This is a genomic window from Acrocarpospora macrocephala (assembly GCF_009687865.1).
Lineage (GTDB): Bacteria > Actinomycetota > Actinomycetes > Streptosporangiales > Streptosporangiaceae > Acrocarpospora > Acrocarpospora macrocephala.
This window is the reverse complement of the sequence record NZ_BLAE01000011.1, coordinates 138117-195787: the sequence shown is the minus strand read 5'-3', so window position 1 is coordinate 195787 and position 57671 is coordinate 138117. Positions and strand designations below refer to the sequence as shown.

Genomic DNA, 57671 nt, shown 5'->3' with positions numbered 1-57671 from the left:
CGGCCCCTCCGCGACAACGTCCTCGAACGCCTCCCGCACCCCCTCAAACCCAGGCGCCACCGCCCCACGCACAGTGATCATTAAGCCAACTCCCAGTTCCCAGCCTTTTTCGGGCACTCTAGGCCCAATTCCGGAAATTTCGGTAGATCAATCTTGGGGTTAGCGCCCGTCCCGAACCAGCCACCGCGCTCGCCCCCTGCTTCCTCGTCGCCCTCGTCAAAAAATGACCGTAAGGCGGTCGAAAGGTGGTGGGGGGAGGTGGGGCGGAGGGCGTACAAAGAGAAAAAGGGAGTTCGCGGGACGGGAATTGGGGGAGGGGACGGAGACGAGCACGCCGATGGGCGTGCGGACCGTGAGAAGGGAGCGGGAGATGCCAGCCCAACGAGAGATGCCCGACACCCTGCGCCGATCCCCCAAGCGGGCCCAGGAAACGTGGGCCAAGGCGCATGACGCCGCCGTCCAGGAGTACGGCGAGGGCGAACGCGCGCACCGGACCGCATACGCGGCGCTCAAGCGCACCTGGGAGAAGATCGGTGACCACTGGGAGGCCAAGTCCAGGCGGGGTCCTTCCGACGAGCGGGCCGCGAGCAAGCGGCGCGGCGTGGGCCGGACCGAGGAGGGCGTGAACGCCAAGGCGTCCAAGCAGCACCTGTACGACGTGGCCAAGCGAATGGACATCGCCGGACGTTCCAGCATGACCAAGGAGGAGCTGGTCGCCGCCATCAGGAAGGCCAACAGGCGCAGCGCGGCGCGCACCAGAGCGTGACATAGCCGGACATCGCGGGATCCCGTGCGATAGGTCAGAGCCGACGGACCGGGGATTCCGCTGGAGCGCGGCGACAGGTTCGCGTTGATTTCATGATCTGCGGAGGACCACCAGGGCGACATCGTCCTCGCGGTCCGGGGGCATCAGCCCGTTCAGCAGCCGGTCGCAGAACACGTTCAGGTCGGGTTCCACCACGGCGGCCAGGTCCCGGAGGCGGGCCATGCCGTCGAGAACGCCCAGATCCCGGCGCTCGACCAGGCCGTCGGTGATCAGCACCAGCGCGCCGCCGGGCGGCAGCAGGACCGCGGTCTCGTCCGGGCGGGGCAGGTCGGCGCCGAGAAGCGGGCCGGGGAGGGGCACGTACTCGGCCCGCCCGTCCGCGATCAGCAGCGGCGGCAGGTGGCCGGCGTTGCACAGCAGCACCTCACCCCCGGCCGGGTCGACCAGCAGCAGCACCACGGTGGCCAGTTCCCGGGGCAGGAAGGTCAGCATGAGCTGGTTGACCCGGCGCAGGATCTCGCCCAGCCCGTGCCCTTCGCTGGCGTAGGCCCGGACCGCGTGCCGGATCTCCGCCATCACCGTGGCCGCGTGCAGCGAATGCCCCATGACGTCGCCCACCGCCACCAGCAGGCGGTCGCCCAGCATGATCAGCTCGTAGAAGTCGCCGCCGATCTCGGCTTCGGTGGTGGCGGGGATGTAACGGGCGGCCAGGTCCAGACCCGGCACCCGCGGCAGCGACCGGGGCAGCAGGCTGCGCTGCAGCGTCAGCGCGATCCGCCGCCCCTCATCCAGCGACCGCAGCCCTTCGACCGCCAGCGCCACGGTCTGGCTGAGCTGGGACAGCACGTGCAGGTCGGCTTCGCTCGCGGTCACGTCCGCCGGGACCAGGACGGCCACCAGCGGTTTGGCCTGGAGCCTGGCCAGCGCCACCCGCACCTCACCGGCCCGCGCCGACGGCGCCAGCAACGCCGCCCACCCGGAACCGGGCCCCGTCATGATCGTGAAGCCGTGCGGGGCGGCGCCGAAATCGGCCTGCCCGGCCGGAATCCGCATCGAGTCCCCGCCCGCGATCGCGACATGGGCGTGCTCCCCGTCCAGAGCCGAGGCCACCACGGACGCCGCGCAGCCGAACATGCGAGCCGCCCCCTCGGCCGCCGCCCGTACCAGATCCGGCACCCCGCCGGCCGAGTTGACCGCCAGCGTGGTGTCGGCCAGCGCCGCCAACTGCCCGGCCAGCCGCTCCGCCCGCCGCCGTGCGCTGGCGTACCTGAGCATGGCGTGTACGGTCGCCAGCAGCACCTCGGGTTCGACCGGCTCGGTGATGATGGCGTCCGCCCCCCGCGCCAAGCCCTGGGTACGGTCCCGCACCTCGACCCCCGACGTGGTGAGATGAATGACCGGCACCGCCGCGCTGGCAGGATCCCCCTTGATGCGCTCGCACACCTCAAAGCCATCCATGTCGGGCATACGCACATCCAGCAGGACGAGGTCCGGCAACTGCTCCCGGACCGCGTCCAGAGCCTCCTGCCCGCTCGCGGCCTCGATCACCTCGTAGCCGGAATGCTCCAGCCATCGCCCGATCACATACCGGTTGGCGGCGACGTCATCGACCACCAGGATGCGCTCAGCCACCGCCCCCGACCCCCTGATAACGGGATATTTCACCTTAGGGAAGGAGGCAATTATGCGGCATGCTCAGGTCGTTTTGAGGGTAACCAGATAAGCCAAGATCAGAATGGTGAGGAACACGACCAGGACGCTGCCGCCGCTGATCGCCACGATGTGGGCGCGCCGGATCAGCCAGCGGATCGCGCCGAGCACCAGCATGATCGCGCTGCCCAGCATGAGCAGCGTCAGGCTGGCGGGGTCGAGGGGAACGGGCACTTGCACCACGAAGTGGAGCATTGCCATGGACTCACCTCACTGAAGTCAACTTGATTGTCCCGGCAGTACCTCCGGTTCGACCGGTTCGGTGAGATAGCTTTCCGTCTCCCGGGCCAAGCCCTGGGTACGGTCCCGCACCTCGACCGCCGTCGCGGTGAGGTGAATGGCGGGCACCGTCGCGCTGGTGGGTTTCGCCTTGATGCGCTCGCGCAACTCCCATCGCTGGAGAGTAGGGAGCCAAGTATGTTTCCCTACGAAGCGGAATCAGTGTGGCAGGCAGCGGCCGTATCCCCATCCACGGCACCCTGCTCGGAGCCGTGGGCCCGATGACTATCCTTCCGATCTTCATCTCCTACCGGCAATTCTCAGGCGGATGGCTCTCTGGGCCTTTACCAATTTCCATCTGATCTTCTCGCGCCTGGTCACATCGACAACCCGGGAGGACACTGACCTGTCGATCGCGACGCAATCTTCGCTTGCGTCGCCGCGCTAAGGCCCATGCAATCGAAGCCCCGATTAGCGAGGCGAGAAGATTGTTCGCGAGATCGATGAAGTAGCCCATGCCACGCCTATTGCCTGGTAGAGACGTTGTTGCGCCAATTGTGGAGCACTGTCCACGGCGAGAGCAAGGGCGATCGGCTGTCTCTAAGAATTCATGTGAAATCGGTGTATTGCTAAATCAATTGATGGATGGGTTTGCGGGTTTGGTGAACTCACTTAATTGTGGCTGGGAGTGTTTGAAGTGTGAAGTTTCGAAATTTGCCCGCTGATGTTAACACTCACTTCAGGGCATTCAGCTGAACGGATACTGTCGCCGGACGCGCCTGATGGCCATCAAACATGCGGGCCATCGTTCCGTGACTGATCAGCGGATATGATCACCTTTGGTTCGTGTCGTGGGACGTCGGACTTCCCCGAGTTTCCCCAGGTTGGCGGAGAGGGCACCGATTCAGTCACAAATGAATCTTGATCGACGACTCTCGACGTGGAACCTTAGAAAAGGTGTGCTTAAGGTCCTGAAGTTCAGGTGAATCGGGGTTCGAGTGACGGACGAGGGCCCCCATGCGGGGATCGCGCTGGCGCGCCGGTTACGGGCGCTTCGCGAAGAGTGCTGGCCGGGCCTGCGGATCACCCAGGCTCAGCTCTGCGCCGCCTTCGGGGTCAGCGTTCCGTTGATCTCATCATGGGAGTCGGCGCGCACCCCGAAGATCCCGCCGATGGAGCGGATCAAGAGCTACGCGGCTTTCTTCGCCACTGAACGGTCGATGGAGGGCGTCACACCCCGGATGCTCACGTTGCGGGAGCTGACAGATGCGGAGCGGTCCGAATTCGACCAGCTTTACACCGAGCTAAAACGACTGCGCGTCGCCGCGCTCGTCGGCCAGGGCGCAGTTCATGCGAGCGCGGAAGACAAACGCGCCACCTTCAGCGAGGGCCCATGGCATTTCGACGACGGTATGCCGATCACCATCATCTGCTCCCAGCTCCCGGACTCCCAGCGAGCCAAGATCCCGTACGCGGATCCGAACACTCCCGACTACATCGACCTCTATCGCTACTCCGACCTCGATTCGCTGTTCGAGCTCCACGGTCACCTGCGCGCGGCGAATCCGCTCAGCCTTGTTACCCTGCGCTCGATCGAGGAGCTCAACGCCGACGATCTCACCACCCATATCGTGTTGCTGGGCGGCGTGGACTGGAACCGCATCACCGCGTCCTTTCTCGACCGGCTCGAACTCCCCGTGCGGCAGGTGTCCGACTGGGCCGGCGAGAAGGGGCCCTATTTCGAGGTCGCCGAAGTCGACGGCACCAGGCGGTATCACGCCACGCTGGACCAGGACCAGACCCTGCTGGAGGACGTGGCCTTCTTCTATCGGGGCCCGAACGTCGACAACGTCCAGTGCACGGTCAGCATCTGCAATGGGATGTACGCGCGGGGCGTCTACGGCGCGGTCCGGGCGCTGACCGACGCGCGGTTCCGGGAAAGGAACTCCGGGTATCTGCGTAGGCGTTTCGCGGGTGCGGACGCCTACTGCATGCTCATGCGGGTCCGGGTCGAGGGCAGGATCGCGCTCACGCCGGACTGGACGATCGACGCGGCTCGGCTGCACGAGTGGCCGGAGTCGCTCGATGAGAGCTGAGGCCGCGCCGGACCACCACGGTTCGCACCGTCATCTGATCAGCGAATACGACGACCTACCCGATGATGCTCCGAGGCCCGTGCACGCCATCGTCGTCCCCACGATCCGGCATCCCCGCTGGCTGCGGCACGCGGCCCGGCTGGCGCAGCACCTGAGCTGCCCGCTCGTGTCGCTGCACAGCCGGAACTGGAGCAACGCCGAACTCGCGGACGCGGTCGTACCGTCCGCGGTCCACCTCATCGCGATCGACATCGACGACGTCGGCGCGCTGAACCTGCCGGACTTCGCAACCGACGCCCTGCTGCGGAACACCCCTTTCGTGCGATTCACCGACCTGAGCGCCAAGCGCAACCTGGGGCTGGCGCTGGCCCGGATGATGGACTGGCAGCGCATCGTCTTCCTCGATGACGACATCGAGGTCGGCGCGCCGCACGAAGTGTCACGGGCCGCCTCGCTTCTGGATATATACGACGTGGTCGGGATGCGAATCGGCGGATACCCCGACAACTCCGTGGTGTGCCACGCGTACCGAGAGACCGGGGGGAGCCAGGACTCGTTTGTGGGGGGTGGCGCTCTCGCCGTGGAGACGACCCGGAACTTCTCCTTCTTTCCGAATGTGTACAACGAGGATTGGTTCTACCTGCTGGGGGATAAGACGGTGCGGCCGCTCGCCGTGACGGGGATGGTGCGGCAGCGGCCGTACGACCCTTTCGACCGGCCGATCAGGGCGCGTGATCAGGAGTTCGGCGATGTGCTGGCCGAGGGCGTCTACTGGCTTCTCGACGAGCGGCCGGAGCACGGATGGAGCGTGGCGGCCGATCGCGGGCACTGGGAGCGTTTTCTCGCGCGGCGCCGGGATTTCGTCGAGGGCGTGCTCCGCCGGGTGCGGGAGTCGCCGGAGACCGTGCCGTTCGACCGGAAGGCCGCGGAGGCCTCGCTGCAGGCCGCTCTCGGCCGCCTCAGCAGGATCGAACCGGAGTTCTGCGTCGCCTATCTGGAGGCGTGGCTGGAAGATCGTGTCCGATGGGAGAAGCACCTGAGCGGCTTGCCCAAACACCTGCCGAGCTTCGCCGACGCGGTCGAATACCTGGTCGGAGAGGGAAAGCCGGGACTGCGCTGGAAACATCGGGTTCCCGATAACCTATGATTTCTCCGGCGTTTAGCCGGGAATGTGTGGTTTGTGGGACATATTGATATCCGACGGGCCGATTACGGAGATCTTCCTGACCTGGTGCGCGCGCTGGGGCAGGAACACTATTTCCGTGATCGGCTGAACTCCCAGGCCATCGGCCATGGTGTTCTGCTGATCGCCTGGCAGCACGGCGCCCCCGTCGGCGACGTCTACCTGTGGCTGGCGGCGGCCGAAGAACGAGAACTCCGGGTGCATTTACCGGACGTGCCATTGATCACCCATGTGGAGGTCGTCGAGGGCCGGCGCAATAGGAGGGTGGGCACCCGGCTCATTCGCCACGCCGAGCGTTTTCTGTGGGAAGCCGGACGCAAGCAGGTCGCCCTCGGCGTGGCCATGGACAATGACGCCGCCCGGCGGTTGTACCTTCGGCTGGGTTATACGGAATGGCCACACGGCCCAGTGGCCACCACGGAAGTCGTTTTCCGTCCCGACGGCACGCGTGAACTCCGGCCGGAGTTGTGCGCGATCCTGACCAAGCACCTCGACCGCGGCCGGACAGATGACCATACCGGCGGGTAGATGGGTGGGCGTGTGGCGGGTGCGGTTGGAGAATGGGGATATGTCGGCGATCAGGGCTGTTCGGGCGGCGGATGTGACGTTGCGGGTGGCCGCGGGAGGGGCGCCGCTGGCCGAGCGGGAGGTGGTGGTCGCGCAGCGGGAGCACGCGTTCCTGTTCGGGTGTACCGGGTTTGATTTCGTGGATCTGGCCAACGGAGCCGGGAGCGAGCAGGACGAACGGCTGGCCGAGTTGTGGTTCGGGCTGTTCAACGCGGTGACGTTGCCGTTCTACTGGGGGCGGTTCGAGCCTGAGCGGGGGCGGCCGGACACCGCGCGGCTGCTGACGACGGCCCGCTGGTTCGCGGAGCGCGGGTGCGTGGTCAAAGGGCATCCGCTCGCCTGGCACACGGTGACGGCGGACTGGCTGATGGACCTGCCCAACGACGAGATCGCGCGCGTGCAGGTCGAGCGGATCACACGGGAGATGACCGATTTCGCCGGGGTCATCGACATGTGGGATGTCATCAACGAGGTCGTGATCATGCCGATCTTCGAGCAGTACGACAACGGCATCACCCGCATCTGCCGGGAGATGGGCCGGATCCCGATGGTGCGCATGGTGTTCGACGCCGCCCGCGAGGCCAACCCGCGCGCGACCCTGCTGCTCAACGACTTCGACATGTCCGCCGCGTACGAATGCCTGATCGAGGGCGTCCTGGAAGCGGGGATCACGATCGACGTCCTCGGCCTGCAGAGCCACATGCACCAGGGCTACTGGGGCGAGGAGAAAACCCTCGCCACCATCGACCGTTTCGCCCGGTACGGCCTGCCGATCCACTTCACCGAGACGACCCTCCTGTCCGGCCACCTGATGCCCCCGGAGATCGTCGACCTGAACGACTACCAGATCCCCGACTGGCCGTCGACCCCCGACGGCGAGGCCCGCCAGGCCGACGAGGTCGTCCGGCACTACCTGACTCTGCTCTCCCACCCCTCGGTCACCGCCATGACGTACTGGGGCATGACGGACGGCGGCTGGCTCGGCGCCCCCGGCGGTTTCGTCCGCTCCGACGCGACCCCCAAACCGTCGTACGAGGCCCTGCGCACCCTCATCAAGGGCGACTGGTGGCTCCCCCCGACGACCTTGCGCACCGACGCGGAGGGCCGGGTCAGATTCAACGGCTTCCTGGGCACGTACGAGGTCTCGGCGGCCGGAAACAACGCCACCTTCACCATCGACACCCCCGGCGAGGCGACGGCCGAGGCCACGCTCACGAACTAGCGCGTTTCGCCTGGCGGTAGACGCGCATCTTGGCGCGGGTGCCGCAGACGGCCATCGAGCACCAGCGGCTCCCGCGGTTGCGGGAGCGGTCATAGAAGATCCATTCGCAGCGGGGCTCGTGGCAGGCTTTGAGGCGCTGCCAGGAGCCGTCCGCCACCGCGCCCGCGACCGAGGCGAGAATGATCGCGAGCGCCCCGCGAATATCCGTGAGCGCGGGCTGAAGCCCCAGCCGGTCGGCGCCGAAGCCGACCACGAGGGGACAGTTCCTGGCGATGTGGGCGATGGCGCGGCGTGCTTCCAGGTCGGGGGCGTTGCCGTTGTTCTCGCGCAGGAGCGCGCGGACCGCCTCCCGCAGCACGACGGCGTCATGCCGGTCGAGTTCCCCGACCGGGAGCGAGCCGAGGCCGTTGCGCGCCAGCCAGCCCGCCAGCCCTTCGGTGGTCGCGAACTCGTCGGGGCCGAACTCGATGTTGACGCTGTTGACGAAGACCTGAACGAGGCCGAGCGGGCCGGGAGCGACGGCCCTGTCCGCCGGAGGGACCTTCATACCCTCCTATCTAGCTCATCAGGTGACGAAACGGCGACAGCGGCTGTCATGCGGTCGGAACACTCACGTTTCAACCCGTTGACGAGCACGTATCCCCTATGTAACCTTTGGCCAGCGCTGCGCAAGAATCTTGCAAAGTGCTGTTCAATTTCTCGCTGTTCCTCGCAACTTCAGGGATGCACTGCGTCCGTGCACCTGCCCCCCATCCGCGTCCGGTGACGGCGACGCGTCGCGCCGGCCCAGCCCTGTCGTTCCTGACGAGAGATAGAAGAGCGCGATGAGAATGACGCACGGACCGTTACGCATGGTCGCCGCCGCTGTCGCGGCCGGCCTGCTCGTCCTGGTGGGATCGGTAGTCCCGGCCGCCGCCGCGGGCGGGCCCAACCTCAGCCTCGGCAAGACCGCCTCGGCCAGCTCCACGACCGCGGGACACGCGGCGAGCAACCTCAACGACGGCAACCAGGCCACCTACTGGGAGAGCACGAACAACAGCTTCCCGCAGTGGGCCCAGGTCGACCTGGGCAGCGCCACCAGCATCGACCAGGTCATCCTGAAGCTCCCCGCCGACCCCGCCTGGCAGACCAGGACCCTCACCCTGTCCCTGCAGAGCAGCAACGACGGCACCAGCTACGCGACGATCGTCGGCTCGTCCGGCCGCACGTTCAACCCGGCCACGAACAACACCGTGACCATCGACTTCCCGGCCGTCACCACCCGCTACGTCCGGGTCAACATCACGGCCAACACCGGCTGGCCCGCCGGCCAGCTCTCCGAGCTCGAGGTGTACGGCACCAGCACCGGCGGCTCCGCCAACCTCGCTCAGGGCAAGACCATGACGGGCAGCAGCGTCTCGCAGAACTACGTCGCGAGCAACGCCAACGACCTCAACCAGGCCACCTACTGGGAGAGCAACAACAACGTCTTCCCCGAGTGGCTCCAGGTCGACCTCGGCGCGTCCGTCTCGGTCAACCGCGTCGTGCTGAAGCTGCCCGCCTCCGGCTGGGCCACCCGTACCCAGACGCTCGCCGTCCAGGGCAGCACGAACGGCTCCACGTTCAGCGACATCGTCGCCTCGGCCGGATACGTGTTCAACCCGGCCTCCGGCAACACGGTCACGATCAACTTCGGCGCCACCACGACCCGGTACGTGCGGCTGAACATCACCGCCAACACCGGCTGGCCGGCCGGCCAGATCTCCGAGTTCGAGGTGTACGGCCCGAGCACCGGCGACCCCACCCCGCCGACCGCGCCGACCAACCTGGCGTTCACCGAGCCGACGCCGGGCCAGGTCCAGCTGACCTGGACCGCCTCCACCGACAACGTGGGCGTCACCGGCTACGACATCTACGCCAACAACCAGCTGCGGGCCAGCGTCGGAAATGTCACGACATACACCGACACACAGCCGCTCAGTGCCACGGTGACGTACTTCGTCCGGGCCAAGGACGCCGCAGGCAACCAGTCGGCCAACAGCAACAGCGTGACCCGGCAGGGCCAGACCGGCGACACCCAGAACCCGACCGTGCCCGGCAACCTGGCCTACACCGAGCCCGCCTCCGGCCAGATCCGGCTGACCTGGACCGCCTCCACCGACAATGTCGGCGTCACCGGCTACGACGTCTACCGCAACGGCGCCGTCGCCGCCTCGGTCGCCGGCAATGTGCTCACCTACACCGACAACCAGCCCGCCACCGCGACCGTGACGTACTACGTCCGGGCCAAGGACGCGGCCGGCAACCTCTCCGGTGAGTCCAACTCGGTGACCAGGCCCGGCTCCAACCCGCCGGGCAGCAACCTGGCCACCGGCAAGGAGATGGTCGAGTCCGGCCACGTCCACACGTTCGTCGCGGCCAACGCCAACGACGGCAGCCTGGACACCTACTGGGAGGGCGCGTCCGGCACCTGGCCGAGCACGCTCACCGTCAAGCTGGGCGCCAACGCCAACATCACCTCGGTGGTGCTGAAGCTCAACCCGTCCAGCGCATGGGGCACCCGTACCCAGAACATCCAGGTTCTGGGCCGCGAGCAGGCCGCCACCGGCTACACCAACCTGGTGACGGCGGCCAACTACACGTTCAACCCGGCCTCGCAGAACAGCGTCACCATCCCGGTGACCGCGACGACCGCGGACGTGCAGCTGCGCATCAACAGCAACACCGGCGCGCCCGGCGGCCAGATCGCCGAGTTCCAGGTGTTCGGCACCCCCGCCCCCAACCCCGACCTGGTCGTCACCTCGGCCACCTGGTCACCCGCCTCCCCGGTCGAGACCGACGCCATCACGCTGTCGGCCGTGGTCCGCAACAACGGCACCGCGAACGCCCCGGCGACCAGCGTCAACCTCTACCTGGACACCACCCGGGTCGCCACGGTGAACGTCCCGGCGCTGGCCGCGGGCACCCAGACGACCGTGACCGCCAACATCGGCCCGCGCGACGCCGCAAGCTACTCGGTGAACGCCAAGGTCGACGAGGCCAACACGATCATCGAGCAGAACGACGGCAACAACAGCTACGTCAACACCACCGCGCTGGTCGTGCGCCCGGTCGACAGCTCCGACCTGGTCGCCTCCCCGGTGGCCTGGACCCCGAGCAACCCGTCCGGCGGCCAGACCGTCACCTTCAGCGTCGGCATCAAGAACCAGGGCACGGTGGCCTCGGCCGGCGGCGCCCACGGCATCACCCTGACCGTGCTCAACGACCAGGGCACCGTGGTCCGCACGCTGACCGGCTCGCACACCGGCGTCATCAACGCCGGCGCCACCACCACCCCGGTCAGCCTCGGCACCTGGACGGCCGCCAACGGCCGTTACACGGTCCGCGTCGTGCTGGCCAACGACGCCAACGAGCTGCCGGTCAAGCAGGCCAACAACACCACCAACACCAGTCTCTTCGTGGGCCGCGGCGCGAACATGCCGTACGACCACCTGGAGGCGGAGGACGCCGTCCGCGGCGGCGGCGCCGGTCTCGTCGGCCCGAACCGCACCATCGGCGACCTCGGCGGCGAGGCCAGCGGCCGGCGCGCCGTCACCCTGAACACCAACGGCGCGTTCGTCGAGTTCACCACCCGGGCGGCCACCAACACCCTGGTGACCCGCTTCTCGATCCCCGACTCGGCGGGCGGCGGCGGCCTCAACTCCTCCCTGAACGTCTACGTCAACGGGACCTTCCACAAGGCGATCAACCTGACCTCCAAGTACGTCTGGCAGTACGGCAACGAGGCGAGCCCGAACAACTCGCCCGGCTCCGGCGGCCCGCGCCACATCTACGACGAGGCCAACATCTTCCTGGACCAGTCGTTCCCGATCGGCACGAAGATCCGCCTCCAGAAGGACCCCGGCAACGACACCACGTACGCGATCGACTTCATCGACACCGAGCAGGTCGCGCCGATCGCCAACCCCAACCCGGCCACGTACGTCGTGCCGACCGGCTTCACCCAGCAGGCCGTCCAGGCCGCCTTCGACAAGGCGCGCATGGAGACCGGCTGGGAGGGCGTCTACCTGCCCACCGGCGACTACCAGACGTCCCAGAAGTTCACCGTGTACGGCAAGGCCATCAAGGTCGTCGGCGCCGGCCCCTGGTACACCCGGTTCTACGCGCCGACCGGCCAGGAGAACACCGACATCGGCTTCGACGTGCAGTCGTCGGCGAACGGCGCCTCCTTCACCGGCTTCGCGGTGTTCGGCAACTACACCCAGCGCAACGACGGTCCCGGCAAGGTCTGGAACCTGACCGGCGTCAGCAACATCGCGATCGACAACATGTGGATCGAGCACCAGATGGTCATGGTGTGGGGCACCAACATCAACAACATCAGCCTGACCAACAGCCGCATCCGCGACATGTACGCCGACGGCCTCAACTTCACGAACAACAGCCGCAACAACACGGTCAGGAACATCGACGCCCGCTCCACGGGTGACGACGCCTTCGCCCTGTTCAACGCGGTCGACATCGTCCAGGGCGACAACACGGGCAACCTCTTCGAGAACCTCTCGGTGACCACCCCGTGGCGCGCGGCCGGCCTGGCGATCTACGGCGGCTTCGACAACACCTTCCGCAACATCTACATCGCCGACACGCTGACCTACTCCGGCATCACGGTCAGCTCGCTCGACTTCGGCTACCCGTTCCGGGGCTTCGGCACCACGCCGACGCGGATCGAGAACGTCTCGATCATCCGGTCCGGCGGCCACTTCTGGGGCCAGCAGACCTTCGGCGGCATCTGGATGTTCTCGGCCTCCAAGGAGTTCCGCGGCATCCGGATCAGCGACGTCGACATCGTCGACCCGACCTACAGCGGGATCATGTTCCAGACGAAGTACACCGGCAGCCAGCCGGAGTTCACCCACACGGACACGATCTTCACCAACATCACGATCACCGGGGCGCAGAAGAGCGGCGACGCCTTCGACGCCAAGTCCGGCTTCGGGATCTGGGTCAACGAGCTGCCGGAACCCGGTCAGGGCCCGGCGGTCGGCTCGGCCACCTTCAACAACCTGGTGATGAGCAACAACTTCCAGAACATCAAGAACACCACGTCGACGTTCACCCTCAACATCAACTGACCCAACGGTGCCGCCGGACCTCCGGCGGCACCGCCGTCAGTCCCACCAGAACGACCAGGCGTGCTTGCCCCGGATCTGCTCCGCGTAGTCCTCCAGCGTGCCCGGGCCCTGGATGATGCTGTCCGGGCAGAACGTCCAGTGCTCCGCCGCCACGTGCAGCGCGTGCAGCCCGGAGGCCGGCGGGGCGGCCACGCTGAGTTCCAGGGTGTTGAAGCCCGCGCCCACCACCCGCACCCCGAAACGCTCCTCCCAGCTGCGCAGCACCGCCGCCAGCGGGACCGTCCACTCGTTGTGGTTGATCGCGCCCTGCCAGCCCATCACCGCCAGCGCGTCCGCGCCCCGGTCCGCCGCCACCAGGCCGAGCGGCGTGCCGTTGCGGGACAGGACGCGCGCGTACCAGTCGGCCACCACGCCGGGCTCGGCCACCAGCGTGCCGGGCTCGGCCAGGCCGGGGGAGACCGGGCCGAACGGCTCCAGGTTGCCGATCTGGTCCTTGTCGGCCTGCTCCACCCAGTCGGCCCACACCTCGTCCATGAAGTCCCCGGCCCGGAAGTTGTCGATCTCGGCCGCGGTGTCCGGCGCGATCTGCCCGATCGACCAGGGCTGCACCGACTCCTCCAGCAGCAGCGGCCACAGCCCCGACACCGGATGCTCGGCGCGCAGCCGCGCCCACAGCTCGCCCGAGACCGGGTCGTCGCTCAGCCAGAACGCCGGGCGCCGGTGCTCGCGCCGCCGCTCGAAGTTCGGGTCGGGCCAGACCGCCGCGCCTTCGGGCAGCTCCACGCCCAGCGACCGCCCTTCGCCGTCGTCGGCGAAGAGCTCGCGTATCTCGGGTGGCAACTGCCCTTTCCTAACCGGCACGGCGAAGAGAATAGTTCACGCGTTCTTCCGCCGGTTTCCGGAACTGGCCGTTTGGCCTATCGTCGTGCTCGTCGCCCGCCCGTGGAGGTCGCCATGCCGCTGCCCCGTCCGTTGCGGCCGGGCGATCCCGAGGTCCTGGGGGACTACCGGCTCAGCGGGCTCATCGGCGAGGGCGGGCAGGGCACGGTCTACTACGGGGAGACGTCCACCGGGGAACCGGTCGCGGTGAAAGTCCTGCACGCCCGGTTCTTCGAGCGCGACGACGCGGAGCGGCGTTTCTTCAACGAGGTGGCCGCGGCCCGCCGGGTGGCCGCATTCTGCACCGCGCGCGTGATCGACGCGGATATCACCCACGCCAGGCCGTACATCGTGAGCGAATTCGTGGCCGGCGAGTCGCTGGACGCGCTCGTCCGCCGGGAGGGCCCGCGCGACCCGGGCGCGCTGGACCGGCTCGCGGTCGGCACCGCCGCCGCGCTGGCCGCCGTGCACCGGGCCGGGATCGTGCACCGCGACTTCAAGCCCGCCAACGTGCTGCTCGGCGCGGACGGCCCCCGGGTGATCGACTTCGGCATCGCGCAGGTCGTGGACGCCGCCGGGACCGAGGCCAGCCGGGTGCAGGGCAGCCCCGCCTACATGTCGCCGGAACAGCTCGCGGGCCGCCGCCCCGGGCCGCCCTCGGACGTGTTCAGCTGGGCGGTCACCCTCAGCTTCGCCGCCACCGGCCGCCCCGCCTTCGGCAACGACTCCATCCCGGCCGTGATGAACCGCATCATGCACCGCGAACCCGACCTGACCGGCGTGCCCGCCCGGCTGCGCGGCGTGCTGCTCGCCTGCCTGGCCAAGGACCCCGCGGCCCGGCCCACCGCCGCCCAGCTGCTGATGACGCTCGTCCACGCCAAGGACGAAACCGCCCAGCCGCGGACCCGCTCCTTCCCTCGCTGGGCGCTCGGCGCGACCGCCGCCGTGGCCGCCGCCGGGGTGGCCGTCGCCGTCCCGCTCTGGCCGCGCCCTCCGGCGGTCGTCCCGGCCGCCGTCCAGGCCGCGCCGATGAGCCTGCCCCCCGTGGGCCCGCTCTTCGGCCAGCCCCTCGGCACCCCCTTCAAGGGCCACACCAGCGAGGTCCTCGCCCTGGCCACCGCCACCCTCGGGACCCGCCCGGTGGTGGTCTCGGCCGGACGCGACGGCACGATCCGCGTCTCCGACGTGCGGACCGGCGCGTCGGCCGGGCCCGCCCGCCACGTCGACGCGCTCACCGTCTCCGCCCTCGCCCTCGGCGACCTGGACGGCCGCCAGGTCCTGATCTGCGGCGGGTACGGCACCGGCCTCTGGCTCTCCGACCTGGCCACCGGGCGCGCGCTCCCCTTCGGCGCGGCCAAGGGCGACGTGCTCGCCCTTGCCATGACCAGCCGGGAGGGCCAGCCCGTCCTGGTCGCCGCCGGGCAGCGCGCCGTGCGCGTGCTCGACCTGGCCACCGGCCGGCCGCTGCTGGCGCTGGGCGGCGGCGCGTCCGACGTGGCCACGGCCGAGCTCGGCGGGCGCCAGGTCATCGTCACCGCCGCCCTCGACGGGACCGTGCGCGTCTGGGACGCGGTCACGGGCCAGCCGGTGGGCACGCCTTTCGCCGCGCCGGGCTCGCGGCTCGCCCTGGCCGTGGTCGGCGGGCGCCCGGTCGTGGTGTCCGGCGCCGCGGACAACACGCTGCGGGTGCACGATCTCGAAACGGGCGCGGCCGTGGGCGAGCCGTATCCGGGGCACACCGACCGGATCAGCGCCGTCGCCACCACCGTGCTGGACCGGCGGCCGGTGGCCGTCACCGGCAGCTGGGACGGCCAGGTCCGGGTCTGGGACCTCATCTCGGGACAGCCGGTCGGTCGGCCGCTGGCCGGTCCCGGCGGCTGGGTCACCTCGGTGGCGGTCACCGAGGTGGACGGGCTGCCGCTGCTGCTGGCGGGCAGCCGGGACGGGACCGTGCGCACCTGGCGGCTCTAGCCGAGCGAGGCGAAGGCGATCACGTTGTCGGCGTAGTGTCGGCGGGCCTGGTCGAAGGTTCCGCCGCAGGTGATCAGGCGCAGCTGGGCGTCGTGGGTGGGGCCGTAGACGGCCTCGGTGGGGAACTCGTCCTTCGGATAGGCGCGGACGTCGTCGATCAGGAACCGGACCCTGGTTCCGTCCGCGAGTTCGATGTGGATGGCGTCGCCGCGTCTGAGTTTCCCCAGGTCGGCGAAGACCGCCGGGCCCGTCCGGCTGTCCAGGTGCCCGGCGATCACGGCGGGGCCCGGGTCGCCGGGGCGCACGCCCGCCGCGTACCACCCGGCGACGGCGGGCTCGATCGGCGCGATCATGACGCCGTGGGCGTCCAGGGCGAGCCGTTCCAGCTTGCTTCGGACGTCGATGGCGGGCACCGAGACGGCGACCGGTTCCGCGTGCCGTACCGGCGGGGAGACGATCGCGGTCTGGCCCTGGACGGCCGACCAGCCCGGAACCGGAACCGGTGCGGCCGGCGGCGCGGGGGGCGGGTCCGCCGTGCCACACCCCGTCACCAGCAGGGCGACGGCCAGGGCGCGCCGCATCTCAGCTGGCGCGGCGGCGGCGCAGGACGACGAGCGCGGCGGCCAGCGCGATCCCGGCGAGCGCGATCGCGGCCAGCACGCCGTCCGGACTGCCGCCGCTCTTGGCGAGGCCGCCGAGGCCGGTGTCCACCGCGCCTCTCGGGATCACGCCGGGCGCGGCCGCGTCGCGCAGGCTCAGCAGGTCCAGACCGCTCTTGCCGTCCAGGACCACGACCGTGTTCGTGCTGCCCGGCGCGAGCGCCACCTTCGCGCTCGCCGACATCGCGCCAGCGGCCGCCGTGATCTTCTGGGTCTCGGCGTCCACCGGCCGGTAGTCCGGCGTGTCCGCGAACTTCAGGCTCTCCTCGAACACCGCGCCGCCCGCCGTCACCTTCAGCGTGCGCTCCTTCAGCGACGCCGCGATCACCCGCAGCCCCGCCTTGCCCGACGGCAGCTCCATCGAGTCCGGCAGCACCTGCAGCCGGATGCTCTGATAGGGGCCCATCCCCGCCACCGTGTACGCGTTGCCCCCGGCCACCCGCACGTTCGCCGACAACACCGGCGGCGTCGTGGCCCCCGCCCCCGCCGGGCGCATCGCCACCGTGTACTGCCCCGCGTTCAGATTCTGGTACGGCGAGACGCCCCCGTACGGCACCGCCTCGAGCACCAGCTTCGGCGTGCTGCCGCCGAACGGGTAGAGGTAGACGTCCACGGCCGGGGTGTCGGGGGACAGGTGCGCGAGCCGTACGTGCCCGACGGCGGCCGTCCGCGCCTGCGCGGGCGCGGCGACCGCGAGGACGAAGGCGACAAGAACGGCGATACGCGAAAAGATCATGGAGGCCAGCTCCCTGGGAGGTCAGGAGGAGAGGGAGCCCGTCGGGCTCGGTGCGGAATACCGGATGCGCAGGATTGTGGACGCTGCGTCACTCGGCTGAGCCAGTTTGACCTCGATGGGATGAAATCGTGATTGCTGCGCATCCAAAAACCGGATAATTCCCGAAATCTTGGTTTTGGAGGGCTTGTGGCCGTCGATTGAGCTGATTTCCACACTTCGCAGGGGGACTCCCGGGTCGGCGCCCGCGTCCCCGAACGCCCGCACGTACAGCCGGTGCGTGGCCGCGATCGCGGCCAGCGCGCTCAGCAGCCGCGCGTCCACCTCGCCCGCCGCCAGCTGCCGGGTCGCATCCGGCGCCGCCGCCAGCCGCGGATGCCCGAGCAGCTCCCGCCCCGCCCTGCGCCGATCCGCCGCGTCCCGCTCCAGATCCCGCGCGAACCGCCGCACCCCCTCCGGCGTCACCCGCCGGACCTCGATCTCCGCCACCCGCGCCAGCGCCCCCGGCGCGAGCACCGGATCCAGCCCCGCCCCGAACATCGCCCGCACCGCCGGGGTCACCACCACCACATCGGCGTTGATGATTTCATCGTCCGCACTCCGCAACGGCAGCAGCGTCCCCGGATCCACCCCCGCCCCCGCCAGCTCCGCGCACATCGGCGGATCACACCCCACGATCCCCCGCACCTGAGCCCCCACCCACCGCGCCGCGTCCCCCCGCGACAGATCCGCGACCTCCACCTCCCGCAACTCCCGCGACCGCTCCACCTGCGGCGCCGCCACCTCCCTGACCGCCCGCGAGTTCACGAACGCCCCCGCGACAAGCACCCCCGCCGCCGCCAGCGACAACCCCGCCGCGACCCGCACCTGCCGCCCAGGAGGCACCCCAAACCGCACCCGACCTCCAAATCCCACCAGCAGCCTCGCTCAGGTCACCACACCACCACAGCACGTCGCAAGCCTGACCGCTCAGCTCAGATCGACTCCGCCGGCGAGCCGAGCACCCACCTGAGCGGCGCCGGGCACAAGCGCGCTCCCTCGGCTCGCGCCTGCCACGGTTGATCACTCGCCTGGCCGCCCGGTCTCGTTCATTTGGCGTTCGAGTTCAGCCAGCCTCCGCCACGCCTCGCCCAAGCTCATGGCCATGGTTGAGGTCGCGAAGAGTGTGAACACCACCTCAATGGCCTCCTGTGCGGTGAGCCAGGACGCCAGCAGCCCGCCGAGCGGAGCCGCCAGGCAGACCGCGCTATGGGACATCAGCCGGAAGACGCCGCCCACGCGGGCCAGTTTCCGCCGGTCCACGTGACGGATCTCATACGTCCTGATCGACACGTTCAGCAGCCCGCCCGCGCATCCCGTGATGAGCGTGGCGACGGCGTAGGAGAGCGGCTCCCCTCGGGTCGCGATGAGCAGCGCCAGCACCCAGATCCACATGTGTATGTTCAGTGTGCTCGCAGCCGGTTTGATCAACCCCCGCAGCGAGGGCAGCCGGGAGAGAGTGGATCCGATGACGCCGCCGATGCCGCCGGCCGCCAGGACGCATCCCACCAGGATCGGCGAAAGCCCGGCCGAATTCACCATGAAAATCATAATAATCGCATTAATGGCCAGATTTCCGGCGGCGGTGACCAGCATGGCTTGGCGCAGGAACGGGTGGCCGAATAATTCGCGGAATCCGCTGGCCATCTCGGCGAGCAAAGAGCCCATGGACGGCTTTGACGCGCGCCGCTCTGTCTGCTTCAGTTTTGCAGGCCTTTTGTTGCGTGGGGCTTTCGCTGTTCCGGAAAGGAACCTCGCGGACAGCAGGAAAACACCAGTGTTCAGTATGAATGCCGGTAGCCGGCCCAGGTCGAATAGCATTCCGCCGAGCGGCCGACCGGCCATCGCCGCGATATGTACGCAGATCTCGCTGGCGGAGAGTCGCGCCGGTGCGTTCTCCCTCGATATGAGGGTGGACAGTAGGGTGGTTTCGGCAAGCGAGTAGGTGACGCAGAGCGCCCCTTCGATGAACGCGACCACGATGATGTGCGCGATCGTGACCTGCTCGATCGCTATGGCGACTCCCAGGCTCCCGATGGCCATTGCGCGCCCGAACTCGGTGAACTGCATGATCACACGAGGATCGGCCCGGTCGGCGAGCACGCCGGCCGGTAGATAGAACAGCAGGCCGGGCACGGTGAGCGCGAACGTCACCAGCCCCAGGATCACCGGTGACTTCGTGATCGACAAGGCCAGCAGCGGGTAGGTGATCCCGATGGCCCGTGCCCCGAGCGTGGATGCCGCGATGCTGCAGGCCGCAAGCCTGAACTGCACCCGCCGGAGGCGCATCTCCGCTCGTCGTCTTCGAACGGAATTGGCGCGTCTGGATTTCTTCACTTTCTTCTCCGAATAATGATCTCGGATATCGTGGAAGCGGCGTTAGGTCGCGCTTTTGCAGCGGCTCGGCGCATAGTTCATACTCATCGGCCTACTTGGCAATGAATCACGGCTAGGAATCGGTGTGACGATAGCTAGCTGCCCGATGCAAGGTCCGTGCATGGCGAGATACCCGCATGCCGGGTTCGTTTAGACGGTTCTCGCGTGACTGGGATCACCTAAGGAAATGAAGCATAGCCGCCAATCCATTGTGATGGGGCAGTTTCACCCCATCACAGGATCTCGAGCAGGCGCAGGCCATCGGTTCTGCTGCCGTAGTCAACCTTGTCCGGCTATTGCACCGCAATTTGGTCAATATGCGCACTAAATGGGTGACAGCGGTGCGAATGCCTAGTGCCGTGGCGATCTGTGGGGGAGCCGTCGGCCGCCACCCCGAAGCTTGGCAGTCGAGACATGGGCAGCTGGCCGGTCAGATCGGCTGCGGGTCGAAGTCGCAGTTCATCCGGACGCCGCGAGCCGCGAGCACCGCGTCCGGGTGCTCCACGCCGTCCTGCGCCGGGTAGCGGGCCAGGGTGTCCTCGATCAGCCGGTCGGCTTCCTCCGCCGCGCCGGCGGCGCGTAGGTCGAGCGCCAGGTTGGACGCGCATGCCAGCGTCATGACGTGGTCTTCGCCGAAGAAATCACGGAGCCGGGCCAGGACCTCGTCGCCGTACCGGCGGGCCTCCTCGGCCGCGCCCAGCGCGGCCAGGTCGGACTGCAGGTTCACGGCGCAGGTGAGGGTGTAGTCGTGCGGCCAGCCGAGCCGATTCACCAGGGCGTCGACCGCCGTTTCGTTCAGCCTCCTGGCCGTCTCCGCCTCGCCGCGCAGCCGGTACAGGATGGCGAGGTTGCCGTTGCAGGCGTGCGTGAACGGGTGGTCCTCGTCGTACACCATCGGGTAGCGGGGCACCGTCTCCAGGGCGAGCGCGAACGCCTTGTCCAGATTGCCCACCATGCGGTAGGCGTTGGACAGGCTGATCGCCGCCGCCATGGTGTCCGGGTGGAGTTCGCCGAACTGCCGCCGGAGCCGGGTGTGCGTGTCCTCCGCCAGTTCAAGCGCGTCGTACAGGTCGCCTCTGCGGCGCTTCGCGATCGACAGGTCCGTGGCCGCCAGCAGCGTCTGGTGGTGGTCCAGCGACAGCTGGTGCTTGCCGTAGTCGAACGCGTCCTGGGCGAGCTCGCAGGCCATCCCGTAGTCGCCGCAGAGCCGTACCGCGCGAGACAGGGCGCTGTAGGCGCGGAGCACCTGGCGCGGGCCTACCCCGCGCTGAGCTGTGCTGAGGTCGCGCAGCAGCGACTGCAGCAGGTCGCGGGCCCGGAAGTAGTCGCTCGCCAGCAAGTAGTCGATGGCCAGGTTGTGGCGGGCCCGGAACACGTTGGCCTCCTCGGGGGGCCGGGTCGCCTGGTAGCTGATCAGCAGGTCCTCGTCCAGCTCGCGGGCCCGGTGGAACTCTCCCCTCGCGCGGAGCGTGCTGCCGTAGCTGTTGGTCGCCCACAGCGTCTCGGGGTGGTCGCGGCCGAGCACGGCGCGCATCTGGTCGAGGGTCTCGTGGTCGTTCTCGTACGCGGCCGCGTACATGCCCAGGCCGCGCAGGATGTTGCCGAGATGCTTGCGGGCCACCAGCACGTCGGCATGCTGGGCGCCGTCCCGCTCGGTCCACCGGGCGATGAACTCCTCCACGAAGGTGCGGGCCAGATGGTAGTTGCCCGCCAGGTAGAGGTAGCGGACGGTGTTGAGCGCGAACTCGCGGACGTTCGGCAGCTGGCACTCGGCCAGCCTGGAGTGCACGATGTGCGGGACGAGCTCCTCGAAGCTCTTCCAGTTGTTGTTGTCCTCGGCGTCTGTGGGCGCGCTGTGCGCCAGCAGCAGGTGCACCTCATGCCGGATGTCGTGCTGTTCGGCCTCGGTGAGCTCCTCCCGCAGCAGGGTCTGGATCAGCCGGTGCACCGTGATCGTCCGGGTGGCCGAGTCGATCTTGGCGAGGGCGTACCGGCCGAGCACGCTGAGCGCCTTGGTGAGCATCAGCGGATCCGCCAGGATGGGGGCGAGGCGCGGGGTGTCGGCCATGGTGCCGCGCCGGAAAACGTCCCGCGGGATCGGCTCTGGGCCGAAGAACGCGCAGCAGCGCAGCACCTCGATCGCCTCTGGCAGCCTCCGCCGTAATTCGTGCACGGACAGCCCCCACGCCGCCGCCATGGACTGCGGGTAAGCCTCGGCCTTGTTGAGCGCCATCAGCCGGGTGGTCTGCTCGTCCAGCAGTTCGATGTACTCGTCGATGGACATGGCCGTCTCGAACATGAGCGCCCCCGCCTGCTCGAGCGCCAACGGCAAGTCCCCGAGCTTCTCGGCCAGGGTGTCGGCCAGCTCGTCATTGATCTCCCGCCGCACCCGCCTCCTCAGGAATGTCACGCTCTCGTCCCGGTCGAAGACGCTCACGTGGAGCGTGGTGCCGTGGCTGGTCCACAGTGTGTTCCTGGAGGTGATCAGCACGTGGCCCGGGCCGCGCGGGATGTAGTCCTCCAGATCGGTCGGCTGGTTCGCGTTGTCGAAGATCACCAGCCAGCGCCGGTACGGCTCGCCGCGCTCCAGCGCCCGTTTGACCGACGCCGCGGTCTCCTCCACGCCCATGCCGATGCCCGGCGGCAGCCCGAGACGCGGCGCCAGCGCGGCCATCGAGGCCGGGACCAGCTCACGCTGCTCGGCCGGGACCCAGTAGACGACGTCGTAGTGGCGGCGGTACCGCCACGCGTATTCGATCGCCAGCTGGGTCTTGCCCACGCCGCCCTGCCCCTGCAGGGCCTGCGGCTGCGCCTCCGGGACGACCGCCGTGACCTCGGTGATTCCGTCCCGCAGCTCCATTAGGAGAGCCTCGCGGCCGGTGAAGTGCGGATTGCGCGGGGGGACGCGTTCCCAGATCTCTGGTTGCCGGTCCGGAGTCGAATAGGCCGCGCCACCTGAAAGTTCCACCTGAAACCTCCACCTCTGGCCCACCATTGGAATCTGGGATATAGCGTGATACTAAAGCTTGATTCGCGCTCGTGGTGACTACAGAATCATAAGGAAGCACGGTGGGGTTTCGGGGCGCCAGGCGAACTTGCGGCAATGAGTATCGAGTGGGCGGCCTTCAAGTATTTCGGCGATGAGGGCGCCGGAGTGGCACGGTTCCAGAGCAACATCGGATAGTGCTGCCGCGCGACAGGTACGGCGTGAACCCGCCCACCGGTCATCGAACTCGATATATGGTGCGAGGAGAGTGGCTCGGGGCAGGTTTCGACCACGAGGTGGTGCCACTACTTGCACGAAATGAAGGACGCCGACTGGGAGCGGCTCATCTCCCAGCTGAGGAAAGGCGCCTGCACGCCATTTCTCGGGGCCGGGGCCTGCGCGGGCAGCCTCCCCTCCGGCGCCCAGCTCAGCGAACGCCTGGCGGCGCGCTGGGGCTATCCGTTCGGCGACAGGGCCAACCTGACCAAGGTCACGCACTACGGCGCCATGAAGTTCGGCGAGTCTATCCACGTCAAGGAGCAGGTCTGCGCGGAGCTGGCCGCGGCCGGGGTGCCCGACTTCAGTGACCCGCTCGAACCGCACGGCCTGCTCGCCGGATTTCCGTTCCCGGTCTATCTCACCACTAATTACGATGACTTCATCTATCAGTCGCTGAAGGCCGCCGGGAAAGATCCGAATGTGGCGCTCTGCCCGTGGCACGGCGGCCTCGCCTTCGACGAAGATCTGTTCCGCCACAAAGCCGGTTGGAATCCCGGCCCGGACGCCCCGTTGATCTATCATCTGCACGGCAGAATTCAAGATCCGAGTTCCCTCGTCATCACCGAGGACGATTATCTGGAGTTCGTCTTCAACCTGGCCTATGATCGGGCCGCGGAAACGCCGATCATGCTCCCGGCCGCAGTCATGCGGGCGTTGACCACGCGGTCGCTGCTCTTTGTCGGCTACAGCCTGCAGGACTGGACCTTCCGCTTCCTGTTCAACAGCCTGCACCGTGCGGTGCCGGGAATCAACCGGCGCCGGCACATCAGCGTGCAACTCGCGCCCAGTGTCGACGGCACCGCGGTGGGTGATCTGCAGCGCGAGCTGCAGAGGTATTACGAGGACTGGAAGGTTTCGATTTTCTGGGGGACACCCGCGCAGTTCTGCGAGCAGCTTCGCGAGCGGATGGGAACGATCACGTGATCACGGGAAGCGGAAGCGCACAGGGCCGGCCCTACGTCGGTTTGCGGGCCTTCCAGCGCGCTGACAGCCCCAAGTTCTTCGGCCGGGAGCGGGAGGCCTACGAGGTCGCCACCCAGTGGCAGGCCAACCGGCTGACGATCCTGCACGGTCCGTCCGGCGTCGGCAAGACCTCCCTGATCAACGCGGGCGTGCTGCCGCTGCTCGACCCGGACGCGACCGACACGCTGCCGGTGGGCCGGGTCTCGCACGGCTCCGTCTTCCCGGTCGCCGGGGCGGCCCGCTATCCGGCCGCCGCGCTGCCGCCGGAGCACAACCCGCACGTGTTCGCGCTGCTGTCCGCGTGGGCGCCGCAGGAGTCGCCGGCCCGGCTGGCCCGGCTCACCCTGGAGAGCTTCCTGCGCGGCCGGCCGTCCCGGCAGGATCCGTTCGGCGACCCGGTCCTGGTGCTGCTCGCCATCGACCAGGCGGAGGAGCTGTTCGACGACTTCGCGCACCGGCGGCCGTACCGGGAATGGTTCCTGGACCAGCTGAAGAAGGCGCTCCGCGCGGATGAGAACATCCGGCTGCTGCTGTGCGTCCGGGACGATCACCTCGCCTCGATCATGCCGTACCGGTCCAAGCTGGCCGGGAACAGTCACGGGCGGATCCGGCTCGATCCGCTGAGCCGCGAGGAGGCCAGGCAGGCGATCGAACGGCCGCTGGCCGGGACCGGGCGCAGCTTCACCGACCACGCGGTGCGCAAGCTGCTCGATGATCTGTGCGTGGATCGGGGCGGGCTGCTCGCCGACCAGGAGCGTGCCGAGCCGGTGGAGCTCCAGGTGGCCTGCTCCATGCTCTGGCGGTCGCTCCCCGCCGGGGTCACCGAGCTGTGCGAGGCGATGGTCCGCGAGGTCGCGGCGGAGCACCTCAACGGGGACACGCACCGGCTGACCGGCTGGCTGGCCCGCACCTTCGTGACCGAACTGGTCACCCGCCAGCGGGTCGACATGGGGGAGACGGTGACGGCCGGAATGGCCAACGCGGTCATCCACGCCCTGGTGGACCGGGACATCCTGCACGCCGACCGGGGTGGCTGGTGCGAGCTCGCACACGACCGGCTGATCCACCCCATCCTCAAGGTCGCCGGGCCCATCGACCTGTCCCATGAGGTCAGCGATCCGGACGACTACCTGCGGGCAGCTGAGCTCGCGCTTCGCGACCGCGACCTGGAACTGGCCGAGAGCCTGGCCGGCGAGGCGCTCCAGCGCGTCGCCGGGGACGTCCGGCTGGAGGCCGAGATCAGCTCGTTCCTGGGCAACGTGGCTTACCAGGCCGAGCGCTACGACCTCGCGATCGAGCGTTACCGCTCCTCCGCCCGGCTCTTTGAGACGCTGGGCGCGATCGACGCGGTCGGGCGGCTGCTGGTCGGCATCGGCCGGCTCCGGCTGGCCCAGGGCCGTCCCGGGCAGGCCGTGGACGAGCTCGCCGCGGCCATGCGCAGGTTCCGCCACGACCTCAGCATCAAGACCGCGCTGGCCTGGGCGCTCTGGTACGACGGCGCGCCGCGGGCGGCCAGGGACACCCTCACCGATGTGCTCGAACAGGAGGGCGGCGCGGTCGACGCGCTGCAGGCGCGTGGCGAGATCCTGGCCAGTATGGGGGAGAGCGCCGCCGCCCTGCGCGACCTCGGCCGGGCCCAGCCGCTGCAGTGGCCCTCCACCAAGGCCGCGCACGCGCTGGCGGCGATTCGCCTGGCCGTCGCCCGCAGCCTGACCGAGACCGCCCAGGAGAACGACAAAGAGATCATGGAGGCGCTGGCCGACGCGCCGGACAGCGGCCCGGTCCAGCTCTACGCGGCCTGGATCAGCGCCGAACTGGGCAACCGGGAGGCCGTCGCGGACCACGCGGCACGCGCTCTGTCGGCCCGCTCCCCGAGCCTGCCCACCCACCTGGTCCCGGTGGCCCGCTCGCTCATGTGACCGCGCGTTCGGGTTCCGCGTGGTGTAAGTGCGAAATTCGCTCCATCCCACCCGCATCGGCGATTTGAGATGGACAAGGTCGGCTGCGATAAGGGGATGACCGAGCGCCCCGGGAGCCGATTGGTGGCGATGTCGCGTATCGATTGATTTCACCGCCGCGTATTTCCGCCGCCTTATTCGCGGCGTGCGCTTGGGGTTTCGCCTTCCCGTACTTGTAATTGCCACCGCTGTCGATTCTGTACGACCATAGTGTCCTAAATTAGTAAAGGTGTGCCCTGGCGGGCCGAGAGCGTCGGACCTGAACGTCGAGAGGCATGGACAAGCGACCGCATCTGGGGGAAAACCTCATAAGGGAGCGTTGACGGGGAGGCACCTTGACCGTGCTCGTGAGCACAGCGGATGGCAGGAGACTGGCGGTTGAGGAACGGGGGGCACCTGATGGCAGCCCGGTGTTCCTGCTGCACGGCACACCCGGGAGCAGGGTCGGCCCGGCTCCCCGGCCTCAGGTGCTTTACCGCCTGGGAGTCCGGCTCATCACTTTCGATCGGCCCGGTTATGGTCTTTCCGATCGGCTGAAGGGCCGCGCCATCGCGAGCATCGCCGCCGACGTCGCCGTCATCGCCGACGCCCTGGGCATCGGGCGGTTCGCGGTCGTCGGCCGGTCCGGTGGGGCTCCGCACGCGCTCGCCTGCGGCGCGCTGCTGCCCGACCGCATCACCAAAGTGGCCGCGCTGGTGGGCTTGGCCCCGCCGAAGGCCGAGGGGCTCGACTGGTTCGAGGGCATGGCGCCCTCCAACGTCCGCGAGTACACCATCGGCCAGGGCGGCATCGCCCCGGTCGCGGCCAGCCTGGCCGCCGCGGTGGCTCAGATCCGTGCCGACCCGGCCAGCAAGCTGCGCGGCCTGGCCACCGAGAACACCGCCACCGACCGCAGGACCATCGCCGACTTCGGCATTCGCACCATGCTGCTGGACAACTTCTCCGAGGCGCTCCGGGCGTCCGCGGACGGCTGGGTCGACGACATCGTGGCGTTCTGCTCCGACTGGTCCTTCGACCCCGCCCGGATCACCGTGCCCACCCTGGTGTGGCACGGTGAGCAGGACGTCTACGCCCCGGTCGGGCACGCCCGCTGGCTCGGCCGCCGGATCCCCGGCGCCATTCTGCGCATTGATCGCGGGACCGCGCACTTCGGCGCCCTCGACGTCCTGCCGGACGTGATGCTCTGGCTCATCCGGGAACAGAACAACTAGATCGGCTGGGGTTCCAGATCGCGGTTGATCCGTCGCCACAGCCGGAGCTCGTGGACGGTCGGATGCTCCTCGCCGAGTTTGTCCGACATCGCCTGCAGGGTCGCCACCTGCAGCTCCGTCGCCTCCTCGGACCGGCCCTGCTCCCGCAGCACGATGGCCAGGTCGCCGCGGCACACCATGGTGTCGGGATGCCGGTGGCCGAGCGTGTTCTCCAGGCCGGTCAGCGTCTCCCGCAGCATTGTCTCGGCCTCGGCCAGCCGCCCCAGATCCGCCAGGCAGTTGGCGACGTTGAGGGCGCACGACAGCGAGTACGGATGGTTCGGGCCCAGTTGCGCGCGGAACGCCCCCAGCGCCTCCTCGCCGGTCGCCAGCGCTTCCTTGGCCGCGCCGAGACAGCGCTGGTAGATCATGAGGTTATTGGCGGCCACCCGGGTGAACGGATGGGCCGCGCCGATCCGCTTGGCGTACTCCAGATAAGCGGCCTCGGCGACCAGCCGGGCCTGCTCCTTATTGCCCAGCGCGGACAGGCAGGAAGCGCGCTCCAAGTCAGCGGCGAGTGCTTCGGGAGAGGACGGGTAGTTGCGCTGGAAACGCTCCCAGACCCCTTGCGCGATGACCATCGCCTCTTGCTGCTCACCCGCTTTGCGGAGCGAGACCGCCAGGCTCTTGGACGCGCGCAGGGACTCGATGTAGTCGTCGCTGAACGCCTCCCGGTAGAGCTCCAGAGTGTCGCGCAGCTGGTTGATCGACTCGGTGTAGAAGCCCGCCTCGCGCAGGTCCCGCCCCAGGTTCTGGGCGGAGCCGAGGGTGTCCAGGTGCTTGGGGCCCTTGACCAGGCTGTTGCGGTCCAGCGTGTCCTCGTCCAGGTCCCTGGCGTTGAAGCAGTCACCGACCAGGCGGAACGACACCGCCAGGTTGTTGGCCGCCTTCAGCGTCATCTCGTAGTCCTCGCCGAACAGGTCCTTCCATCGTCCATAGGTGTCCCGGGCCAGGTCGAGCGCCTCGGCGAACCGCCCGGCCGCGCGCAGGTCGGCTGCCCGGCTGTTGGTGGTCTGCAGGGTGTGCGCATGGCTGGGCCCGAGCAGTTCGGTCTGCCGCTCGAGCACCCACTCGGTGAGCTGCATGGCCTCCTGCTCGCGGCCCAGCGAGCGCAGCGCGTTGGCGACCGCGAAGAGCATGTAGAGGCGCTGCCGTTCGACCTGGCCGAACTTCGGCTCCCAGAATTCGGCCAGCGTCTGGCCGAACTGGATCGCTTCGGTGTACTGGCCACGCAGCCACAGGTAGCGGACCCGCTCGGTGAGCAGCAGCCGGGTCGTCTCCTCCTGGACGCAGTTCTGCGCCTCGGACGGGACCAGGTGCGGCCAGATGATGTCATAAAGCGGCCAGTTTGCCGGGTTGTCCACCTCGCCCTTGCTCGGGCGGGCTCCGACCAGGATGTCGTGCACCAGGTGCGAGGTCGACTCGCGCTCCTCCTGAGTCATCTGGCTCTTGATCACGACCTGGACCAGGCGGTGCAGCTGGATGGAGTTGTTGCCCGGATCCACCTTGGCCAGCGCGAACCGGGTGATCTCCCGGATCAGCCGGGGCAGCATGGCCTTCTGGCCGTCCAGCATCGGATCCTCCGGCAGCGCCTTCATCATCTCATTGCTGTAGATGAGCTCCAGCGAGATCGGCTCCGCCGCGAAGAACGCGCACAGCTGGAGCATCCGCACCGCCGCGGGAGAACGCTCCTGCAGCTGGGTGAGGGACAGGTTCCAGGTCGTCGCCACCGGCATCGGGTAGCCCGCCGGCGGGTCGGTGGACAGGATCCGCGCGGTCTGCGAACGCAGTTCGTCGATGTACTTGCTGGCCGACACCCCGGTCTCCGCCAGCCAGGCGGCGGCCTGCTCGACGGCCAGCGGCAGGTGGCCGAGCTCCTCGGCGACGGCCAGCGCTTCGGCGGGGTTCAGCGTCTCCACCCGCCTGAGCATGTGCTCCAGGCTCTCCTGCTTGCTGAACACCTCCACCTCGAACGGGGTCGCGGTGGGCCCCCACGACTTGTTCCGCGAGGTCACCAGCACATGTCCGGGGCCGTCCGGCAGGTAGTCGAGGAGCTGATCGGGCTCCCGGGCGTTGTCGAAGATCAGCAACCAGCGGGCGTGCGGGCGGCCCAGCCGGAGCGCCTCAAGCGCCGCCTGGGCGGCCTCGACCACGTTCTCGCTGACCCGGATGTTGAGCTTGAGCGCCAGCTCGGCCAGGGCCGTGTTGATCAGTTCGGGCTGCTCGGCGGAGACCCACCAGACCAGGTCATAGTCGGCCCGGAACCGGTGCGCGTACTCTAGCGCGACCTGTGTCTTCCCTACCCCGCCGAGCCCGAACAGGGCCGCCACCTTCTGGGTGGACCCGGTGGACGGCGAGGCCCCCACCAGCTGGTCGCGCAGGCGCTCCAGCGCCGATCCGCGGCCGGTGAAGGAGATGTTCCGCAGGCCGACGTTCCAGATGGGCGGGATAAGGCCCGGATACCGGGACCCCAGCGGCGGGTGATCGGCCGGGTACTCGCTCGGGTTCCGGCCCGCCGCCCGCAGCACCGCGTCGGTCGCCTGCTGCTGGCTGAGCCGGTACAGGTCGACCGGCGGGCGGTCCGCGAACGACGCCGGCAGCCGTACGTCGGCGACCCGGAACGGGGTGATCTGGCGCGGGCCGCCGGTCAGGTCGGCGCTGATCGCCTGGGTCCAGTCCTCCAGCGGTTGCGCCGCGCGGGTGAACGACGGCGACAGCAGCACCATCACCCGGCTGGCCTGATCGATCGGGTCCGCCTGCCCGCTGTTGGGGGTGAGCGCCCTGGGCGTGACCCGGCAGCCCGCGTGCTCCAGCACCGAGGTCATCCAGTCCGCCCACATCCGGTCCTCGGGTGTGTAGCTGAGCACGATGTCGGCCGGGTCGACGGGCTGCCGCCGGGTGAACGTCTCCAGCCACCGGACCCGGACCGCCTCCTCCATCGGCGCCAGGGCGGTGACCTTGCCGTTGGTGATCGCGGCGGTCAGCCGCTCGTACGCGGCCAGCAGCGAGCTGGGCGAGCTGGGCGTGTCCCCGAACGTCGCCAGGGTCTCCTCGAAGGCGTAGAAACGCTTGTACGGAATCTCCACAGATCCCCAGTACTGGTTGCGCTCCTCGGCGTTCATGCCCTTCGGGAACTGCTCGAACATGGACCTGGCGAACTGGCGGCCCGCGTCCAGCTTCTCCTTCTCCCCGTCGTCGATCCGCATCGGCACCGGCAGGATCCGCACGTCCCGCTTGTGGTGCCGCTCGTCGATGTAGTGCGCGACCCTGGCGGCCCCCTCGATGCTCTGGTCGGTCATGGTGAAGCAGTCGACCAGCAGGTCGGGCAGCTGCAGCGTGCACACGTCGGCGATATCGCTCAACCCGGTCCTGCTGTCGATCAAGGTGTAGTCGTAGTTGCGCTTCATGTTGTCCCTGAGCGCGTCAAGGAACCGCCCGCCGCCCAGCTCACCGTAGAAGTTGTCCCAATTGAACCCGGACACCAGCGACGAATAGTTCCGGTTCTCCTGCCCCGCCGAGATGAAGTCCAGCGTGCCGACCCCGGGGAACTCCCAGGACAGCGAGGTCGCGTGCGGCAGCACCTGCGCGTAGGCCAGATGCAGATCGGGCCGCCGGTCCGCGTGCGGGTCCGACTTCTGCTTCTTCGCCTCGAAGGCGTAGTCGGTGATGATGTCGATCACGCCCGGCGTGGAGGTGACCACGTCCACGTCCATGAACGGGCGCAGGAACTTGTGTAACCCTGGAGATTCCAGGTCCCAGTCCATCACCAGCACGCGCAGACCCTGGCTGGCCAGCACCCAGGCGGTATTGGCCAGCGCCATCGTGCGCCCGGTGCCACCCTTGTACGAGTAGAAAGTGATGATCTGGCCGTCAGTGTCGTTCATTTCAGCCTCCTCCGGGGTCCATCAGCCTTGGTCGTTGGGTCATCGGCTCGACGGGGACGTCCGCCCCGATCGGGGGGATCACCAGGAACTGGTTGGTGGCCCGGCCGAGCGCGTCGGGCAGCGCGCGCCTGAACGCGGCGAAGGACGTGACCGTCTCGGTGTGCGGATCGGTGAGCCGCTCGCCGAGCACCTTCTCCAGCGCCTGGCGCAACTCCGGCTCCCGCTCCCGCGTCTGCTCGTCGTCCAGATTCCACGGCACGAGCACGCTCACCCAGCCCCGCCGCAGCTTGTCGAAGTCGCTGAGCGCGGTGAGGAAGCCCGCGTGCGTGACCGCCCACGGGTCGATGATCATCACGCTGGGGTGGTCGGCCTTCTCCGACTCGCGCAGATCCGGCAGGTGATCGGCCAGCGAGCCGATCCGCGCGCGGAAGCCGTGCGCGGCCGCGATATCCACCGCGTACGAGCACAGCGACCGCGCATTGTCCTCGCTCCGGTACGGATTCCACTCCTCGCAGGCCCGCCCGTAGTAGTACGCGGTGCGCTCGGGGGGTAATCGGGCCAGATCCGGGGCGACGATGGTCAGCCGGAGCAGGCGCTCCGCCTGGTGGTCCAGAAAGGCGCTCGGCAGCGATTCGAAATCCAGCCGATCCGACGGCCGGATCCAGGTGTTCTGCGCGGCGAAAACGATTCGGTTGGCCAGCTCCCAGGTGGCTATCTGATATTGCGTCCGCCGGGCCGCCAGCTTCGCCAGACCGTAAAAACCCTCCTCCCGGTAGCGGGCGCCCAGTTGTTCGTAGGAGAACTGGATCTCCTTCGCCGCGAGTGGCAGGCTTTCCGGCGCCATGGGCGTCCACAACGCCGGAATGATCGCCTCTGGCGCCTGCCCGTCCGGCCCCACATGGTTGCTCAGTCTTCGGGCGAACGCGGTCCATTCGCGGCCGCAGTTGAGGCTCTCGAAATAGCGCGGCGAGTAGAGCGGGACAAACACCCGGCAGGTGGCCAGCGCTTCCGCCAGCCGTTCCTGCCACAAGTGCCCGGACCGCAGGCCGATGTCCATGAAACCGGCCTGCGCCGGGTCGGTCAGGTTGGTGAGCTGCAGGATGTGTTCACACAGGTCGCTGAACAGCTTGGCCACCCACTTGTTGGCGCGCCGGTGCGGAACATGGGTGGGAGTGTGGGCATAGCTCAAGAAGAAATAGGGCCCCGGAGAAGTCGGTCGCTGATCCATCCGCCTCCCTTCTGGGTTTCCCTTATGGAAACACAGAAGGGGCGGTCCGGGGGGACCAGATCGGCCTGATTATTCCGGCGCGCGGTGCCGGCGCATCCAGGTGATCGCGAAATCCACGGCGGTGGTTAATGGAAAGAAGTGGGAACTGCCACGTCCGATCAGGCCCATTCTGGTGCTTCCGGTCGCGGTGAAAGCCGCGCCAAGCGCCGCGAAGTCGCCATCGTGCAGGGCGACATCCCGGTATTCCCGCCATCGAGGGCCTTCGCCGTCGTCTGTCACGCAACGATAGAGGCGGGTGGGCGGGTCGGGCCGGTGCCGGTATTCGGCGAGATGGAACGCGGTGCACACCTCGAAACCGACCCCGAGCAGCAGGACGTGCGCGCCGGCGTCGTAGAGCCGGGCCAGCGGGGAACGTTCGCCGTGATGGCAGTCCGGCGCGTGCGCGTCGGTCAGCTTCGCCGCCAGCGGGCCGATCGCGCTGTAGGAGGTCTGCGCGTGGCCGCTGCGGAGCGTTCCAGGCAGTGCCCAGATCTCCTCGGCGATCCGGCCCATCCGCCAGGGCGGCGTCGTGGCGGGATCGAAGGCGGGCATCGACCGCCGGAACGCGTCGGTCTCGGCCGCCGTCATGCTCGCGGTGGCCTCCCGGAAGCCCGGCGAGGTGTCGGAGTTGTTGGTGGTGAACGCGGGGGCCACCAGCGTGCCGTCCGGCCCCAGCACCCCGCGCAGTGCCGCCACCACCGCGGCCGCGCCGCCGGGGACGGGACCCAGGCGGCGCAGTGACGCGTGTACGAGCACGGTCTGTCCCGCGCGCAGGCCGAGCGCGCGCAGCCCGGCTCGCAACGCTGTCATCGAGTCCGGGCTTCGTACGCCTCCCGGTGGCGCCGCGCGGATTCCCGGGCGGCGGCCAGCGCCTCGGCGGGAACCTCCTCGGCGAGCCAGGGGGCGGCCGTCTCGCGCATCCGGGCGGTGAACCGCGCGCCCAGCTCGGTGAGGGCCCCGCTGTCCGCCAGCGTCTCGATGGCGGTGGCGGTGTGCTCCCGCCACTGGGCGAAGTGCCGGTGAGCAGTCGCGGGGTCGCTGGAGACATGCCGGTACCGCCGCCAGAAGTCGGTGACCGCGAGGTGGGCGTAGGTGCCCTGCAGGAGCCCTTCGATCGGGCGGGGGTCGTCTCGCCAGGGCGCGTAGAAGAGGCCGGTCTCGTGCTCGTCGTACAGGTCGAACATGTCCAGGATGGCGCCCAGCTTCACGTGCTGGAACTCGTGCACGATGAGCAGGGCCATGGTGGCGGCGTCGTGGGGCAGGGCCGCGGCGACCGCGCCGAAGGCGTGCCGCGCGGTCGAACTGACGTCCCGGCCGTCCGCCGCCGGGGCCAGCGGCATCAGGGCGGTCAGTCCGGCGCGCAGGCCCGGAGCGTACTCCGGCAGGTGGGTGGTGATGAACTCCCAGGCGGCGGCGTACCGCTCACGCCAGGCGGCGAACTCGGCGTCGGACAGCCGGGCGGCGGACGGCCACTGGTGGCAGCTGCGGTAGGGGTCGCAGTCCTCCAGCAGCACGCGGCGCTCGTCGTCGAGGAACCTGACCGGTTCCCATTCGCCTCTCGCCCCCGGGACGTCGACCGCCCCGCCGGTCACCGAGACCGTGGCGGTCGGGCCGCGCAGCGCGCCGCGGAACGTGCCCACGCCGGGCAGGTGGACCGCTCCATCGCTCACCTCGGCGGTGAAAGAACCGGTGAACGAGCCACTCGCACTGGCCGCGGCGGCGGCGATGTTGCCGAGGTAGTCGGGGCTGTTCTTGCCATCCAGCCGGTCCACCGCCCAGACCCGGACGTACGGGTGGGCGAGCACCTTGGCGACGGCGGCGGGTGCCCGCTCGTCCAGTTCGACCAAAGCGGCCCAGCTGTCTGGAGCACTTTCCCTGACCGCCGTGGCCAGCGACCGGCGCAGGCTGTTCTGGGCCTCGGCCAGATGCTGGATCTCCCGTTCGCCGCCGAATCCGCTTGCGAGCAGGTCGAGGGTGGCGGCCGTCAGTGAGTGATGGCTCATCGCGACGCTCTCCTTGATGTGGGTGATGAGCTTGAGCAGATCGTCGCAGTAGACGCTCGGATTCAGGAAGGACCCGGCGTGGAACCGATGCGGGTAGAGGCCCCCGCCGCAGGAACTCACGACCGGACACTGCTGGCACTTCTCGGCCAGCCCCGCCAGGCCGCGCTGCCGGGCCTGGACGCCGGGGTGCCGAGCGACCTCGTCCAGCGAGTCGTTGAAGACGTCGAAGCCGGTCGCGGGCGCGCCGTCGAAGGCGACCTTCAGCGAGTCCAGCTGCTCGTAGGAGCCGTCGGTGTCGATGACGACGAGGGTGCTCGGCTCCAGGCCTATCGCCTCGGTCATGCTGGGACGGCCGTACATGGTCGCGATCACGGAGTCGAACAGCCGGATGCCGAACGGGCGCCCGTCCTGTTCCCAGCGGTCGAAGATCTTGATCAGCCAGTCGGCGTACGCCACCGGCGACGGTCGCGGCGGGGGCTCCTCCCAGGTGGCGTGGGGGAGCAGGAAGTCGATCCTGGGCGGGTCCAGCTCGGCCAGGGCCTCGTAGACGGTGATCGGGTCGTTGGCCACGTCGATCGTGCAGAGCAGGCCGCTATACAGTTCCGGCCGGTTGCGCAGCAGCCGGATGCCGCGGATGACCTTGTCGAACGAGCTGTTGCCGTTGGCATACCGGCGGTGCCGGTCGTTCGCCGCGCGATCGCCGTCCAGCGAGACGCCGACGCTGACGCGGTGCTTGCCGAAGACATCCAGGTATGCCTGGTTCAGCAGCACGCCATTGGTGTGGACCTTGAAAGTGGCCTCGGTGACGCCTTCCAGCGCGCCGCGTAACGTGGTGAGGATGTCGTCCAGGCGGCGGGGCCCGGCCAGCAGCGGCTCGCCACCGTGCAGGATCACATCGATCCTGGGCAGGCGATGGCGAGTCGCGTGCTCGGCGATACGCGCGGCTACCCGTGCACAGGTGTCCGGACTAACGACCACTGGACGTCTTTGCCAGCTCTGATCCGCATGCTCATAAACGTAGCAATGGTCGCAGGCCAGATCGCATCGACTATGAACCTTAATTACGAATTGATCCAGTGGTATGGTGCGTCCGGTCATTCTGTCCGCCCCAGCTAAATTGAAGACTGAAACGCTGCCACTTTGACCGTCGGTCCGGTAGACTCGCTTTTGACCCGCTGTAGTGTGAGAGGGTCCAGCTGCAATTGTGCAAGCGAGACCCCCCGGTTGTCCGAGATGTTCGAGGCGAGCTCGCCGTGTTGACTTTCCATCGCTCCTGAACCCTTTCATCGGCTATGACGTGCCGGAACGCCCGCCGCCATGACGGCGCAACAGGCTAGTCTTGAACGGCGATGCTATCAGTTGATCGAGCCCGTTGGGGGCTTGTGTTTACCGACCTTAGCTAACTCTTTGTTACGCGGTGTACGGTTTGCCCTTTTTCGGTGTATGTCCTGTGCGGCTATTGGAATAATATTAAGCGAGGCTAATCGTTTATTTATCCAATAATGGCGCCGGACGTTACCGGCGCCGTGTCAAAGGAAGGCGGCCGGCCCGGAGTGTAGTCAGCCAAGGTCGCCGGAAACGCCGGCCTCTGGACCCAGCAGGTTATCCAGGACTTTGACCCCGAATTCGAGTCCCGCCACCGGAACCCGTTCGTCGACCCCGTGGAACATGCCGAAGTAGTCGAGTTCCGGCGGCAGCAGCAGCGGCGTGAACCCATAGCCGCGGATTCCGATCCGGGCGAAGGATTTCGCGTCCGTCCCGCCGCTCATCACATAAGGAACCGGACGCGCCCGCGGATCCTCCCGCCGCAGCGCCGCGCAGAGCTCGTCGAACAGCCCGTGCACGGGCGCCGACGGCGCCTCCTCCAGATTCAGGAACTCCCGGGTGATCTTCGGCCCCATCAGCCGGTCGATCGTGTCCAGATACTCCTGCTGCGAGCCGGGCAGGAACCGCCCGTCCACGTGCGCCTCCGCCTTGCCGGGGATCGAGTTCACCTTGTCCCCCGCGCGGAGCATGGTCGGGTTGGCCGAATTGCGGATCACACCCTTGAACAGCGCGGAAGCCGCCGGCGGAAGGTGGCGGATCTCGGCGTCCAGGGCGTTGAGGTCGATCGGGGTGCCGAGCGCCTCCGCCAGTCCCTCGATCAGGGCGGCCACCTCCGGGGTGAGGTGGATGGGCCAGGTGTAGTCGGCCAGGCGGGTCAGCGCCCGGGCCAGTTCGGCCACCGGGTTGTCGACGGGCGGTTTGGAGCCGTGGCCGGCCACGCCACGCGCGGTGAACTTCATCCACGCGGTGCCGCGCTCAGCGACTGCCACCGGGTAGATCCTGGCCCCCTCGGCGGTGATGGTGAAGCCTCCCGACTCGCTGATCGCCTCCGTGCAGCCGTCGAAGAGCTCGCGATGGTTCTCGACGGCGTAGCGGGAGCCGTACGCGCCGGTGGACTCCTCGTCGGCGAGGAAGGCGAGGATCAGGTCGCGGCGGGGGCGCACGCCGCGCCTGGCCCAGTCGCGGACCAGGGTCAGGGTCATCGCCAGGCTGCCCTTCATGTCGACCGCGCCCCGGCCGTGCACGCAGCCGCCGTCGATCTCGCCGGAGAACGGGTGGCGTTTCCATTCGGCCGGGTCGGCGGGGACCACGTCCAGGTGCCCATGGACGAGCAGCGCGTCGGGGGAGTCGCCGGGAACGCGGGCGACCACGCTGGTCCGGCGGGGGGCCGACTCGATCAGCACCGGCTCGATGCCCGCCTCGGCGAGCAGGCCGGCCACGTGTTCGGCGGCGAGGCGTTCGCCCGGGCCGGGGTTGGTGGTGTCGATGCGGATCAACTGCGAGCAGATCTCGGCTACCTCGGTCATCGTGCCCTGTCCATGAGTCGTGGGTTCTCCGTCCCATCGTGTCGGATCATGGACGAACGGTGGTTCACAAATGGGTCTTGCCGGTGTGAGGAGTTGGAGTAAGGCTCGAAGTTGACCTCGGGGGGCCGCGCGAGAAGGAAGGCGCCCCATGACCGAAGTCTCCTCGACCCGTCCCCTAGGCGTCAGCCGTCCGGATCTGGCCGTCACCGACCTGCCCACCCCGGAGGAGGTGTTCAAGGTCTCCCGGATCGGGCCGAAGGAACTGATCAAGTTCGCCGTCGGCCCGAGCCTGATCGCGCTCGGCATCTCCATCGGCAGCGGCGAGTGGCTGCTCGGCCCGCAGGCCGTCGGCCAGTACGGCTTCATCGGCGTCGGCTGGGTGATCACCATCTCGGCCCTGCTGCAGACCTCCGCGGGCCAGGGCGTGTACGCGCTGGTGCACGGCGAGGTTCGGCCAGCGGCGTGACCTTCCCCGACGACGAGGAACGTGCCCACGTTCGTGGCGGCGGCCCTCGGCGACGAGTACGGCCGGGGCATGTTCTACCTGATCCTCATCCTCGGCGTGCTCATCCTGTTCTCCACCCAGCTGGGGATCTTCGAGGCCATGGTCCGGGTCACCACCGACGCCGCCCACGGCACCAGCACCCGCCTGCGCACCCTCATCGAGGGCGACCCGCGCCGCTTCTACTACCCGTTCATGCTGGTCCTGCTCGTGATCATCGCCGTGGTGCTGCACCTGGCGCTGCCGGTCAGCCTGGTGCAGTGGTCGGCCAACATGTCCAACCTGGGCGCGCTCATCTACCCGTTCCTGCTGATGTACCTCAACAGCAGGCTGCCGAAGGCGGCCCGGCCGCGCTGGTACCACCACCTGATCCTGGTGCTCAACTTCCTCTTCTTCGGCTTCTTCTTCGTCAACTTCATCGCCGACTTCGTGGGCGACCCGCTCGTCACGTTTTAGGTAGGGGTGTACTCATGTGCCGGTGGCCTGGCCGGGCCAGGCTGCCGGCATGGGAGACAACCTGCTCGTGTACGTCCCCGGCCTGGACGGCGACCCTTCACCGGCCGCCCGGCTGGCCGCGGACCTGGGGGAGTCGTGGCGGGCCGAGGTGTCCCCGGTCCGGGTCCGGCCGTGGAGCAACCGTTCCGCGGCCGCGCTCGCCCGGGAGCTGAGCGCGTGGATCGCCGGTGTGTGGGCGGAGATGGGGGGACTCGGGCGGATCATCCTGGTCGGGCATAGCGTGGGCGGGCTGCTGCTCCGGCACGCGTACCTGATCGCCCAGGGAGACGACGACAGCAGGGAGATGAAGGCCTGGGCCCAGCGGGTGAGCCGGATGGTGCTGCTGGCGGCCCCGAACCGGGGCGTCGAGGCGCGCCGGCTGTCGTTCACCGGCCGGACCATGGCGGAGTTGCGGCGCGGGGCGCCGTACCTGACGGATCTGCGGCTGCGGTGGCTGGACCACTTCGACCGGGCCGGCGACCGGATCCAGGTCGTCCAGTTGCTCGGCACCCTCGACACCGTGGTCACCCGGGACGACAGCCTGGACGTCGAGCAGTTCGGCAACGCGCGGCACGTCACCGTCCCCGGCGCCGAACACCACACGCTGCCGCGCAGCCACCGGCTGCTCTGGGCGGCGGTCGCCGGTCCGGTCCGGCCGACGACGCCGCTGCTGACCGTCGAACCCAGGACGGTGGTGTTCCTGAGCCGCTCCCGCGACCGGACCTGGCAGGCCCTGCGGCAGGCCCTGGCCGGGCGGGCCGACGTCAGGACCGTGCCCGCGCGCGCCTTCCTCGACGAGTACGGCCAGGTCTACGCCCGCCACCGGCACGGCGCCATCCACTTCGCCGGGCACGGCGACGGCGCGCGCGTGCTCGGGCAGGCCGTCGCCGCCGTACCCGCGATCATGTTCGGGAACGTCTACCTGGCCGGGTCCAGGCTGCCGCCCGGCTTCCCGTGGAGCCGGGCCATCGAAAGGGAACAGATCGGGCGGGTGCGCGACGACGGGAACCTGGCCGTAGACCAGGTTCCCGAGGTCGCGTCCTACCTGCTAGAGGTACAGGCCGATGCCGCCGACCGGCTCCGGCTCGATGGGCGCGCGGCCAGAACGTAGCGCGAACAGCTCGGCCAGCGTCGCCCCCGCCGGGCCGATGCCCTCGCTGGTGCCCAGCCAGGCCGTCGCCTCCTCGCTGTCCATCCGTCCCACCTCGATCTGGGCCAGGCAGCGGCCCGGCCGGACCACGGCGGGGTGCAGCCGGGCCAGATCCTCGTTCGTGGTGATCGCCACCAGCACGTCACGCCCCTGGCCGAGCAGGCCGTCGGTGAGGTTGAGCAGCCGCGACAGGCCCTGTCCCGTGGACGCCTTGGCCTCGGCGTGGATCAGCTCGTCACAGTCCTCCAGCACCAGCAGCCGCCACTTGCCCTCCCCGTGATCCGGGCACTCGCAGCCGACCGCGACCTCCATCAGGTAGCCGGGATCGTTGAACAGCCGCTCCGGGTCCAGCACGCAGTCGACCTGGCACCAGGTGGCCCACTCCCGGGCCAGCGTGCGCAGCAGCGTCGTCTTGCCCGTCCCCGGCGGGCCGTGCAACAGCAGCAGCCGGCCGTTCACGTCGTCCGGGCGCGTCGCCATCAGCTGGTCGAGCCGCCCGGTGGCGGCCCGCGGATAATTCGCCCGTACGGTGTCCCACGGCGACGTCGTGATCTTCTTCCCCGACCGGCGGCGCCCGTGCTCGCTCATCCACCAGAACCCCATGGACACCACGTCCGCGTCCTTCGGCGCCTCCTCCTCGGCGTCCTTGACGACCTCGTCCACGATCGCCACCGCGAGTTCCTCGCTGACCGCCGTCACCGCGATCGTCGCCGACTGGTTGGTGAACCGCACCACCCGCAGCGTCCACCCCTCGCCCCCGTACAGCCGGGCGTCCGGCCCGTCCACGGCCGACGCCGACCGCAGCAACCGCCCACGCGAAGCCGTCAGCGGCGCGTCCACGCGGATCCGGTCAATCGTGACCGTCCGGGCCCAGGGCTGCTCCCCCGTGGCGAACGGCGACAACGCCAGCGCGTCGATCACATCGGCCGGGCTGTCGCTGTCATCGATCCACACCTTCATCGCCAGCGGCTCCGGCGGCGCGGAGAACTGAACCTCCTTCACCACATTGGTCATACCCTCCATGATCCTCACCCGGGCCGCTGATTGTCGACGCATTTTCCGTCACAGCCGATGCCCGCCGCCTGCCGTCGTGCTTCGAGCTAGTTTCGGACCAGCAGGAGAGCTTGATTGGCGACCGGCCCCTCATCCGGCTCGGTGAGAGCGATCAATGTGTTGATCACGTTGCTAAGGCTTTTGACAGCGGCCTGATTGCTGTCCCCAGATTTGTCCTGAAGCTGCAGGGCCGCGGCATGAAGGGCGGCGACAGAAAGCACGATGTCGCGTTCACCCGGCGGTGCGGTTCGATCCAGCACTCGAGTGATCAAACCTTTCGCGTAACCAACCAGAGTGAGAACCCGTAAATCCGCACCGCTTTCCGTCAGCTTCTCCGATATGTGTTGCAGCGCCGTGGCGGGGTCTTCGTGGGAGCCGTTGGGGAGATGTTTTGAGAGGCTGTCATTCAAGAACTCCTGGAAAGTGGTCTCTTGCTTCCTCGATCCGTTGGATGAATTGACCCATGAGTAGACCAGGCCTTCCGCTGCCGCAGCCATTATTGAGAGTACTTCGAAGGGCCGGGCACCGAGATCGGCGATGAGGGCGCGGGTGAGCCGAAGTCGGTGGTCACGATTGAATTCGAGCTCCGAGCGTCGGTCGATCGCCTGAATTCGCGCGTCGTAGGCCTCCGCGTGGTCGTGGCGCGGCTCCTCTTGGTGGCGAGCCAGAGTGTCGCGAAGGGAGTCGGCGTGGGCGGGTGAGTAGGTCAGGGCGGCACGGCCGTTGAAAGTGCCGCGAAGCGTAATCCTGGGGTGGCGTTTCAAGGCGTGGTCGAGCGCGAGGTCGAGCGCGCCGGCGAGGTCGACCTGACTGTTGAGTTCTATATTCAGGCCGATCTCGCGGTTAGCGGTGGAAGCCACTTGAAGGGCGAGATCGACTGCTCGGGCGAGGGTTCCGTTCTTTTCGTCGAAAACGAGTTCCGGCACGCCGCCGATCGACGGGCGAAGGTGCGAGCGAACGGCGTCCCTGACGCTGGTGAGATTGCGAGTAAGGACGCGGTGCTGGGTCATGGACAAAGCGCGGGCGACGATGTCGTCAAGCTCCTGCAGACGTGATTCATCGGGACGACGGCCGGCCAGGATCGTCTGGCTTGCCAAGGTCCGCGCTCGCGCAATCGTGGCCGCGAGATCGAGAGCGGAGATCAGCTCGAATATCGGTAATCGGTCGGGTGTGGCCGAGAATACCTGCGCATAGGTCAATAGGTTGGTCAGTGACCGGACCTCGGGAACGATCATGGAAAGACGAATGAAGATATGTGTGTGGGTGAGGATGAGTTCCGGGTAGCGGGCCACCTGACCGGGCATTGGGTCGTACGGCCACGGAGCGTCTTGGGCCACAAGGCTTAACCGCTTGCCATCATGGGCCCAGACAGTATGGTCGCGGAACCCGGGCAGAATCTGGAGATACCGATGGTCGGCCTCGGCGGGAGTAGGGAGCCGATAGGTGAGGCCGTCGTCGAACAGGTTGTTCAGCCACGAGATGAAACGGGCTGCGTCGCCTGCCAGCATCCCGGTGGCCGTGATCGCGCCGGGATCCCCGGAAGGCGTGTGGCGGCCACGAAGATTCTCATACCGGACGAACCTGGTCCACATGTCAGTGGTGACCAACTGCGAGCAGATCGCCGTCCCGTCATCCAGATGGATCACGTTGTGGAGGGCGCGCAGCATGGTGACCCCGTCGATGAGGCGTCGCCGTTCCACGCTGACGGCCTCACCGGGGTCGAGCATTCGGTCGAGTCTGTCCCTGATCGCCGGCTGAACCTGCCTGCCTTGGTCAACGCAGGTGAACGCCAGAGCCAGAGCCCGGATCGTCCCAGCGCGCAGGCATGCCTCGATCAGGGGAGTGGAGTCGGCGTCGGCGGCCCACAAGAGGCTGGTTTCCCGCCACCACGGGTCGTCGGCGTTTCCCGTCAGCAGCTGGCGCAGGTCATCGGGACGCTCTTTGATCTGCGCGGCCGCGAGATATTCCTGAAGGGTCAGATGGGCGAACGCGAACAGGCCCTGCTCGCGCTCCACCAGCAGGCCGCTCTTGCTGGCTTCGCTGAGAAATACATCGGGAGTGATGCTCGTTTGGCCGCAGACTTCGGCCAGTGGCTCCTTGACGACCCGCAGTGCTTCCGCCGACGTGATGTCGCGCTGCCTGCTGACCATCATGTGGACGGCGAGATGCCGCATGACAGCCGCCTTCTGGGGTCCGGTCAGACCGGTGGGGTCGGCCAGGTTCTTGCCCTCCTGGCGGCGATGCAGGAGAACGTCACACATTTCCGCGTACAGCGCCGCCCGGCTGCCCGGCAGCGCTCCCCGGTAGCGGTGCACGTTCGCGATCATCGTGAGCAGGAGCGGGTTGGCGGCCAGGTCGTGCAACGCGGGCTGGCCGCGCAGCCGGCCGATCAAATCCAGGGCCTTCTGCTCCGCGATCTCGTGGACGTCCTGGTCGCGGCCCAGACGGGAGCGTCGTTCGATGGCCCTGTACCAGGAATGGAGGAACTGGGAGACCTGGTCGGCCGTGAACCTCTGTACGTGCAGGACGTCGGCATTGGTCAGCGGGTTGGACAGGTAGCCGTATGGCCGTGACGTCACCACGAAGGTGTTGCGCGGATACCGGGCGATCTGGTCGTGAACCCATCCGACCACACGCTTTCGGTCCTGCTCGTCCGCGACCTCGTCCAGCCCGTCCAGCAGAACCACGCAGCGGCCGCGGTCAAGCCGTCCGCGCAGCCACGCGGCCGGGATCCTGTCACGAAGCCAAGGTGATGACACGGCCACCTCGGCCAGGCTTTCCGGCTCCTCCGCGAGGAGCGAGGCGGTATGACCCCGCAGATAGAGCAGGACCGGCAGGCGCCGGGGACGCCAGAACTCGCGGCCGAGAACGCGCCGGTTCGGCTCGGAGAGCGCCAGGGCGGTGTATCTGGCCAGAGTGGTCTTTCCCGATCCCGGTGCCCCCAGAACCGCGAACACTCGCCCTTCGCGCAGGAACGACGCCAACGATCGCCGCTCACCTGGCCGGCCGATCTCCTGCGATCCGGCACCTAGCCCCGAGTCTCCGGCGGTGTCTCGCGCGGGACGAGGCTGGAGCGTCACATCCACGTACACCTGGCGCATCCGGAGCACGAACTCGCCCTGCGTCACCACGCCGATCGTCTCCATGTCGGCGACGGAAGCGCGCAATTGCCGCAGATAGACCCCACGCCGGATGTGCGGAAAGGGGGAGTTCGGCCTGGAAGGTTCGGCCGCCGCCGCGGTCAGAAGGGCGACGAGGAGGGTGAAACCGAAAGCCAGATATGTCCAAGTCCAACTAATTTGCCCGTCGTTGATGACTTGGTTGGCGGCGACACCGGCCGTGACGGCGCCAGTCGCCGCCGCGATCGCCAACGCGACGAACCGTAACCGAGGCATACCTGATCTCCAGCCCGATCTGCTTATCGTCGGCCCCTCGTGGCGCGGACCAGCACCGATCTGGGCCAGGGCACTCGTGAGGCCGAGCGGCTCCTGTCGCGTTGCGGCCCCGTTCTCATCGTTCGCCGGAATTGCCGGTAATTTCCGGAATTAACCTCACCGCAGGAAGGCGCCGAACGTTAGTTGATCGCGACGTGGCGCGCCAGCCGCAGTGATTATATGTGTAACTTCCCGGAAACTCTGGCATACCGAACGTGAAATTGGGCTGGCATAGGAGTGGGGAGTAGCGTAACCGGGACGTTCGACCTGGCCACTTTGGAGGATGGGTGGGGATCGATCCGTTCGTGTCGTGGGGAACGCCGTCAGAATCAGAGTCGCAGGAGGGTTCCGGGCCGCTCGCGGGGGTGCGGCTGGCCGTCAAGGACGTCTTCGACGTCGCGGGCACGCCGACGGGGGCGGGGCATCCGCGGTGGCTGGAGACGCACGATCCGGCAGGAGAGGACGCGGTCGCGGTGGCGCGGCTGCGGGCGGCGGGAGCCGTACTGGCCGGGAAGACGCACACCGACGAGCTGGCCTACAGCCTGGGCGGGACGAATCAGCACTATGGCGCGCCGGAGAATCCGGCCGCGCCCGGGCATGTCTGCGGGGGATCCTCCAGCGGATCGGCCGCGGCGGTGGCCGCCGGGCGGGCCGATCTCGGGCTGGGGACCGACACCGCGGGATCGATCCGCGTCCCCGCCTCCTACACCGGCCTGTACGGCTTCCGCCCCACCCACGCCCGCGCCCCACGCGAGGGAATCGTCCCCCTCGCCCCCACCTTCGACGTCCCGGGCCTGCTCACCCGCGACCTCCCCCTGCTCCGCGCGGCGGCGGGAGTGCTCCTGGACGGCAGCGGAAGCGGCACGGCCACCCGGCTGTGCGTGCCCGCCGACCTGTGGGCCGACCAGTCGCCCCGGGTGGGGGCGGCGCTCGCCCCCGCGATCGCCCGGCTCGGGCTCCCGGTGCACCGCACCCCGGTCGGCCACGACGTCACCGACGCGTTCGCGATCGCGCAGGCGGCGCAGGCCTGGCGCTGCCACGGCGCGTGGATCATCCGGGAGCGGCCGGAGTTCGGCCCCGGCGTGGGCGCCCGGTTCCGGCGGGGCGAAGGGCTCACCCCGGAGGAGGTCACGCTCGCCCGCAAGGCCCTGGACGAGGCCGCCGACCGGATCAGGGTGCTGCTCGACGGCGGCGGGATCCTGGTGCTGCCCACCGTGCCGGGCGCGGCTCCGGCGCTCGGCCGCCCCGAGGACCGCAGGCTGATGACGCTCCGGCTGACCTGCCTGGCGCCGCTGTCCGGCAGCCCGGCCCTCAGCCTGCCCGCCGGGCTGCTCGACGGCCGCCCGCTCGGCCTGTCGCTGATGGCGGCGCGGGGGCACGACGAGGTGCTCTTCGACCTGGCGGCCCGCCTCTAGGCTGTCCGCTATGAGGACGATTGACTGGGTCGACGACGCGATCGTGCTCGTCGACCAGACGCGGCTGCCGGGCGAGCTGACCTACCTGCGTATCACCACGGTCGCGGACCTGATCGACGCGATCCAGCGGTTGGCCGTCCGAGGTGCGCCCGCGCTCGGAGTCGCAGGCGCGATGGGCGTCGCGCTCGCGGCCAGGACCGGCGAGCCGATCGCGCCGCTGCGGGCGGCCAGGCCCACGGCCGTCAACCTGGCCTGGGGGGTCGACCAGGCGGCGGCGAACGCGGATCCACTGGCCCGCGCGCTGGAGATCAGGGACGAGGACCTCTCGGCCTGCCTGGCCATGGGCGCACGCGGCGCCGACCTGCTGGCCGAGCACGCCGCCACCCGGGTGATGACCGTCTGCAACACCGGCGGCCTGGCCACCGTGGAACGCGGCACCGCGCTCGGCGTCATCCAGACCATGCACGAGCGCGGCGTGCTCGCCGAGGCCCTCGCCCTGGAGACCAGGCCGCTGCTCCAGGGGGCCAGGCTGACCGCCTGGGAGCTGGCCAGGATGGGCGCGCCGCACCGCCTGATCGTCGACTCGGCCGGACCCTTCCTGCTGGCCAGGGGAGCCGCCGACGCCGTCCTCATCGGCGCGGACCGGATCGCCGCCAACGGCGACACCGCCAACAAGATCGGCTCCTATTCGCTCGCCCTCGGCGCCTGCCGCGCCGGGGTCCCGTTCCTGGTCATCGCCCCCGAGACCACGATCGACCTGGCCACTCCCACCGGCGACGCCATCCACATCGAGGACCGCGGCGCGGCCGAGGTCGTCTCCCTCGGCGGCGTGAAGATCGCGCCCGACGGAACCCAGGCGCTCAACCCGGCCTTCGACGTCACCCCCGCCGACCTGATCACCGCGATCGTCACCGACCGCCGGGTGATTCGCCTGGATCGCGGCGAGACGCCGTAACACATGCGGATTCGGCCAAATAGGCACTGTTGTAGACCGTTCCGCAATACGCTCGGATACCGCACCAGATACAGGAGATCTTCGTGGCCATCGACCTCGTGACCCGCAATGCCTGGGGCGCGCGAGCCCCGAAGGGGTCCTATTCGCCGCTCAGTTCGACGCGCGGCGTGAAAGTGCACTACACGGGCGGGCGCGTCGATCCGGCCATCATCACCGATCACGCCAAATGCGTGGCAATGGTGAAATCAATTCAGAATTTCCACATGGATGGAAATGGCTGGATAGATATCGGTTACTCGATGGTAGCCTGCCCGCACCGTAAGGTCTTCGCCGGTCGCGGGCCCAAGCACGTGCCCGCCGCCAACGGGGCCGGGCTCAACTCCGGTCACTACGCCGTGCTCGGCCTGGTGGGCAACGCCGGCCTGGTCGAGCCCACCGACGAGATCCTGCACGGCATCCTGGACGCGATCGAGTACCTGCGGGCCGAAGGCGGCGCGGGACGGGAGATCAAGGGGCATCGGGACGGCTACTCCACCGACTGCCCGGGCGGCCCGCTGTACGCCTGGGTTCAGCGGGGCGCGCCCCGGCCCGGCGGCGGCGACCCTCCGGCGGAGCCCGGCACGCCGCCCTGGCCGGGACGGCTGCTGAAGTTCCCGCCGGTGATGCGGGGCGACGACGTGCGAACCTGGCAGACCCAGATGAAGCGCATCGGCTTCGAACTCGACGCGGACGGCACGTACGGCCAGCGCTCCCGGGACGTCTGCAAGACCTTCCAGCGCCGGGTAGATCTTGACGATGACGGCATCGTGGGCCGCCTGACCTGGGAGGCTTCGTTCGACGCGAAGCCGTGACGCGCCGATACCGCACCCCACTGGCGTCATCGGGGTCGCGCTCGGCTTAGCATCCGTGCATGACGGTGTCACCTGTTGACCTCGCCGCCGAGTTCCCGCCCGGATCGCGGGAGCGGTGGCGCGAGCTCGCCCTCGGCGTGCTGCGCAAATCGGGCTTCGAAGGCGGCGATCCGGAGGACGCGCTGTCCTCCAGGACGTATGACGGGATCGAGATCGCGCCCCTCTACGACCGGCTGCCCGCCGCCCCCCGGGTGCTGCGGCCGGGCACCGGCTGGGATGTGCGGCAGCGGCACGCGCACCCGGACCCGGCGGTGACCAGGGAGGCGATCCAGGCCGACCTGGAGAACGGGGTCACCTCGATCTGGCTGGACCTGACCTCGCTCGACCCCGCCGCGCTGCCGGCCGTGCTGGACGGGGTGTATCTGGATCTCGCCCCGGTGATCCTGGACGCGGGGCCGCGCACCGAGCAGGCTGCCACGATCTTCCTGGAGCTCGCCGCCGGGACCGCGCTGGCCGGGGGCAATCTCGGCGCTAGTCCGCTCGACCCCGGCCTGGCCGAGCTGGTACGGCGCTGCGTCGCCGAGCAGCCCGCCGTGCTGGCGGTGACCGTGGACGCGCTGCCGTACCACGACGCGGGCGCCGGGGACGCGGTGGAGCTGGGCTGCTCGATCGCGGCCGGGGTGGAGGGCCTGCGCGCGCTCACCGACGCGGGGATCTCCGCCGAGCAGGCCTTCGGCCAGCTGGAGTTCCGGTACGCGGCGACCGCCGACCAGTTCCTCACCATCGCCAAGTTCCGGGCGGCCCGCCGCCTGTGGGCCAGGGTGGCCGAGGTCTGCGGGGTGCCGGGGGCCGTGCAGCGGCAGCACGCGGTGACCTCCTCGGCCATGATGACCGCCCGCGATCCGTGGGTGAACATGCTGCGCACCACGCTGGCCTGCTTCGGCGCGGGCGTCGGCGGCGCGGACGCGGTGACCGTGCAGCCGTTCGACGCGGTGCTCGGCCTGCCGGACGGTTTCGCCCGCAGGATCGCCCGCAACACCCAGTCGCTGCTGGTCGAGGAGGCCGGGGTGGCGCGGGTGAGCGACCCGGCGGGCGGCTCCTGGTATGTGGAGAATCTGACCGCCGCCCTGGCCGAACGCGCCTGGTCGTGGTTCCAGGAGATCGAGCGCGCGGGCGGGCTCGCGGCGGCATCCGAGACGCTGATCCCGGAGCGGCTGGCCGGCACCCGCGAGGCCAGGGCCCGGGACCTCGCCCGCAGGAAGAGCCCGATCACCGGCGTCAGCGAGTTCCCCAACCTGACCGAACGCGCCGTCGTGCGCGAGCCGGGCCCCGGGCTGCCCGCCTCCCCGGGGCGGGTCCGCTACGCGGCCGAGTTCGAGGCCCTGCGTGACCAGGCCGACGCTCAGCCGCAGCGGCCGCTGGTGTTCCTGGCCACGATCGGCCCGGTCGCCGTGCACACCGCGCGGGCCTCGTTCGCGGCCAACCTGTTCGCCGCCGGGGGCGTCGCCACCGTCACCAGCGGCCCCGGCGTCGACCCGGCCGCGATGGCCGAGGCCTTCCGCGACGCCGGCACGCCGGTCGCCTGTATCTGCTCCAGCGACCGCCTGTACGGCGAGCACGCGGAAGCCGTGGCCGCCGCGCTCCGCGCCGCCGGGGCGAGGCGGATCTGGCTGGCCGGCAAGGGCGAGTACGCCGGAGTGGACGGCACGATCCGCGCCGGCGGCGACGCCCTGGACGTGCTCGGAAAGACATTCGCCGACCTGGGCATCGACGTGAAGGGAGACACCCGATGAGCATTCCTGATTTCTCCGGCATCGGGCTCGGCATCGGGAAGGACCACCTCCCCGTCCCGGACGCGGAACCCTGGGACACGCCCGAGGGCATCGCCGTGAAGGCCCGCTACGACGCCGCCGACCTCCCCGGCTACCTGCCGACCTATCCGGGGATCGCGCCGTACCTGCGCGGGCCGTACCCGACCATGTACGTCAACCAGCCGTGGACGATCCGCCAGTACGCCGGATTCTCCACCGCCGAGGAGTCCAACGCCTTCTACCGCCGCAACCTGGCCGCCGGGCAGAAGGGCCTGTCGGTCGCGTTCGACCTGGCCACCCACCGCGGCTACGACTCCGACCATCCGCGGGTGGCGGGCGACGTCGGCATGGCGGGCGTGGCCATCGACTCCATCTACGACATGCGCCAGCTCTTCGACGGCATCCCGCTGGACAAGATGTCAGTCTCGATGACCATGAACGGCGCCGTGCTGCCCATCCTGGCGCTCTACATCGTGGCCGCCGAGGAGCAGGGCGTCGCGCCGGAGCAGCTGCAGGGGACCATCCAGAACGACATCCTCAAGGAGTTCATGGTCCGCAACACCTACATCTACCCGCCGGGCCCGTCGATGCGGATCATCTCCGACATCTTCGCCTACACCTCCGCCCGCATGCCCAAGTTCAACTCGATCTCCATCTCCGGCTACCACATCCAGGAGGCGGGGGCCACCTGCGACCTGGAGCTCGCCTACACCCTGGCGGACGGGGTCGAATACCTGCGCGCGGGGGTCGCGGCGGGCATGGACGTGGACACGTTCGCGCCGCGCCTGTCGTTCTTCTGGTGCATCGGCATGAACTTCTTCATGGAGGTCGCCAAGCTGCGCGCCGCCCGCTTGCTCTGGGCGGAGCTGGTCCGCGGCTTCGGCGCCAAGAACCCGAAATCACTCTCGCTGCGCACCCACTCGCAGACCTCCGGCTGGTCGCTCACCGCCCAGGACGTCTTCAACAACGTGGTACGCACCTGCGTGGAGGCGATGGCCGCCACCCAGGGCCACACCCAGTCGCTGCACACCAACGCGCTGGACGAGGCGCTCGCCCTGCCCACCGACTTCTCCGCCAGAATCGCCCGCAACACCCAGCTGCTGCTCCAGCAGGAGTCCGGCACGACCCGGGTCATCGACCCCTGGGGCGGCTCCTACTACGTCGAGCGCCTCACCGCCGAGCTGGCGGAACGCGCCTGGACGCACATCCAGGAGGTGGAGGAGTTCGGCGGCATGGCCCGCGCCATCGACAAGGGCCTGCCCAAGCTGCGCATCGAGGAGGCGGCGGCGCGCACCCAGGCCAGGATCGACTCCGGCCGCCAGCCGGTCATCGGCGTCAACCGCTACCGGCCTGAGGCGGACGAGCCGATCGAGGTGCTCAAGGTGGACAACACCTCGGTGCGCGACCAGCAGCTGGCCAAGCTGCGCCGGCTGCGCGAGGAACGCTCGCCCGCCGAGGTCGCCGCCGCCCTCGACGCGCTCGGCAAGGCCGCCGCCGGCACCGAGAACCTGCTCGAGCTGGCCGTGGACGCGGCCAGGGCGAAGGCCACCGTGGGGGAGATCTCCGACGCGCTGGAGAAGGTGTTCGGGCGGCACGAGGCGCGGATCCACACCATCACCGGGGTGTATCGGGAGGAAGTGGGATCCGGCGTGGACGAGGTGCGCGCCGCCTGCGAGGAGTTCGCCCGCGAGCAGGGCCGCCGCCCGCGCATCCTGGTCGCCAAGATGGGCCAGGACGGCCACGACCGCGGCCAGAAGGTGATCGCCACCGGCTTCGCCGACCTCGGCTTCGACGTGGACGTCGGCCCGCTGTTCCAGACGCCGGAGGAGGTCGCCCGGCAGGCGGTCGAGGCCGACGTGCACATCGTCGGCGTCTCCTCGCTCGCGGCCGGCCATCTGACCCTGGTGCCCGCGCTGAAGAAGGCCCTGGACGAGCTGGGCGCGGGCGACATCATGGTCGCGGTCGGCGGCGTGATCCCGCCCGGCGACTTCGAGGCGCTGCGCGCCGCCGGGGCCGCGGCGATCTTCCCGCCCGGTACGGTGATCGCCGAGGCGGCCCTGGACCTGCTGCGACAGCTGCGCCGATGAGCGTGCGGGCCTACGCGGACGGCGTGCTGTCGGGCTCGCGCCGGGGCATCGCGCGCGCGATCACCCTGGTCGAGTCCACCCGGGCCGACCACCGGGAGCTCGCCCAGGAGCTGCTCGCCGAGCTGGCGCCGCACGCGGGCAAGGCGCGCCGGGTGGGGATCAGCGGCGTGCCCGGGGTCGGCAAGTCCACCTTCATCGAGGCGCTGGGCACGCACCTGACCGGCCTGGACGCCCAGGTCGCCGTGCTCGCGGTGGACCCGTCCTCCACCCGGTCGGGCGGCAGCATCCTCGGCGACAAGACCAGGATGGCGCGGCTGGCCGTGGACCCGAAGGCGTTCATCCGCCCGTCCCCGACGGCGGGCACCCTCGGCGGCGTGGCCAAGGCCACCCGGGAGGCGATGGTCGTGGTCGAGGCCGCCGGGTACGACACCGTCCTGGTGGAGACCGTCGGCGTCGGCCAGTCGGAGACCGCCGTGGCCGAGATGGTGGACACCTTCCTGCTGCTCACCCTGGCCCGCACCGGCGACCAGCTGCAGGGCATCAAGAAGGGCGTGCTGGAGCTGGCCGACGTGATCGCGGTCAACAAGGCCGACGGGGAGCACGAGATGTCCGCCAAGCGGGCCGCGCGCGAGCTCAGTGGCGCGCTGCGGCTCATCCGGTCCGAGACACCGGTGCTCACCTGCAGCGGCCTCACCGGCGCCGGACTCGAGGAGCTGTGGGCGCAGGTGCTCCGCCATCAGGAGCGGACCGACCTGGTCGCCAAACGCCAGCGCCAGGCCGTCGACTGGACCTGGGCGATGGTGCGGGACCGGGTGCTCGCCGATCTCCGGGAGCGCACCGACGCACTCGCCCCGCTGGTGGAGGCCCAGGTCCTGGACGGCACGCTCACGCCCGTCCAGGCCGCCGACCTGCTCTACAGGTCGAGTTCGGAACCGCCGAACCGGTCCTGAAGGAAGCGGCTCTGGGCTTTCAGGGCCTGCTCGTCGCCCTGGTAGACGGCGTCGGCCACCCTGCCGAGACCGGCTCGGAGCAGCTCCAGCTGCCCCAGGAGCTCGGCGTGGGCGGCCGGGCGGCGGGACACCGGCAGGTTGGCGTAGGCGTTGAGGCTGGTGGGCAGGTAGTCGCGGATCGTCTGCGACACCACGTGCAGCTGGTCGGGCGCGGTGGTGAGCACCTCCGCGCGGTCCAGCACCTCTTTGAGCAGCCCGCCCAGCTCGTACGCCTGCCGCAGCACATCGTCCGGAAACCGCCCGGGAAGCCCGGCGAGCAGCGTGTCGAGGTCCGCGCGCAGCTCGGCGGTCTCGACCTCGGCGTGCGAGAGCACCACGCGGGTGCGGTCGGGCGGGGCGAGCAGGGCGCCGATGCCGTACAGACCGGCGACGACCACCGGCCAGAACGCGCCCGCGACGCCCGCGAAGACCAGGCCGACGCCGATCAGGGCGAGGATCGAGCCGACGATGTTCTTCGTGGAGCCCAGGTAGGTCAGCACCCGGTTACTGGTAGCCACGGATTTCCTTGAAGGCGGCGGCCAGCGAACCGGTGCGCGCGTCGAACACCGCGCCGCCGGTGAGCTCGGCGATCCGGGTCATCTCATCCACGTCGCTGTCGCCGAACAGGACGACGAAGGTGGGCACCCTGCGCTGCTCCTCCGGGAGCCCGCGGAAGAAGGCGTCGAAGTCCCCGGCGCCGGAGCCGTCGGTGTTCTCGCCGTCGGTCATCAGCACGATCGAGGTGTAGTGGCCCGGCTCCACCGGCTCCTGGTATGCGGTGCGGAGCGCGTCGAAGATGGCCGTGCCGCCCCCGGCCTGGAGGCTCTCGGCGAACGAGCGGATCTCGGCCAGCGCCGCCTCCGGGTCCCGTTCCGGCAGCGTGAACGCGCGGGGCGGCAGCGGCGCGTCGTTGAAGGGGATCATGGTGACCGCCTCGCGGTTGCGGAACCGGGAGAACGTGCCGGAGGCCGAGGTGTCCGCGCCGGTCAGGGTGACCAGGGCCTGGCGCAGCGCGGCGATCCGGTCGCCCTCCATGGAGCCCGAGGTGTCCAGCACGAACCTGGCCCGCGCGGGCACCCGCACCTCGTTCAGGTACGCGGCGATCAGCTCGTCGGCCGCCGAGCGCCGGTTCGGGAACGGCAGCTCCAGGACGGGCTGCGCGGTGCCGATGCCGGGCACGATCGGCCGCCGGAACGTGGTGGTCATGATCTTCCGCTGAGTGTCCGGGGTGCGCAACCAGGCGGCGAGCTCGTCGTAGGCGGCCTTGTTGGGGGAGGCCGTCAGCAGGGTCAGCGGGTAGTCGGCGGAGACCACGCCGTCGCTCGGGTAGATCAGGGTGAGGTTCATGCCCCGCAGCACGGACTCGTAGTTGATCAGGCCGTCCACGCCGGGGCTGCGGGCGTACGCGTCGGCCAGCCAGCCGGAGGAGCCCGAGGTCAGCCGCTGAGCCGAGAAGAACCCCTTCAGCTTCGGGGTGACCGCGTCGATCTGCTCCGCGCTGAGCGCCTCGTCGGCGTCCGACAGCGCCGCCGCCACGCCCACGAGCGCGGAGAAGCCGGAGTTGGAGGAGGCCGGGTTGGTCATGCCGAAGGTGAACCGGCCCTGCGTCGCCGCGGCCGCGATGTCCGACCACGACGGGGGAGCGGTGTCCCAGCCCAGTTCTTTGGCCTTGGCCGGCTTCAGGCCGAGCACGACCGGGGAGACCATGACCTTGGTCTGGGTGGACAGCCGTTCCCGCGCGCCGTCGATCAGCGACAGGTAGCGGTTGGAGGAGAACCAGATCGCGTCGTAGCGGCCGTCCGCGCCGCCGCTCGCCACCTGCTCGGCGCCGTCCAGGGTGCCGGTGTAGGTGAGCTCCACGTTCAGCCCGGACTCCTTGAGCAGGGGTTCCAGGTCTTTGACCTCGCTTCCGGCGAGGATGCGGAAGGTGTCCTCCTCGCCGGAGCAGGCCGCGCTCGCCAGCAGCGCGAAGGCGGCTAAAACCACGCAGATCACGCGGGCCAGACGGGTCATTCGGCGCTCCTGGCCAGGTACGTCTGCGCGTGTTCCAGCTCCACGGTGAGGCTCGACACGGTGGTCGCCATGTTCTCGGTGGCCTGCGCGCGGAAGGTGTCGATCATGTCGATGGTGGCGTAGATGTTGTCGAACGCGCGGCGCAGCGAGTCCAGGTTGACCGTGGTCGAGGCGCTCTGGGTCTGGATCTCGGCGGCCTGCGTGCGCAGCAGCTCGCTGGTCGCCACGATCAGGTCGGAGGTGGTCTGGTTGAGGGCGCTGATCTGGTCCAGGACCAGTTTCTGCCCGGCCAGGGCCTGGGCCACCGTGACGGCGGTGCGCAGGGCCGCGATCGTGGTGGTCGTGGCGCGGTCCACGCCCTTGATGAGTTCCAGGTTGTTCTTGCGCACCAGGTCGAGGGCGAGGTAGCCCTGCGCGGAGACGGCGAGCTGGGTGAGCAGGTCCTGGTGTTTCTGGCGCACGCCGAACAGGGCGTCGGAGCGGAGCGCGACCGCGTGCTCCTCGTCGGCGGTGAGCAGGTGGTTCTCCAGCTCGGCGTCCAGGGCGGCGGCCAGCGTCGCGTACTCCTGGAGTTTCAGCATCGACTCCCAGAGCACGCGGCGCTCGCCCTCGATCGCGGCGTTGTCCTTCAGCAGCTCGTCCTGGCCGGATTTGAGGGCGCGGACGATGTCGTCCAGATGCTTCTGCGCGCTGTGAAATTTCGCGAAATAGTCGCGCAGACCGGCGGGGATGAGGCCGAGGAACTTGCGGGCGCCGGTGGCCTGGCGGGGGTCTAAGTCGACGATCGTGCGGCGCAGGGCGACCAGCTGGCCGGGGACCGGTCCGGAGGCGCTCGCCACCGGGCGTTTCAGCATGCGGTTGGCCACCTGGGCGGACGAGCGGATCTCGGTGTCGCCCATGGCGGTGATGCCCGCGACCTTGCGGGTGAACTCCGGCGCGCGCGGGTCCATCGCGGCCAGCTCCGCGGCGAATCCGCGGGCCCGCTCGGCGAGCTCGGCGGCGCGGTCGGCCGGGATCGGCAGCATCGAGGCGGCCTTCTCGGCGGGCACCGGCGGAACCGGGTCGGGCGGGGTCAGTACTAGGTCCAACAGGGATCCTCACGGCTTCTACGGCTTCTACGGCTTGAGGTAGCGCTCCTCGATCAACGAGATGAGCTGCTCCAAGTGGTCATATGTCGGGGGCTCGACCACGTTGACGAGGTTCGTGGTGAGCGGGGTGTTCTTGGCGAGGTTGGCGAAGACCTGGGGGTTCGCGGTGCGGAAGCCGTACCGGGCGGCGAGGGCGGCGAACTCGGGGTCCTCGGTGAGCAGGCGGCCGACCCGGGTGGCCGGCTCGTCGAAGGGGACCAGGGTGTGCTTGCTGAGCACGGTCGGCGAGGGGTACAGCAGGCGCATCTCCGGGCGGATCGCGCCGTCGGCGGCGAACAGGTGCGCCGCGTACTGGGCCTCGTAGATCACGACCATGGGCGTCTTGCCCATGCCCATGGCGAGATAGTCCTCGAAGGGCGCCTCGGTCGTCGACTCGGAGTAGCCCTGGTCGAGGAAGAGCGGCGCCACCGCCTCGGCCACCTTCCCCGACTGTTCCGCCGATGTCACGACATCGTCGCCGTTAGCGACATAGCTGGTCATCGCCAGGTACATAGCGGCCGAGTTGGAGGTACGGATATCGGTGGTCGTCAGCAGGACCCGCTTACGCGCCTTATACGACGAACCCGGCAAAGAATCCCACCGAGTCCCCTTCGCCACCAAATCAAGATATTTCCGGATATCGAGGGTTTCGCCGGTGACCACGCCCGCCCGCGTCAGGGCGTCCACGATCGGTTCGAAGGTCGCCACGCTCATCGGCGAGTGGAACGGGGAGAACGTCACGCTCGCCCCGCGATCCTTCTTGATCTTCTCGGCGGCCGGCACGCTCGACGGGAACGCGAACGCGTACCCGCTCAGATCCACCGAACTCGCGATCTCCCGCGACCCGGCCGTGTCCACCTCGACCCGCAGCCCGTGCCGGGCGAAGGCGGCCTTGACCTCCGGGTCGTCGAAGAACGGCTTCTTCTCCGAACCGATCACCCCGCGCACCACGGTGAGCTCCGAGCCCTCCCGGTTCCCCAGCACCAGGGCGGCGGCGACCCCGCCGCAGAGCAGGAGCGCCAGCACGGCGCCAATCCAGCGTCTACTACTCATCTCACCCTGAATTATGTGACCGCCCGCTTTGCCCGGTGGGTCCGAAAGACAGAATTCAGCGCGTGTTCATTTTGGGGTAATTGGGGGGTCGACTCCCCCCGGGGCTGCCTGTTATCCCACCCGGGCGCAGAGAACCCCTCCAGAACGCACGATTGCATTTTTTCAGTCCTGGCCTGATGTGACGATGCTTGGGTTTTCGACTACGGGGAGGCGAACGTGTACCGCGATCCGATGCTGCCGCCGGTCGTGGCCAGAGCGCTGGCGGAGTACCGCACGCTGCTGGCCGAACACGGCATCACCTGGGGGGAACCACCGCTGGGTTACGTGCGAATGATGAGCTTCCTCCGGTTCCCGGATGAGGCGTACCAGATGTCCAAAGAGCCGGACCTGGACCGGGCGTTCCGGGACGCGCTGGACGGCCATCCCACGCCGGACGGGCTGACCGTCCTGCGGCTGCTCCCCGCCGGGCTCCGCCTGGAGGCCCGCCCGCTGGCCGTGCTCTCCGAGCACCCGCTGCCGTGCGTGCTGCTGATCGACTCCGCCCGCGACACGGCGACGCCCGTCCGCGTGGACGGCCAGACCCATCTCGTCCCGGCCGGCGGGGCCCGGCTGATCGAGATCACCACCGGCAGCACCCTCACCGTGTCCGGGGAGGAGGTGGACCTGTCCGTGCTGACCAGGGCCGCCGTGCCCGCCCGGCTGCGGCTCCGGGCGGGCTTCCCGTGCCGGTGGAGCGTCACCACCACCGACGGCCAGGGGTGGTATCCGGCGGGCGCCGACCGCCGCCGCGACTACCACGGCGTGCCGTTCTTCCACGGCGACGACCTGGTGCTGGACGTCCCCGCCGAACCCCTCACCGTGCGGTCCTGCCGCGGCATGGAGTACGGCACCGCCGAGGCCGCCGTGCACCCCGCCCCCTGGCGGGAGACCCTGGTCGAACTGGCCCCCGAGCGCCTCTACGACGCCGCCGCCCGCGGCTGGTACGGCGCGGACCTGCACGTGCACCTCAACTGGGCCGGGGACATCGTGGCCACCCCCGCCGCGGCCGCCGCCATGCAGCACGGCGAGGACCTGCACGTGCTCAACCTGGTCGCCGGGAACGTCTCCGGCGAGCGCGTCTACGACCGCGAGGCGCTGCAGCACTGGGCGGGCCGCGACCTGCCCTGGTCGGACGCCTCGCACGTGGCCAGGATGGGCGTCGAATACCGCAACGACCTGCTCGGCCACGTGCACGCGTTCGGCCTGACCGCGCCCCCGTCGATCTACCACACCGGCTTCCTCGGCCAGGCCGACTGGCCGCCCAACGGCGCCGCCTGCGGCGAGCTGAAGGAACTGCGGGCCGTGCTCGGCTACGCGCACCCCTTCCACGGCCCGATCCTGGAGGCCCGCGAGATCACCGGCTCCGGCGAGCGCAACTGCGACGCCCGCGCCCTGGTCGTGGACGCCGCGCTCGGCCTGGTGGACGGCATGGAGCTGCTGCACTTCTCCGAGATCTCCGGCACGGTGAGCGTCTACCGCCGCCTGATCGGCGCGGGCAACCGCCTGGCGGCCCTGGCGGGCACCGACACCATGCTCTCCTTCACCCGGCAGGACACCGTCTCCAGCCCGCCCGGCTGGGAACGCGTCTACGCGCGCCTCGGCGGCCCCCTCTCCGCCGAGTCGTTCGCGAACGCCGTACGGCACGGCCGGACCTTCGCCACGACCGGTCCCTGGCTCGAACTCCGCGTGACCGACGAGAACACCGGCGTCGCCTGCGACGT

42 protein-coding genes (2 of these 42 cut by a window edge) are annotated in these 57671 nt (G+C 69.2%); 20 read left to right on the top strand and 22 right to left on the bottom strand.

The genetic code is table 11. From position 1 onward, the window contains the following. Positions 1 to 81, bottom strand: partial view of a serine hydrolase domain-containing protein gene (locus Amac_RS11115; RefSeq protein ID WP_155354252.1) — the 5' portion only. Its footprint begins 1032 nt before the window's first position; only the first 81 of its 1113 coding nucleotides appear in the window; its start codon is at positions 79 to 81; its stop codon lies beyond the left edge, outside the window. Positions 82 to 370: 289 nt separating this feature from the next. Here Amac_RS11115 and Amac_RS11110 point away from each other — a divergent pair, with 289 nt between their 5' ends. Beyond that, on the top strand, positions 371 to 766 hold the full coding sequence (locus tag Amac_RS11110) for a ChaB family protein (RefSeq protein WP_155354251.1): 396 nt from the start codon (positions 371 to 373) through the stop codon (positions 764 to 766). 90 nt (positions 767 to 856) lie between these two features. Here Amac_RS11110 and Amac_RS11105 read toward each other — a convergent pair whose 3' ends face one another. The 3 genes from Amac_RS11105 to Amac_RS11095 all read right to left on the bottom strand — a co-directional run bounded on the left by Amac_RS11105 (position 857) and on the right by Amac_RS11095 (position 2863). Next, a complete protein-coding gene (locus tag Amac_RS11105; RefSeq protein ID WP_155354250.1) occupies positions 857 to 2398 on the bottom strand; it encodes a fused response regulator/phosphatase in 1542 nt (513 codons plus the stop codon). A gap of 63 nt (positions 2399 to 2461) precedes the next feature. Further along, positions 2462 to 2677, bottom strand: a complete 216-nt coding sequence (locus Amac_RS11100) for a hypothetical protein (protein WP_155354249.1) — start codon at positions 2675 to 2677, stop codon at positions 2462 to 2464. 18 nt (positions 2678 to 2695) lie between these two features. Continuing rightward, entirely contained in the window at positions 2696 to 2863 is a 168-nt protein-coding gene (locus tag Amac_RS11095; protein ID WP_155354248.1) for a response regulator, read from the bottom strand. An 830-nt stretch (positions 2864 to 3693) separates the two neighbouring features. Between Amac_RS11095 and Amac_RS11090 the strand changes: the two genes are divergently transcribed. The 4 genes from Amac_RS11090 to Amac_RS11075 all read left to right on the top strand — a co-directional run bounded on the left by Amac_RS11090 (position 3694) and on the right by Amac_RS11075 (position 7763). After that, positions 3694 to 4791 carry a helix-turn-helix domain-containing protein gene (locus Amac_RS11090; RefSeq protein ID WP_155354247.1) on the top strand — a complete coding sequence of 366 codons (1098 nt, stop codon included), beginning with the start codon at positions 3694 to 3696 and terminating at the stop codon, positions 4789 to 4791. Then, positions 4781 to 5938, top strand: coding sequence for a hypothetical protein (locus tag Amac_RS11085; RefSeq protein ID WP_155354246.1), 1158 nt, complete (start codon positions 4781 to 4783; stop codon positions 5936 to 5938). The genes Amac_RS11090 and Amac_RS11085 overlap by 11 nt, the downstream gene beginning before the upstream one ends. An 84-nt stretch (positions 5939 to 6022) precedes the next feature. Further along, positions 6023 to 6502 (top strand): GNAT family N-acetyltransferase, encoded by a 480-nt coding sequence (locus Amac_RS11080; protein WP_170322432.1) that lies wholly within the window; start codon positions 6023 to 6025, stop codon positions 6500 to 6502. 40 nt (positions 6503 to 6542) lie between these two features. Continuing rightward, positions 6543 to 7763 (top strand): endo-1,4-beta-xylanase, encoded by a 1221-nt coding sequence (locus tag Amac_RS11075; protein ID WP_155354244.1) that lies wholly within the window; start codon positions 6543 to 6545, stop codon positions 7761 to 7763. On the opposite strand, the gene Amac_RS11070 is transcribed toward Amac_RS11075, so the two are convergent. Continuing rightward, complete coding sequence (locus Amac_RS11070; RefSeq protein WP_155354243.1) at positions 7753 to 8310, bottom strand: CGNR zinc finger domain-containing protein; 558 nt, start codon at positions 8308 to 8310, stop codon at positions 7753 to 7755. The genes Amac_RS11075 and Amac_RS11070 overlap by 11 nt on opposite strands. A gap of 277 nt (positions 8311 to 8587) precedes the next feature. Here Amac_RS11070 and Amac_RS57250 point away from each other — a divergent pair, with 277 nt between their 5' ends. Next, a complete protein-coding gene (locus Amac_RS57250) occupies positions 8588 to 12877 on the top strand; it encodes a galactose-binding domain-containing protein (RefSeq protein ID WP_155354242.1) in 4290 nt (1429 codons plus the stop codon). A gap of 36 nt (positions 12878 to 12913) precedes the next feature. Here Amac_RS57250 and Amac_RS11060 read toward each other — a convergent pair whose 3' ends face one another. Continuing rightward, positions 12914 to 13738, bottom strand: coding sequence for a DUF4253 domain-containing protein (locus Amac_RS11060; RefSeq protein ID WP_246268248.1), 825 nt, complete (start codon positions 13736 to 13738; stop codon positions 12914 to 12916). Between the two features lie 93 nt (positions 13739 to 13831). Here Amac_RS11060 and Amac_RS11055 point away from each other — a divergent pair, with 93 nt between their 5' ends. Beyond that, complete coding sequence (locus tag Amac_RS11055; RefSeq protein WP_155354240.1) at positions 13832 to 15727, top strand: WD40 repeat domain-containing serine/threonine protein kinase; 1896 nt, start codon at positions 13832 to 13834, stop codon at positions 15725 to 15727. Here the strand turns inward: Amac_RS11055 and Amac_RS11050 are convergent. From Amac_RS11050 to fxsT (Amac_RS11030), 5 genes are all read right to left on the bottom strand, one after another. Next, positions 15724 to 16308: a class F sortase gene (locus Amac_RS11050; RefSeq protein ID WP_155354239.1), complete on the bottom strand. Its 585-nt coding sequence runs from the start codon at positions 16306 to 16308 to the stop codon at positions 15724 to 15726. The genes Amac_RS11055 and Amac_RS11050 overlap by 4 nt on opposite strands. Position 16309: 1 nt before the next feature. Next, on the bottom strand, positions 16310 to 17122 hold the full coding sequence (locus Amac_RS11045) for a DUF4397 domain-containing protein (protein ID WP_155354238.1): 813 nt from the start codon (positions 17120 to 17122) through the stop codon (positions 16310 to 16312). 21 nt (positions 17123 to 17143) lie between these two features. Further along, entirely contained in the window at positions 17144 to 18016 is an 873-nt protein-coding gene (locus tag Amac_RS11040; protein WP_155354237.1) for a hypothetical protein, read from the bottom strand. 165 nt (positions 18017 to 18181) lie between these two features. Beyond that, positions 18182 to 19495 (bottom strand): MFS transporter, encoded by a 1314-nt coding sequence (locus tag Amac_RS11035; protein WP_155354236.1) that lies wholly within the window; start codon positions 19493 to 19495, stop codon positions 18182 to 18184. A gap of 469 nt (positions 19496 to 19964) precedes the next feature. Continuing rightward, positions 19965 to 22502: an FxSxx-COOH system tetratricopeptide repeat protein gene (gene fxsT, locus Amac_RS11030; RefSeq protein ID WP_246268246.1), complete on the bottom strand. Its 2538-nt coding sequence runs from the start codon at positions 22500 to 22502 to the stop codon at positions 19965 to 19967. 336 nt (positions 22503 to 22838) lie between these two features. Here fxsT (Amac_RS11030) and Amac_RS11025 point away from each other — a divergent pair, with 336 nt between their 5' ends. From Amac_RS11025 to Amac_RS11015, 3 genes are all read left to right on the top strand, one after another. After that, positions 22839 to 23723 carry an SIR2 family NAD-dependent protein deacylase gene (locus Amac_RS11025; RefSeq protein WP_155354234.1) on the top strand — a complete coding sequence of 295 codons (885 nt, stop codon included), beginning with the start codon at positions 22839 to 22841 and terminating at the stop codon, positions 23721 to 23723. Next, positions 23720 to 25681, top strand: coding sequence for an nSTAND1 domain-containing NTPase (locus Amac_RS11020; protein WP_155354233.1), 1962 nt, complete (start codon positions 23720 to 23722; stop codon positions 25679 to 25681). Before Amac_RS11025 ends, Amac_RS11020 begins: the two co-directional genes overlap by 4 nt. Positions 25682 to 26061: 380 nt before the next feature. After that, on the top strand, positions 26062 to 26931 hold the full coding sequence (locus Amac_RS11015) for an alpha/beta fold hydrolase (RefSeq protein ID WP_246268260.1): 870 nt from the start codon (positions 26062 to 26064) through the stop codon (positions 26929 to 26931). Here the strand turns inward: Amac_RS11015 and fxsT (Amac_RS11010) are convergent. The 5 genes from fxsT (Amac_RS11010) to Amac_RS10990 all read right to left on the bottom strand — a co-directional run bounded on the left by fxsT (Amac_RS11010) (position 26928) and on the right by Amac_RS10990 (position 36976). Continuing rightward, a complete protein-coding gene (gene fxsT, locus Amac_RS11010; protein ID WP_155354231.1) occupies positions 26928 to 30854 on the bottom strand; it encodes an FxSxx-COOH system tetratricopeptide repeat protein in 3927 nt (1308 codons plus the stop codon). The two genes, Amac_RS11015 and fxsT (Amac_RS11010), sit on opposite strands and share 4 nt — an antisense overlap. A gap of 1 nt (position 30855) precedes the next feature. After that, entirely contained in the window at positions 30856 to 32043 is a 1188-nt protein-coding gene (locus Amac_RS11005) for a TIR-like protein FxsC (RefSeq protein ID WP_170322431.1), read from the bottom strand. 108 nt (positions 32044 to 32151) lie between these two features. Beyond that, the gene (locus Amac_RS11000) at positions 32152 to 32931 is read right to left on the bottom strand and encodes an AAC(3) family N-acetyltransferase (protein ID WP_246268245.1); all 780 of its coding nucleotides are present in this window, start codon (positions 32929 to 32931) and stop codon (positions 32152 to 32154) included. Further along, a complete protein-coding gene (locus Amac_RS10995; RefSeq protein ID WP_155354229.1) occupies positions 32928 to 35222 on the bottom strand; it encodes an FxsB family cyclophane-forming radical SAM/SPASM peptide maturase in 2295 nt (764 codons plus the stop codon). Before Amac_RS10995 ends, Amac_RS11000 begins: the two co-directional genes overlap by 4 nt. 461 nt (positions 35223 to 35683) lie before the next feature. Then, positions 35684 to 36976: a M20/M25/M40 family metallo-hydrolase gene (locus Amac_RS10990; protein WP_155354228.1), complete on the bottom strand. Its 1293-nt coding sequence runs from the start codon at positions 36974 to 36976 to the stop codon at positions 35684 to 35686. Between the two features lie 148 nt (positions 36977 to 37124). Here Amac_RS10990 and Amac_RS54785 point away from each other — a divergent pair, with 148 nt between their 5' ends. From Amac_RS54785 to Amac_RS10980, 3 genes are read left to right on the top strand one after another with little or no spacing between them, the layout of a single operon-like run. Further along, positions 37125 to 37442, top strand: coding sequence for a hypothetical protein (locus tag Amac_RS54785; protein WP_218041008.1), 318 nt, complete (start codon positions 37125 to 37127; stop codon positions 37440 to 37442). A gap of 21 nt (positions 37443 to 37463) precedes the next feature. After that, positions 37464 to 37934 (top strand): hypothetical protein, encoded by a 471-nt coding sequence (locus tag Amac_RS54780; RefSeq protein WP_218041007.1) that lies wholly within the window; start codon positions 37464 to 37466, stop codon positions 37932 to 37934. A gap of 49 nt (positions 37935 to 37983) precedes the next feature. Further along, the gene (locus tag Amac_RS10980; RefSeq protein ID WP_155354227.1) at positions 37984 to 39084 is read left to right on the top strand and encodes a lipase family alpha/beta hydrolase; all 1101 of its coding nucleotides are present in this window, start codon (positions 37984 to 37986) and stop codon (positions 39082 to 39084) included. Here Amac_RS10980 and Amac_RS10975 read toward each other — a convergent pair. Together Amac_RS10975 and Amac_RS10970 are read right to left on the bottom strand one after the other, a co-directional pair. Continuing rightward, positions 39022 to 40137, bottom strand: coding sequence for a DUF5925 domain-containing protein (locus Amac_RS10975; protein ID WP_246268244.1), 1116 nt, complete (start codon positions 40135 to 40137; stop codon positions 39022 to 39024). The two genes, Amac_RS10980 and Amac_RS10975, sit on opposite strands and share 63 nt — an antisense overlap. A gap of 86 nt (positions 40138 to 40223) precedes the next feature. Beyond that, entirely contained in the window at positions 40224 to 43547 is a 3324-nt protein-coding gene (locus tag Amac_RS10970; RefSeq protein WP_170322430.1) for an NACHT domain-containing protein, read from the bottom strand. Positions 43548 to 43897: 350 nt separating this feature from the next. Here Amac_RS10970 and Amac_RS10965 point away from each other — a divergent pair, with 350 nt between their 5' ends. The 6 genes from Amac_RS10965 (at position 43898) to meaB (ending at position 51679) form a co-directional block, all read left to right on the top strand. After that, on the top strand, positions 43898 to 45025 hold the full coding sequence (locus Amac_RS10965) for an amidase (RefSeq protein ID WP_155354225.1): 1128 nt from the start codon (positions 43898 to 43900) through the stop codon (positions 45023 to 45025). A 10-nt stretch (positions 45026 to 45035) separates the two neighbouring features. After that, positions 45036 to 45980: an S-methyl-5-thioribose-1-phosphate isomerase gene (gene mtnA, locus Amac_RS10960; RefSeq protein WP_155354224.1), complete on the top strand. Its 945-nt coding sequence runs from the start codon at positions 45036 to 45038 to the stop codon at positions 45978 to 45980. 83 nt (positions 45981 to 46063) lie between these two features. Beyond that, positions 46064 to 46831 carry a peptidoglycan recognition protein family protein gene (locus Amac_RS10955; protein ID WP_155354223.1) on the top strand — a complete coding sequence of 256 codons (768 nt, stop codon included), beginning with the start codon at positions 46064 to 46066 and terminating at the stop codon, positions 46829 to 46831. A gap of 59 nt (positions 46832 to 46890) precedes the next feature. Next, positions 46891 to 48624: a methylmalonyl-CoA mutase subunit beta gene (locus Amac_RS10950; protein ID WP_155354222.1), complete on the top strand. Its 1734-nt coding sequence runs from the start codon at positions 46891 to 46893 to the stop codon at positions 48622 to 48624. Further along, on the top strand, positions 48621 to 50729 hold the full coding sequence (gene scpA, locus Amac_RS10945) for a methylmalonyl-CoA mutase (RefSeq protein ID WP_155354221.1): 2109 nt from the start codon (positions 48621 to 48623) through the stop codon (positions 50727 to 50729). Before Amac_RS10950 ends, scpA begins: the two co-directional genes overlap by 4 nt. Next, positions 50726 to 51679 (top strand): methylmalonyl Co-A mutase-associated GTPase MeaB, encoded by a 954-nt coding sequence (gene meaB, locus Amac_RS10940; RefSeq protein WP_155354220.1) that lies wholly within the window; start codon positions 50726 to 50728, stop codon positions 51677 to 51679. Before scpA ends, meaB begins: the two co-directional genes overlap by 4 nt. On the opposite strand, the gene Amac_RS10935 is transcribed toward meaB, so the two are convergent. Genes Amac_RS10935 through Amac_RS10920 form a run of 4 tightly spaced genes read right to left on the bottom strand, consistent with a single transcriptional unit; the run spans position 51643 to position 55911 of the window. Further along, complete coding sequence (locus Amac_RS10935; protein WP_155354219.1) at positions 51643 to 52236, bottom strand: hypothetical protein; 594 nt, start codon at positions 52234 to 52236, stop codon at positions 51643 to 51645. The genes meaB and Amac_RS10935 overlap by 37 nt on opposite strands. Further along, a complete protein-coding gene (locus Amac_RS10930) occupies positions 52223 to 53731 on the bottom strand; it encodes a substrate-binding domain-containing protein (RefSeq protein ID WP_155354218.1) in 1509 nt (502 codons plus the stop codon). Before Amac_RS10930 ends, Amac_RS10935 begins: the two co-directional genes overlap by 14 nt. Then, the gene (locus Amac_RS10925) at positions 53728 to 54819 is read right to left on the bottom strand and encodes a toxic anion resistance protein (protein WP_246268243.1); all 1092 of its coding nucleotides are present in this window, start codon (positions 54817 to 54819) and stop codon (positions 53728 to 53730) included. The genes Amac_RS10930 and Amac_RS10925 overlap by 4 nt, the downstream gene beginning before the upstream one ends. Before the next feature lie 27 nt (positions 54820 to 54846). Continuing rightward, entirely contained in the window at positions 54847 to 55911 is a 1065-nt protein-coding gene (locus Amac_RS10920) for a hypothetical protein (RefSeq protein ID WP_155354217.1), read from the bottom strand. 216 nt (positions 55912 to 56127) lie between these two features. On the opposite strand from Amac_RS10920, the gene Amac_RS10915 reads away from it, so the two are divergent. Continuing rightward, positions 56128 to 57671 carry the 5' portion of a CehA/McbA family metallohydrolase gene (locus Amac_RS10915; protein WP_246268242.1) on the top strand. The gene runs 418 nt beyond the window's last position, so the window shows 1544 of its 1962 coding nt (coding positions 1–1544); it begins with the start codon at positions 56128 to 56130; its stop codon lies beyond the right edge, outside the window.

Bases quoted from the DNA above. Each gene is read 5' to 3' on its own strand.
- Amac_RS11110 (WP_155354251.1), top strand. From the start codon at position 371: ATGCCAGCCCAACGAGAGATGCCCGACACCCTGCGCCGATCCCCCAAG.
- Amac_RS11100 (WP_155354249.1), bottom strand. From the start codon at position 2,677: ATGGCAATGCTCCACTTCGTGGTGCAAGTGCCCGTTCCCCTCGACCCC.
- Amac_RS11085 (WP_155354246.1), top strand. From the start codon at position 4,781: ATGAGAGCTGAGGCCGCGCCGGACCACCACGGTTCGCACCGTCATCTG.
- Amac_RS11075 (WP_155354244.1), top strand. From the start codon at position 6,543: ATGTCGGCGATCAGGGCTGTTCGGGCGGCGGATGTGACGTTGCGGGTG.
- Amac_RS11070 (WP_155354243.1), bottom strand. From the start codon at position 8,310: ATGAAGGTCCCTCCGGCGGACAGGGCCGTCGCTCCCGGCCCGCTCGGC.
- Amac_RS57250 (WP_155354242.1), top strand. From the start codon at position 8,588: ATGAGAATGACGCACGGACCGTTACGCATGGTCGCCGCCGCTGTCGCG.
- Amac_RS11055 (WP_155354240.1), top strand. From the start codon at position 13,832: ATGCCGCTGCCCCGTCCGTTGCGGCCGGGCGATCCCGAGGTCCTGGGG.
- Amac_RS11050 (WP_155354239.1), bottom strand. From the start codon at position 16,308: ATGCGGCGCGCCCTGGCCGTCGCCCTGCTGGTGACGGGGTGTGGCACG.
- Amac_RS11045 (WP_155354238.1), bottom strand. From the start codon at position 17,122: ATGATCTTTTCGCGTATCGCCGTTCTTGTCGCCTTCGTCCTCGCGGTC.
- Amac_RS11025 (WP_155354234.1), top strand. From the start codon at position 22,839: ATGAAGGACGCCGACTGGGAGCGGCTCATCTCCCAGCTGAGGAAAGGC.
- fxsT (WP_155354231.1), bottom strand. From the start codon at position 30,854: ATGAACGACACTGACGGCCAGATCATCACTTTCTACTCGTACAAGGGT.
- Amac_RS11000 (WP_246268245.1), bottom strand. From the start codon at position 32,931: ATGACAGCGTTGCGAGCCGGGCTGCGCGCGCTCGGCCTGCGCGCGGGA.
- Amac_RS10995 (WP_155354229.1), bottom strand. From the start codon at position 35,222: ATGACCGGACGCACCATACCACTGGATCAATTCGTAATTAAGGTTCAT.
- Amac_RS10990 (WP_155354228.1), bottom strand. From the start codon at position 36,976: ATGACCGAGGTAGCCGAGATCTGCTCGCAGTTGATCCGCATCGACACC.
- Amac_RS54785 (WP_218041008.1), top strand. From the start codon at position 37,125: ATGACCGAAGTCTCCTCGACCCGTCCCCTAGGCGTCAGCCGTCCGGAT.
- Amac_RS10980 (WP_155354227.1), top strand. From the start codon at position 37,984: ATGGGAGACAACCTGCTCGTGTACGTCCCCGGCCTGGACGGCGACCCT.
- Amac_RS10975 (WP_246268244.1), bottom strand. From the start codon at position 40,137: ATGACCAATGTGGTGAAGGAGGTTCAGTTCTCCGCGCCGCCGGAGCCG.
- mtnA (WP_155354224.1), top strand. From the start codon at position 45,036: ATGAGGACGATTGACTGGGTCGACGACGCGATCGTGCTCGTCGACCAG.
- Amac_RS10950 (WP_155354222.1), top strand. From the start codon at position 46,891: ATGACGGTGTCACCTGTTGACCTCGCCGCCGAGTTCCCGCCCGGATCG.
- scpA (WP_155354221.1), top strand. From the start codon at position 48,621: ATGAGCATTCCTGATTTCTCCGGCATCGGGCTCGGCATCGGGAAGGAC.
- meaB (WP_155354220.1), top strand. From the start codon at position 50,726: ATGAGCGTGCGGGCCTACGCGGACGGCGTGCTGTCGGGCTCGCGCCGG.
- Amac_RS10930 (WP_155354218.1), bottom strand. From the start codon at position 53,731: ATGACCCGTCTGGCCCGCGTGATCTGCGTGGTTTTAGCCGCCTTCGCG.
- Amac_RS10920 (WP_155354217.1), bottom strand. From the start codon at position 55,911: ATGAGTAGTAGACGCTGGATTGGCGCCGTGCTGGCGCTCCTGCTCTGC.